50 protein-coding genes (2 of these 50 running past the window's edge) are annotated in these 57,671 nt (G+C 42.7%); 9 read left to right on the forward strand and 41 right to left on the reverse strand.

Annotated elements, in window-relative coordinates; genetic code table 11:
* The 5 genes from SGRA_RS02715 to SGRA_RS02735 all read right to left on the reverse strand — a co-directional run.
* Positions 1-339, reverse strand: the 5' portion of a protein-coding gene (locus tag SGRA_RS02715; RefSeq protein ID WP_014373616.1) for a DUF4199 domain-containing protein. 261 nt of this gene lie to the left of the window's left edge; the window shows 339 of its 600 coding nt (coding positions 1-339); the start codon lies at positions 337-339; its stop codon lies off the left edge, out of view.
* An 11-nt stretch (positions 340-350) separates the two neighbouring features.
* A complete protein-coding gene (locus tag SGRA_RS02720) occupies positions 351-857 on the reverse strand; it encodes a DUF4199 domain-containing protein (protein ID WP_041329454.1) in 507 nt (168 codons plus the stop codon).
* A gap of 1 nt (position 858) precedes the next feature.
* Positions 859-1,866, reverse strand: coding sequence for a GTPase ObgE (obgE, locus tag SGRA_RS02725; RefSeq protein ID WP_014373618.1), 1,008 nt, complete (start codon positions 1,864-1,866; stop codon positions 859-861).
* A 285-nt stretch (positions 1,867-2,151) separates the two neighbouring features.
* The gene (locus SGRA_RS02730; RefSeq protein WP_014373619.1) at positions 2,152-2,952 is read right to left on the reverse strand and encodes a hypothetical protein; all 801 of its coding nucleotides are present in this window, start codon (positions 2,950-2,952) and stop codon (positions 2,152-2,154) included.
* A 235-nt stretch (positions 2,953-3,187) separates the two neighbouring features.
* The gene (locus SGRA_RS02735) at positions 3,188-3,766 is read right to left on the reverse strand and encodes an adenylate kinase (protein WP_014373620.1); all 579 of its coding nucleotides are present in this window, start codon (positions 3,764-3,766) and stop codon (positions 3,188-3,190) included.
* Between the two features lie 495 nt (positions 3,767-4,261).
* Between SGRA_RS02735 and SGRA_RS02740 the strand changes: the two genes are divergently transcribed.
* Positions 4,262-5,236 (forward strand): NAD-dependent epimerase/dehydratase family protein, encoded by a 975-nt coding sequence (locus SGRA_RS02740; protein ID WP_014373621.1) that lies wholly within the window; start codon positions 4,262-4,264, stop codon positions 5,234-5,236.
* 4 nt (positions 5,237-5,240) lie between these two features.
* Entirely contained in the window at positions 5,241-6,428 is a 1,188-nt protein-coding gene (gene kbl / locus SGRA_RS02745) for a glycine C-acetyltransferase (RefSeq protein ID WP_014373622.1), read from the forward strand.
* A 439-nt stretch (positions 6,429-6,867) separates the two neighbouring features.
* On the opposite strand, the gene SGRA_RS02750 is transcribed toward kbl, so the two are convergent.
* The 4 genes from SGRA_RS02750 to SGRA_RS02765 form a co-directional block, all read right to left on the reverse strand.
* Positions 6,868-7,281: a DUF7793 family protein gene (locus SGRA_RS02750; protein ID WP_014373625.1), complete on the reverse strand. Its 414-nt coding sequence runs from the start codon at positions 7,279-7,281 to the stop codon at positions 6,868-6,870.
* 7 nt (positions 7,282-7,288) lie between these two features.
* Positions 7,289-7,699 carry a DUF7793 family protein gene (locus tag SGRA_RS02755; protein ID WP_014373626.1) on the reverse strand — a complete coding sequence of 137 codons (411 nt, stop codon included), beginning with the start codon at positions 7,697-7,699 and terminating at the stop codon, positions 7,289-7,291.
* 46 nt (positions 7,700-7,745) lie between these two features.
* A complete protein-coding gene (locus SGRA_RS02760; protein WP_014373627.1) occupies positions 7,746-8,147 on the reverse strand; it encodes a DUF7793 family protein in 402 nt (133 codons plus the stop codon).
* 174 nt (positions 8,148-8,321) lie between these two features.
* The gene (locus tag SGRA_RS02765) at positions 8,322-9,182 is read right to left on the reverse strand and encodes a DUF3298 and DUF4163 domain-containing protein (RefSeq protein WP_014373629.1); all 861 of its coding nucleotides are present in this window, start codon (positions 9,180-9,182) and stop codon (positions 8,322-8,324) included.
* Between the two features lie 363 nt (positions 9,183-9,545).
* Here SGRA_RS02765 and rimO point away from each other — a divergent pair, with 363 nt between their 5' ends.
* Together rimO and accD are read left to right on the forward strand one after the other, a co-directional pair.
* A complete protein-coding gene (gene rimO, locus SGRA_RS02770; RefSeq protein WP_014373630.1) occupies positions 9,546-10,871 on the forward strand; it encodes a 30S ribosomal protein S12 methylthiotransferase RimO in 1,326 nt (441 codons plus the stop codon).
* A gap of 114 nt (positions 10,872-10,985) precedes the next feature.
* Entirely contained in the window at positions 10,986-11,837 is an 852-nt protein-coding gene (gene accD, locus SGRA_RS02775) for an acetyl-CoA carboxylase, carboxyltransferase subunit beta (protein WP_014373631.1), read from the forward strand.
* A 244-nt stretch (positions 11,838-12,081) separates the two neighbouring features.
* Here accD and SGRA_RS02780 read toward each other — a convergent pair whose 3' ends face one another.
* The 16 genes from SGRA_RS02780 to SGRA_RS21165 form a co-directional block, all read right to left on the reverse strand.
* On the reverse strand, positions 12,082-13,518 hold the full coding sequence (locus SGRA_RS02780; RefSeq protein ID WP_014373632.1) for a RapZ C-terminal domain-containing protein: 1,437 nt from the start codon (positions 13,516-13,518) through the stop codon (positions 12,082-12,084).
* Positions 13,519-13,554: 36 nt separating this feature from the next.
* Positions 13,555-13,938: a DUF7793 family protein gene (locus tag SGRA_RS02785; RefSeq protein WP_014373633.1), complete on the reverse strand. Its 384-nt coding sequence runs from the start codon at positions 13,936-13,938 to the stop codon at positions 13,555-13,557.
* 5 nt (positions 13,939-13,943) lie between these two features.
* Positions 13,944-14,327: a DUF7793 family protein gene (locus tag SGRA_RS02790; protein WP_014373634.1), complete on the reverse strand. Its 384-nt coding sequence runs from the start codon at positions 14,325-14,327 to the stop codon at positions 13,944-13,946.
* Between the two features lie 6 nt (positions 14,328-14,333).
* Positions 14,334-14,717, reverse strand: a complete 384-nt coding sequence (locus tag SGRA_RS02795; RefSeq protein WP_014373635.1) for a DUF7793 family protein — start codon at positions 14,715-14,717, stop codon at positions 14,334-14,336.
* 6 nt (positions 14,718-14,723) lie between these two features.
* Positions 14,724-15,107, reverse strand: coding sequence for a DUF7793 family protein (locus SGRA_RS02800; protein WP_014373636.1), 384 nt, complete (start codon positions 15,105-15,107; stop codon positions 14,724-14,726).
* The gene (locus tag SGRA_RS02805) at positions 15,104-15,499 is read right to left on the reverse strand and encodes a DUF7793 family protein (protein ID WP_014373637.1); all 396 of its coding nucleotides are present in this window, start codon (positions 15,497-15,499) and stop codon (positions 15,104-15,106) included. Before SGRA_RS02805 ends, SGRA_RS02800 begins: the two co-directional genes overlap by 4 nt.
* 88 nt (positions 15,500-15,587) lie before the next feature.
* Positions 15,588-15,974: a DUF7793 family protein gene (locus SGRA_RS02810; protein ID WP_014373638.1), complete on the reverse strand. Its 387-nt coding sequence runs from the start codon at positions 15,972-15,974 to the stop codon at positions 15,588-15,590.
* Between the two features lie 118 nt (positions 15,975-16,092).
* Positions 16,093-17,976 carry an acetate--CoA ligase gene (locus SGRA_RS02815; protein WP_014373639.1) on the reverse strand — a complete coding sequence of 628 codons (1,884 nt, stop codon included), beginning with the start codon at positions 17,974-17,976 and terminating at the stop codon, positions 16,093-16,095.
* Positions 17,977-18,586: 610 nt separating this feature from the next.
* On the reverse strand, positions 18,587-19,171 hold the full coding sequence (locus tag SGRA_RS02820) for a hypothetical protein (RefSeq protein WP_014373640.1): 585 nt from the start codon (positions 19,169-19,171) through the stop codon (positions 18,587-18,589).
* Positions 19,172-19,175: 4 nt separating this feature from the next.
* On the reverse strand, positions 19,176-20,453 hold the full coding sequence (locus tag SGRA_RS21140) for an RHS repeat-associated core domain-containing protein (RefSeq protein ID WP_014373641.1): 1,278 nt from the start codon (positions 20,451-20,453) through the stop codon (positions 19,176-19,178).
* Between the two features lie 446 nt (positions 20,454-20,899).
* The gene (locus SGRA_RS02830) at positions 20,900-21,283 is read right to left on the reverse strand and encodes a hypothetical protein (RefSeq protein ID WP_041329457.1); all 384 of its coding nucleotides are present in this window, start codon (positions 21,281-21,283) and stop codon (positions 20,900-20,902) included.
* Positions 21,237-22,781 (reverse strand): RHS repeat domain-containing protein, encoded by a 1,545-nt coding sequence (locus SGRA_RS21150; protein WP_014373643.1) that lies wholly within the window; start codon positions 22,779-22,781, stop codon positions 21,237-21,239. Before SGRA_RS21150 ends, SGRA_RS02830 begins: the two co-directional genes overlap by 47 nt.
* A 488-nt stretch (positions 22,782-23,269) precedes the next feature.
* Positions 23,270-23,800, reverse strand: a complete 531-nt coding sequence (locus tag SGRA_RS02845) for a toxin-antitoxin system YwqK family antitoxin (RefSeq protein WP_014373645.1) — start codon at positions 23,798-23,800, stop codon at positions 23,270-23,272.
* Positions 23,784-25,370, reverse strand: coding sequence for a polymorphic toxin type 44 domain-containing protein (locus SGRA_RS21160; protein WP_014373646.1), 1,587 nt, complete (start codon positions 25,368-25,370; stop codon positions 23,784-23,786). The genes SGRA_RS02845 and SGRA_RS21160 overlap by 17 nt, the downstream gene beginning before the upstream one ends.
* A gap of 584 nt (positions 25,371-25,954) precedes the next feature.
* Positions 25,955-26,497, reverse strand: coding sequence for a hypothetical protein (locus SGRA_RS02855; RefSeq protein WP_148268252.1), 543 nt, complete (start codon positions 26,495-26,497; stop codon positions 25,955-25,957).
* Between the two features lie 19 nt (positions 26,498-26,516).
* The gene (locus SGRA_RS21165) at positions 26,517-29,129 is read right to left on the reverse strand and encodes an RHS repeat domain-containing protein (protein WP_014373649.1); all 2,613 of its coding nucleotides are present in this window, start codon (positions 29,127-29,129) and stop codon (positions 26,517-26,519) included.
* 47 nt (positions 29,130-29,176) lie between these two features.
* Here SGRA_RS21165 and tnpA point away from each other — a divergent pair, with 47 nt between their 5' ends.
* Entirely contained in the window at positions 29,177-29,476 is a 300-nt protein-coding gene (gene tnpA / locus SGRA_RS02865; RefSeq protein WP_014373175.1) for an IS66 family insertion sequence element accessory protein TnpA, read from the forward strand.
* A gap of 5 nt (positions 29,477-29,481) precedes the next feature.
* A complete protein-coding gene (locus tag SGRA_RS02870) occupies positions 29,482-30,282 on the forward strand; it encodes an IS3 family transposase (RefSeq protein WP_245538676.1) in 801 nt (266 codons plus the stop codon).
* 17 nt (positions 30,283-30,299) lie between these two features.
* Here the strand turns inward: SGRA_RS02870 and SGRA_RS02875 are convergent, their stop codons facing one another.
* The 16 genes from SGRA_RS02875 to SGRA_RS02950 all read right to left on the reverse strand — a co-directional run bounded on the left by SGRA_RS02875 (position 30,300) and on the right by SGRA_RS02950 (position 56,074).
* Positions 30,300-34,613, reverse strand: coding sequence for a hypothetical protein (locus tag SGRA_RS02875; RefSeq protein ID WP_014373651.1), 4,314 nt, complete (start codon positions 34,611-34,613; stop codon positions 30,300-30,302).
* Positions 34,614-34,619: 6 nt separating this feature from the next.
* Positions 34,620-35,309 (reverse strand): LolA family protein, encoded by a 690-nt coding sequence (locus SGRA_RS02880; RefSeq protein WP_245538624.1) that lies wholly within the window; start codon positions 35,307-35,309, stop codon positions 34,620-34,622.
* 471 nt (positions 35,310-35,780) lie between these two features.
* Positions 35,781-42,974, reverse strand: coding sequence for a hypothetical protein (locus SGRA_RS02885; RefSeq protein ID WP_014373653.1), 7,194 nt, complete (start codon positions 42,972-42,974; stop codon positions 35,781-35,783).
* A 2-nt stretch (positions 42,975-42,976) separates the two neighbouring features.
* Entirely contained in the window at positions 42,977-43,600 is a 624-nt protein-coding gene (locus SGRA_RS02890; RefSeq protein ID WP_014373654.1) for a hypothetical protein, read from the reverse strand.
* The gene (locus tag SGRA_RS02895; RefSeq protein ID WP_014373655.1) at positions 43,600-44,106 is read right to left on the reverse strand and encodes an OmpH/Skp family outer membrane protein; all 507 of its coding nucleotides are present in this window, start codon (positions 44,104-44,106) and stop codon (positions 43,600-43,602) included. Before SGRA_RS02895 ends, SGRA_RS02890 begins: the two co-directional genes overlap by 1 nt.
* A 2-nt stretch (positions 44,107-44,108) precedes the next feature.
* The gene (locus SGRA_RS02900; protein WP_041329460.1) at positions 44,109-45,686 is read right to left on the reverse strand and encodes a LamG domain-containing protein; all 1,578 of its coding nucleotides are present in this window, start codon (positions 45,684-45,686) and stop codon (positions 44,109-44,111) included.
* 47 nt (positions 45,687-45,733) lie between these two features.
* Positions 45,734-46,231 carry a hypothetical protein gene (locus tag SGRA_RS02905; protein ID WP_245538625.1) on the reverse strand — a complete coding sequence of 166 codons (498 nt, stop codon included), beginning with the start codon at positions 46,229-46,231 and terminating at the stop codon, positions 45,734-45,736.
* Between the two features lie 286 nt (positions 46,232-46,517).
* The gene (locus SGRA_RS02910) at positions 46,518-47,645 is read right to left on the reverse strand and encodes a type II secretion system F family protein (protein WP_014373658.1); all 1,128 of its coding nucleotides are present in this window, start codon (positions 47,643-47,645) and stop codon (positions 46,518-46,520) included.
* Positions 47,630-48,100 carry a PulJ/GspJ family protein gene (locus SGRA_RS02915; RefSeq protein ID WP_014373659.1) on the reverse strand — a complete coding sequence of 157 codons (471 nt, stop codon included), beginning with the start codon at positions 48,098-48,100 and terminating at the stop codon, positions 47,630-47,632. The genes SGRA_RS02910 and SGRA_RS02915 overlap by 16 nt, the downstream gene beginning before the upstream one ends.
* A gap of 397 nt (positions 48,101-48,497) precedes the next feature.
* On the reverse strand, positions 48,498-48,851 hold the full coding sequence (locus tag SGRA_RS02920; RefSeq protein ID WP_014373660.1) for a hypothetical protein: 354 nt from the start codon (positions 48,849-48,851) through the stop codon (positions 48,498-48,500).
* Positions 48,839-50,074, reverse strand: a complete 1,236-nt coding sequence (locus tag SGRA_RS02925; RefSeq protein WP_014373661.1) for a hypothetical protein — start codon at positions 50,072-50,074, stop codon at positions 48,839-48,841. The genes SGRA_RS02920 and SGRA_RS02925 overlap by 13 nt, the downstream gene beginning before the upstream one ends.
* Positions 50,071-51,288, reverse strand: coding sequence for a hypothetical protein (locus SGRA_RS02930; protein WP_014373662.1), 1,218 nt, complete (start codon positions 51,286-51,288; stop codon positions 50,071-50,073). Before SGRA_RS02930 ends, SGRA_RS02925 begins: the two co-directional genes overlap by 4 nt.
* Before the next feature lie 2 nt (positions 51,289-51,290).
* The gene (locus SGRA_RS02935) at positions 51,291-53,285 is read right to left on the reverse strand and encodes a type II secretion system protein GspD (RefSeq protein ID WP_014373663.1); all 1,995 of its coding nucleotides are present in this window, start codon (positions 53,283-53,285) and stop codon (positions 51,291-51,293) included.
* 208 nt (positions 53,286-53,493) lie between these two features.
* Positions 53,494-54,930 carry a GspE/PulE family protein gene (locus SGRA_RS02940; RefSeq protein WP_014373664.1) on the reverse strand — a complete coding sequence of 479 codons (1,437 nt, stop codon included), beginning with the start codon at positions 54,928-54,930 and terminating at the stop codon, positions 53,494-53,496.
* A 156-nt stretch (positions 54,931-55,086) separates the two neighbouring features.
* Complete coding sequence (locus SGRA_RS02945; RefSeq protein WP_014373665.1) at positions 55,087-55,590, reverse strand: hypothetical protein; 504 nt, start codon at positions 55,588-55,590, stop codon at positions 55,087-55,089.
* Positions 55,591-55,594: 4 nt separating this feature from the next.
* On the reverse strand, positions 55,595-56,074 hold the full coding sequence (locus SGRA_RS02950; protein ID WP_014373666.1) for a prepilin-type N-terminal cleavage/methylation domain-containing protein: 480 nt from the start codon (positions 56,072-56,074) through the stop codon (positions 55,595-55,597).
* An 84-nt stretch (positions 56,075-56,158) separates the two neighbouring features.
* Here SGRA_RS02950 and SGRA_RS02955 point away from each other — a divergent pair, with 84 nt between their 5' ends.
* The 3 genes in view from SGRA_RS02955 to SGRA_RS02965 are tightly spaced (at most 5 nt apart) and all read left to right on the forward strand, a layout consistent with a single transcriptional unit that may run on beyond the window.
* Positions 56,159-56,689 (forward strand): hypothetical protein, encoded by a 531-nt coding sequence (locus tag SGRA_RS02955; RefSeq protein ID WP_014373667.1) that lies wholly within the window; start codon positions 56,159-56,161, stop codon positions 56,687-56,689.
* Positions 56,682-57,632 (forward strand): hypothetical protein, encoded by a 951-nt coding sequence (locus tag SGRA_RS02960; RefSeq protein WP_014373668.1) that lies wholly within the window; start codon positions 56,682-56,684, stop codon positions 57,630-57,632. The genes SGRA_RS02955 and SGRA_RS02960 overlap by 8 nt, the downstream gene beginning before the upstream one ends.
* A 5-nt stretch (positions 57,633-57,637) precedes the next feature.
* Positions 57,638-57,671, forward strand: the 5' end (the start) of a protein-coding gene (locus SGRA_RS02965) for a hypothetical protein (RefSeq protein WP_014373669.1). Its footprint extends 491 nt past the window's final position; the window shows 34 of its 525 coding nt (coding positions 1-34); it begins with the start codon at positions 57,638-57,640; its stop codon lies off the right edge, out of view.

Raw genomic sequence — 57,671 nt, forward strand, 5'->3', positions numbered from 1 at the left:
AAAGGCCTCATACTCTTTGAGATAATCGGGCGCAATTTGGCCATAAAACAAAAAAGCAGAAATCAGCATCCAAAGGCCCAAAACGGAGGACGCCATTAGGCCTGCTGAATAGGCTTTAAGGAAAGAGAGGCCATTGGGGTAACGCAGGCGCAGGGCCATAATGGTCCAGATAATTGCGGTAATCACGGCAATTCTATAGACCCAATTAATCCAGTCGCCTAGGCCCATACCCGCCCAATGCATGAGGGTAATTCCAACAAAATAGCCTAGTCCAGTTAGGGAACCCAAATAGGCCGCTTGTTTAGCAATTTGGCCCCAGCTCAATACATTTTTGGTCATAGTTATAGCATTTAATAATCAGGGCGATCGCGGCGCATCAGAAAGGCCGTAATAGCCGAGAGAACAAAGCCCAGAATGACTTCTAGCATAATGCCCAAATCAAAAAGCCTTGGTCCAAAATACTCTTTTTTATAGGCTTCTAGTCGCCCATTAAAAATTTCTTGAGGTTCTTCGGCGGGTTTGTGCTCAATAAAAATTTCTATTGCCTTTTGCTTAGAGAGCTCCAGCAAATCGGGGTCTATGTACACAAAAAGAAGGTAAATAAAAATTGTCTTGATCACATAGGCATAGACAAAGGTCTGAAAAGCGGGTCGTAGGGCCTCATAAAAGCCAATAAATTGGTCTTCTTTGGCCGAGCGTTCCTGCGCCACCGCAATAAAGCAAGCGGCCCAGATGATGAGCCAACTTAGCTTTTCATAACCCTCCAACAAATAATTTTTGTCGGTTACATACAAAACGGCTAAGGCTGCAGAGGAAATAAACCCTCCTAGCAAACCGTATAGCTGTGATTTTTTCATACTACTCCTCTATACTAATATTCATAATTTGCCACAATTTATCCTTGAGTTCTTGCAGGCCTTTTTGGGCCACAGAAGAAATAAAGAGGGTCTCCAAATCTTTGGGCAATTCGGCCCTGATCCATTCTTTGAGCTCTTCATCGAGCAAATCTGACTTAGAAATGGCCAAAAGACGAGGCTTATCGAGTAGTTCTGGATTATAACTCTTCAACTCATTGAGCAAAATCCGGTACTCCTCCTTAATATCTTCGGCATCGCCCGGAATCATAAACAAGAGCACCGCATTGCGCTCAATATGGCGCAAGAATCGGTGACCAATGCCCTTTCCTTTATGCGCATCCTCAATAATTCCAGGAATATCGGCCATGACAAAAGAGCGGTTGTCTCGATAAGAGACCACCCCAAGGTTGGGCACCAAAGTAGTAAATGGATAGTTGGCAATTTTGGGTTTGGCCGCAGAAAGCACCGATAAAAGGGTAGATTTTCCAGCATTCGGGAAGCCCACCAGGCCTACATCGGCCAAGACTTTCAGCTCCAAAATTTTCCAGGCTTCCTTACCTTCTCCAGCTGGAGAGGCATATTGGGGCGTTTGGTTGGTGGCCGAGCGGTAGTGCCAGTTGCCTTTTCCGCCATGTCCACCAGCCAACAAAATATAGGTCTGCCCATCTTCTGTAATTTCGGCCTCAATTTCGCCTGTTTCCACATCTTTGGCAATGGTCCCCAAAGGCACCTCCAAAATAATATCTTCTCCATTGGCGCCAGAAGAGCGGCTACCGCTACCGGGCTGCCCTGCCGAAGCAATCACATGCTTCATATATTTGAGCGGCAACAAGGTCCAAAGTTGCTTGTTTCCCTTCAAAATAATATGGCCACCACGGCCACCATCGCCCCCATCGGGTCCCCCTTTAGAGGTCAATTTATCGCGATAAAAGTGTACAGAACCATTGCCCCCAGCACCTGAGCGGCAATGCATTTTCACATGATCTATAAAGTTTGGACTATCTGCCATTGTTCTTTTTTAATTTTCTTTTTTTTGGGGCCTCCGCTGCGGCTTCGCCTTGCGGCGCTACGTTTCGGGGCTCGCTGCTCGCTCGGCCCTGCGGCCTGACGGCCTTGGTCTGCGGCTGCGCCGCCCCCCTACACATCGCTAGGCCAAAAGGGCCTGGCTCTTTTCTTGCTGCAAAACTACTAAAAAGCCCTTACTTTTTTTAGCATAAAGCCATTGGGCCAAAAAGGAAAGCGCCTGAGCAGTTTAGCTCAGGCGCTTTCAGCTTATATGTAGTACTTCATTTGCTTATTCTCCAAATTCAGAGAAGGCATAAGTTTGACATTCCTTTTTAAGGGGGCCAGCCAACCAGTTCGGGTCTACAATAAACTCATAGATAGCCGTTTCTACACCATCGGCATTATCAGCAGGGCCATGAATTAGTTGGGCGCCAAAGACCACACCATAGGCATCATCTCCAAAGCTACCAAAGTCAAAGGGCTCATTGCTTGGCAAGGCTGTTTTTTCTGACTCCTTGAGTTTTTCAAAGTAAGTAACCAAAGGGCCAGTGAGTTCATAGTCGCCAATTTTGCCTTCTGCAGCAGAGGCATCTAGCAATGCTCGAACAGCAAAGGGATAGAGGTCGCCATAGCGGCCTGTATCATCAGCGGTAAATAATGGGTCTTCCCCATTTCCTTCCACTTCAAACTGGATGCGCAAAGCCTCTTTGGGCTGAACGCGATCGGGGCGAGCGCCGCCCATAATGTTGGTCAGATACCAATAGCCTGAGGCATTTTCAGTAGCTTCTGCAGGCAGGGCCTGAAAGCCCTTTTCCTGGATAGTTTTCCAGTGGTCATCGGCCAGTAATTGCATTAAACGTTCAAACTCGTCTTGGTCTGAGCGTTTGGCAAAGGTCTGAATATTTTGGACCAGCAATTCAAAGTCTTCTGTGTCGAAGGCATCGCGCACATATTTTTCCACCATTTCGTAGACAACATTGTCTTCTGCGGTTTCAAATAGTCTGAGGACAGCGGCATTGGCGTCAATAAAATGTGAGGGGCCAGGCATTTCTATCCGGTCTTCTGCCAAGAGGGACAGGCGGTAGTACATAAGTTTAAAAATCTTAAGGTATGGGTGTTAAATGATACTTCTTAATGAGGTGAAGCGAAGAACTGTTTGCTAAAGTACTCATAAAATGAGTGAATGGGAACAGCAGGCAGTACCACTTCCGTCCCAAAAAAGTAAAACAGACAAGCCCGCAGTTTGTTGCTGGGGCTTGTCTGTTAGTTCAAAGTTCTAAAACTTTGCGCTAAACCGTTTACTAAAAAACAAAAAACTTTGGATTTTACACCAAAACAGCATCAATTTTAGTGCAAAGGCGCTCAAAAATTTCTTCAATGCTGCCCATACCGGCTACTTTTTGGGTTTTTTCTTGGCCCGCATAATAGTCGGCAACAGGAGTAGTTTGTGCTTTGTAGGTCGCAATTCTGTTTTGGATAATGCTTTCGTCTTGGTCATCGCTACGGCCAGATTCTTTGCCACGGGCAAGTAGGCGCTTCACGATTTCTGCTTCCTCCACTTCTAAGGAAAGCAATTGACTTACTGCTGTACCTTTTTGAGTTAACAACTCATCTAGGGCCTCGGCTTGCGCTACTGTGCGAGGAAAGCCATCAAAGATAACGCCTTTGGCCTCGGGATGCTCGCCCATTTTTTTGGCCAACATGTTAATGGTCACTTGGTCCGGAACCAAGGCGCCTTTATCAATATAAGACTTGGCTTCTAGCCCTAGGGGCGTTTCATTTTTAATTTCTGAGCGAAAGAGGTCTCCCGTAGAAATGTGCAAAAGACCATAGCGTTCTACCAATTTTGCAGCTTGGGTGCCTTTTCCGCTACCGGGAGGGCCAAATAAAATGAGATTTAGCATAATATTTTTGCGTAAAATATAGGTAAAGATGTTTTTCTCCCCAAAGATAAGGCTTTCCAGCTAATTAACCCCCTAAAAGTATAAGTTGTTCTATATAAGGCCCTAAGCAGCTGCCCTTTAGCTATATATAAAAATATATATCTACAAAACTGCGGTTTAACAAAAAAATATTCTTTGATTTTTAGGCTTTAAGCTTTGCTAAAAAAGCAATAATTTGAGCCCAAGCTCTATTTTGCGCTTTTAAGGCCTAGTTTCTGGCCCGGCGCCATTTGGCCTAGCGATGTGTAGCAGTGGCCGAAGGCCAGACCGAAGCCCGAAGGGCTGAAGGGCCGAGCAGGCTTGCGAGCTGCGGAAGGTAGCGCCTGCCGCAGGCAGGAGGCCCCAAAACAGCAGCAAGCTGCGCAAGGACAACAAGAACTTTAGTTCGTCTTCGACGACCAAAGGGAGTAACGCCCCCAAACCTTATTATTTCAAACCAGCTACTATATAACAACTATGGGCAAAGAAGTCATTTTAATTACTGGAGCCAATGGCCAAATTGGAAGTGTACTGGCCGAAGAACTACGCCAAATTTATGGCATAGCCAACGTCATTTGCTCCGATTTACAGGCTCCTCGACAAACGATTATTGGGCATTTTGAACAACTCAATGTGCTAGATGCCAAACGCATGGGCGAAATTGTTCAGAAGTACAAGGTGAGCCAAATTTACCATCTAGCCGCCCTGCTTTCTGCTAAGGGAGAAGAAAACCCGATGCTGACCTGGAATGTGAATATGCAGGGCTTTCTCAATGTGCTGCAGCTGGCCCAAAATACAGGGATTCGCAAAATTTTTCACCCCAGCTCTATTGCGGTTTTTGGCGGACGCACGCCCAAGCAAAATACCCCGCAGTTCCCCCCCCTTGAACCTTCTACTATGTATGGCATTACTAAGAAGGTGGGCGAAGATTTGGCCAATTACTATTTTGATAAGTTCCAAATCGATGTGCGAGGGATTCGCTACCCCGGCCTGATTAGCTATCAATCTATGCCTGGCGGAGGAACCACCGATTATGCCGTGGATATTTTCCATAAAGCCGTTAATGGCGAACATTTCGACTGCTTTTTGCGGGCCGATAGCAAACTGCCTATGATGTATATGCCCGACGCTATTCGGGCCACTTTGGAACTAATGGAGGCCCCCTTGGACCAACTGTCTATCCATTATGCCTATAACTTACAGGCCATGAGCTTTACCCCCGCCGAAATTGCCGCCGAAATTCAATTGCATATTCCCGATTTTAGTATTAGCTATACGCCCGATTTTCGTCAGGCCATTGCCGATTCTTGGATCGAGAATATTGATGATAGCCTAGCCCGAAAAGATTGGGGCTGGCAAGAAGAATATGACCTAAGCAGCATGACCAAAGATATGATTGAACAGCTGCAAAAGCGCAAGAAACCGAATTATAACGAGACTCAATTCCTCTAAATTTATGTACGATAATGTAAAAGCTGGCTTTGAAGCCGAAATTCAAGACATTAAAGATGCTGGCCTTTGGAAAAGCGAGCGGATTATTGATAGTGTGCAAGCTGCCCAAATTCATACCCAAGAAGCTGGCGATGTGCTCAACTTCTGCGCCAATAACTACCTTGGCCTTTCCTCGCATCCCGCACTCATTCAGGCGGCTAAAGATGCTATCGACCAACGTGGTTATGGCCTTTCTTCGGTCCGTTTTATTTGTGGCACCCAAGATATTCACCGCGAATTGGAGCAAAAAATTGCCGAATTTCTAGGTACTGAAGATAGTATCCTCTATGCAGCCGCTTTTGATGCCAATGGGGGCGTTTTTGAACCCCTTTTGGGCAAGGAAGACGCCATTATTTCCGATCAACTCAACCATGCCTCTATTATTGACGGCATTCGCCTTTGTAAGGCCCAGCGCTTCCGCTACCTGCACAATAATATGGAGGAGCTAGAAAAGCAGTTGCAGGCCGCCGCCAATTGCCGCCGCAAACTGATCGTTACCGATGGCTCTTTCTCTATGGATGGCACCATTGCCCAACTAGACAAAATTTGCGATCTAGCCGATAAATACGGCGCTATGGTCATGATTGACGAATGCCATTCTACAGGGTTTTTGGGCAAAACTGGCCGTGGAACCCATGAGTACTGCAATGTTATGGGCCGTATAGACATCATTACGGGCACTTTGGGCAAGGCCCTAGGTGGCGCTTCTGGTGGATTTACCGCCGCTCGCAAAGAAATTGTGGACCTGCTGCGCCAGCGCTCTCGCCCCTACCTCTTTTCTAATACGGTGGCCCCTTCTATCGTTGGCGCTTCTATTAAGGCCCTCGATTTATTGATGGAATCTACGGAATTGAGAGACCGCCTAGAGGAAAACACCCGCTTTTTCCGTGAGGAAATGACCAAGGCTGGCTTCGATATCATTCCTGGCGACCACCCTATCGTCCCTATTATGCTTTATGATGCCGTTTTGGCCCAAAAAATGGCCAGCCAACTTCTAGAAGAAGGCATTTATGTGATCGGGTTTTTCTATCCTGTGGTGCCCAAAGGCAAGGCCCGCATTCGGGTGCAGTTGTCGGCGGGGCACAGCCAAGAGCAACTAGAAAAAGCCATTGCTGCCTTTACTAAAGTGGGCAAAGCCTTAGAGGTCATCTAATGGCAATTGGCTATAAGGAGAAAGGTCCAGAACTGCTGTTTTGGACCTTTTTCTTTTGGGGCCTGCCGCCTTCGGCGGCCGGGCTGTGCACTGGCTCGCTGTTCGCTCGGCCCATCGCTTTTTCGCTTCGCTCAAAAGCTCGGTCTGGCCTACGGCCAGCAGTTACCATCCCTAGGCCTGCGGGCCTTCGGCCCTGCAAAACCTAAATATTTGGTCCAATTGCGAAGGGCGCGCAGCGCCTCGGCTGAGGGATGGATAGCAGGGCCGCCGAAGGCGGCAGACCCAAGGCCTTTTTTGCGAAGCGAAAAGGCCTGCAGGGCCGAGCAGAGCTGCGAGCTGCGGCACAGCCCGACCCGCAGGCCCAGCGGGCCGAAGGGGCAGCCCCAAAACCTTCATTTTGTGCACCTACTGCATTTTTTTAGCTGCAGGGCGGCTAGGCTTAGACAATTCTGCTTGGGAGTTGGAGCAGCCAGTGCACAGCCTGCTCTTCTTGGCCAAACAATTTTACATTATGATTATTTGTGCTCACACTCATGACAAAATTGCCAATCATTCGAGAAAGGAAATTGGGGGTGACCAAAGCTGTGCCCAAGATATAAGGCGCATAAGTTTTCATTTGTTCACTTTTGAGAAAATCTCTTTCCGCCTTACCCATTTTTTGGCTACCGCTAAAGTCCGTGAGCATGCGCAACGCTTGTTTTCTTTCTATAGCGAGTTGCTTGATAAACTCAAAGTTAGCGATCATCAGATCAAGCTGTATGGCTTGAGGGTCGGTGGTTACGGTATGTATAACACCGTCTTTTCGGAGGTAATAAATGGTTGGGCCAACTTGGCCAAGTTCCTTCAAGTTCATAACTGCCTTATAATTGGTCTAGCCATTTAACGGCCTTGGGGACCGCCATAAATATTTTGATAGGGTATTTATTGGGCCCTTTTTTACTAATACCGACCATAAAGTTGCCAATAAGAGTGGATAATCGGCTATTGGTGAGTAGGGCCACGGCCTCTATATATTGCCCGTAATTATCATTGAGGTAACTACTTTTGATAAGGGCCTTGGCTTCTTTATCCAGCTTATTTGCCTGCGTAAAATTGATGAGGAGTTTGACGGGTTCCTTCTTTTCAGAAGCAATCTTTTTAATAAACTCAAAATTGGCGATAAACACCTCTTTAGTCACCACTGTGGGCTCAAAACTTTCGGTATAAATGATGCCATCGGGGCGTTGGAAGTAGTGCGTGGGGCCAGCTACTCCTATTTTTTCAGTTTGCATATTGTTGAGATTGGGGAAATACTTAGGGGAGACTTATTTTATTACTCTATAACGCTTTTAACCAGTCTAGAGCTGCAACTTCATTAGTAAAAACTTTTATTGGACGAGCCTGCTTTCTCAATCCAATAATAAAATTCCCTAACATCTTAGATAACTGATTAGGGGTCAACAAAGCTGAGCCTACAACATATTGATCATAAGACTTAGCCTCTTCGCTTCGCATATACTCTCGAGCACAACGGTTTAGACGTTGCATTTTAGAAGACTCTGCAAACACCTTAAGCGGACGACCTAAATCAAGCGATATTTTTTGCACCAATTCAAAGTTTTCTTGCATTACCTCCTTAGTTAAAGGCATACTATTCACAGTCTTAATATAAATAATGCCGTCAACACTCAAAAAAAACACACTGTTTTGAGTTTCTCCTAGTTTTTGCAGCTCATCCATAACTTCAGTTGATATTTATTAGGCTTTAAAGTTAATGTTTTTCAGGCAAGCCAAAAAGTTTTGTGACCTAAATTACAAAACGCAAACTGTCGCTAAAACCGTTTGCGTTTTGGGCTACTCTTCTAAAGAAAAAGCCGTTTTCTCAGATCCCAAGTTGTATAGCTAAAAAAACAGCTATAAAACAGCCTCTTGTCTCAAAATTGGCAAGATGGCCTGATAAGGCAACTCAAATTCTATCGTTCCCATAGAATAGGGCGCAATGTCATAAGGATTAAAACAAAAAGCAATGCCCGTTTTCCCCAAAGCAAAGTTCCTGGGCAATAAAAAACGCCCCGAAGGAAACTCATAAGCGGTCTCTCCCATCGGTTTGTCTGCCGGAATCTCCCGAGCCATCCGAAAATATCGCTCGGCTGTCTGCAATAGTTCTTGCTGATAGCCCTCTACAAAGATGTCTTCTAAGGCCAGCAATTTGGCCGTTTTCAAGTCAAAGTTGAAGTAACGGGTGTAGCTGTTCGGATGAGCGCCCCCTGTAAAGTTGGCCTCATGCAATTGCAAAGATAAAATCCGATTGCTGTTCAAAACAACCTTGATCTCTACCTCACAGGTCCAACGATTGGGCAAAACTAACTGCTTTTTCATCTCCTCCTTGGCCATCTCATACTCCCGGATAAAAGCATCCAATCGCTGCTGCAAATTATCATAAGCAATCTCCCCCGCATCATTGAGCAACATGATTTCATAAATCACCGCATTGATGCTGTCTTTCACTTCCGCAGCCTTAAAATCCGTAATCTTCGGATAACTCAAACGAATCTGCGTCACCTGCGCCTCCTCCCCAAAGGGCTCTACCTCCCTGGCCAAAATCACCTGCTCATAATCTGCCGTATCTCCCGAAACCTGCAACTGAAAACCCGGCCCAGCATCTCGCTCTACCGCCAAACTCGCCTTGCTGTCCACTACCGCCGCCGGCTGATCTGACTGACAAGCCACGAAAAAAAGGCAAAACAAGCAACAACTTCCTAATAAATATCGCATATATATGGTATTAAATGTATAATCTTCTTTTGGGGCCTCCTGCCTGCGGCAGGCGCTACGTTGCGGGGCTCGCAGGTCTGCTCGGCCCTTCAGCGCTGCGCGCTTCGGTCTGGCCTTCGGCCACCCGCTCCACATCGCTAGGCCTGCGGCCCTTCGGGCCTGCAAAACGCCAAAAATAAAGGCGCAGCAGCATCTAATTGCGATGTCCTACCCTAAAAAAAAACTTCTGGCCACTAAAGTTCCCTAAAAAAGAGCCCCGCAAAAATGCCTAAAAGTTGGCCAACAAAGGCAATTTTCGTTCAACTTCTTTATCTTTGCGCCTACCCTAATCGGAATTAGGGCCAAAAATTAGAACAAAAGAGAATGAAAACCAAAAAGATAGGAAAGGATAAGGTCAATGTGATCACCATGGGTTGCTCCAAAAATATGGTCGACTCTGAAATCCTTATGCACCAACTCCGCGTCAACGATTTTGAGGTCAGCCACGATAGCGAAGAGGATGATTCAGATATTATTATTATCAATACTTGCGGCTTTATCGATAGAGCCAAAGAAGAATCTATCAATGCTATCCTCGCCTATGCCGACGAAAAAGCAGAGGGCAATATCGAAAAGCTATACGTAACGGGCTGCCTCTCCGAACGCTATAAAGAGGATCTCCAAAAAGAAATCCCCGAAGTAGACGCCTTTTTTGGTACCCTAGAACTCCCCGCCCTACTCGAAAAACTAGAGGCTGATTATCGCCAAGATTTATTAGGCGAACGCATGCTCATGACTCCCCCGCATTATGCCTATGTCAAAATCTCAGAAGGCTGTAACCGTAGCTGCTCTTTTTGTGCTATCCCCCTTATGCGTGGCAAACACATTTCTAAACCTATCGAAGATTTGGTCCAAGAGGTAAAAGGCTTGGTCAAAAATGGCGTGAAGGAAATTATGCTGATCGCCCAAGAACTTACCTACTATGGCCTCGATATTTATAAGGAACGCCGCCTAGCTCAACTCCTACAGGCCCTCAATGATATTGACGGCCTAGAATGGATCCGCCTACACTATGCCTATCCCTCTAAGTTCCCCAGCGATGTTTTTGACGCTATCCGAGAATTACCCAAAGTCTGTAATTATCTGGATATGCCCCTGCAACATATCAATACAGAGGTGCTCAAAAGAATGCGCCGCCAAATCGATCGCCAAGGAACCAAAGAGGTCATTGAAGAAGCCCGCCGCCGAGTGCCCGGCATTGCCGTACGCACCACTTTCCTCGTCGGCTTCCCTGGCGAAACCGAAGAAGAGTTTGAAGACCTACTCGCCTTTATCGAAGAAATGCGCTTCGAAAGAGTAGGCGTTTTCCAATACTCTCATGAAGAAAATACCCTGGCCCACCAACTAGAAGACAACATTAGCCCTGAGGTAAAAACCGAACGCGCCAACCGCCTCATGCAGGCCCAACAAGCCATTTCCTTTGAACTGAACCAAGAAAAAATTGGCCAAAAACTCAAAGTATTGGTAGACCGCATAGAAGGTGGCTACTTTGTAGCCCGTAGCGAGTTCGACTCTCCCGAAGTAGATAATGAGGTCCTTATCGAAATGCAAGAAAATGACTACCTTCGCCTTGGAGACTTTGCCTGGGTAGAAATTACCGATGCTACCGAATACGACCTCTTCGCAAAGATTCTTCCTAAAGAAAAATAAAATAAGCCTTCCCCCAAGCGATTGTTTAGGGGAAGGCTTCTCCTTTTTGCATCCTATAGATGCACCACAGATCATCCAAAACCATCGGCCTGACCGAAGAAAAATGAATTGCCTATGAGTTGGTTTAAAAGAGACAATAAAGGTATTACTACCTCTACCCGAGAAAAGAAAGAAGCCCCAGAAGGTATTTGGCACCAATGCGGAAAATGCCAACACCGGGTTACCGTAAAAGACCTTAGAGAAAATCTCTATGTTTGCCCTAGCTGTAATCATCATGAACGCCTAGGCTCTGGCGACTACTTCGAACTCTTCTTTGATGATGGAAAATACAAGGAGTTGTTTGATAATATCGCCGCCGTAGATTCTATCAACTTTGTAGACCTTAAACCCTACACCGAACGGCTAGAGGCTGCCCGCAAAAAAACAGGCCTAGTCGATGCCCTTAGCGTAGCCAAGGGAAAGGTCCAAAAAAATGACCTCGTTATTGCCGCTATGGATTTCTCTTTTATTGGAGGTTCTATGGGCGCTGTAACTGGCGAAAAAATTGCCAAGGCGATTGATTACTGTATCAAACACCGCTGCGCTTTCATGATTATCTCTAAGTCTGGTGGCGCCCGCATGATGGAATCAGCCTTCTCTCTCATGCAAATGGCCAAAGTATCTGCTAAGCTTACTCAGTTGGCCGATGCCCGCTTGCCTTACCTTTCTTTTATGACCGACCCCACTACTGGAGGTGTTACGGCTTCTTTTGCTATGTTGGGCGACTTTAATTTCTCAGAACCCGGCGCCCTGATTGGCTTTGCCGGCCCCCGTATCGTTAAAGAAACGATTAAGGTAAAGGAATTGCCCGAAGGCTTCCAAAGAGCAGAGTCTCTTCTCCATAATGGCTTCCTCGATTTTATTGTGGAACGCAAAGATCTTAAAGATAAGGTGGGCGATATCCTTACCCTCTTTAAAAAAATCTAATCGCCTAGCGAAAAGATGATGTAAAGCCGCATACTCTCTCTTAGAGTATGCGGCTTTTCTATTTGGCCCTATTTGCAGCGGACAGGCGGCGAAGCCGCCGCAGGCCTAGCGATGTGCAGCAGTGGCCGAAGGCCAGACCGAGCAGGCTTTGCCTGCGAAGGGCCGAGCGAACAGCGAGCTGCGAAACGTAGCGCCGAGGAGCGAAGCGAGGCGGAGGCCCCAAAACAACTTAAAAACAAACCGCCTATTTTGGCCAATGAGGACGTTCTCGGTGCTGCAAACGAAGGTCGAGTTCTGGACCAAAACGACTTTGCAAAAACTGCTGTAAGCGCTCGGCAGAATAGACCGAGCGATGTTGGCCGCCCGTGCAACCGAAATGAACTCCTAAGTCGGAATGTCCACGATCCAAATACTTTTGTATGGCCCGCTCAATAATGGGGAAAATCTGTGCTAAGAACTGCTCGATTTCGCCATCTTCTACCAAAAAGAGTTTGACCTCCTCATCTAGGCCCGTTTTCTTTTTGTAGGGAGCATAGCGGCCCGGATTATGGATAAATCGGCAATCGAAGATAAAGCCCGCCCCATGTCCGCCCGTGGGGTCCTCGGGCAAGCCTCTTTTATAGGAAAAAGAGGAAATATGCAGACGGAGCGCCTGTTCTTTGGGCTTGGGCAGCTGCTCTTTTGGCTGCCGAATGAGGGCCTTGAGCAAGCGATTGAGCTCGGGCAAAGGCAACAAATCTTGCTCGAGCAACCAGCGAATATTTTCGAGTGCAAAGGGAATACTGGCCAAAAAATGCCCCTTCTTTTGGTAATGCCCCTTAAAGCCATAAGCGCCCAACACCTGCAAACTGCGCAAGAGCACAAAGCCCAAATAGTAGCGCTCAAACTCTTGGCGGTCCCAATGCGGCTCTCGCGCTTTGAGCGCCTGAAAATAGGCCTGCAGCAAACGCTGACGGTCTTTATTCGAGAGCTGCGCCTTGGCCTGAAAAAGCAAGGACACCAAATCGTATTGCAAAGGACCACGGCGGCCGCCCTGATAATCGATGAAGTAAGGCCGCTCATTTTTGATCATGATATTCCTAGCCTGAAAATCTCGAAACATGAAATAGTTGGCGGGAGCTTGGGCCAGAAAATCGACCAAGTGCTCAAAATCCTGCTCTAGGGCTTCGGCATCAAAGGGAATTTTGGCGGGAAGCAAGTACCAATACTTAAATGATTGGCAATCCCATTGCATAGATTGCTTGTCAAAGTCGGCCTTGGGATAGGCCAAGCTATAATCTATTTTCTTATGGCCCTCTAGCTGCATATCGAGCAAGGCAATCAGGGCATTTTTATAGTAATTGTAAAAGCGATCGGGAAAATGTCCCTCTCCATTTTTGCGGGCCTCTTCTAGGCTTTGAAGTAAGGTATTGGGGCCCAGATCCTCTATTAAGTAGCAGTTTTGCGGCAAGGATTGGCCCAGTAGTTTGGGCACTGGCAAGGCCAAATCCAGAAAACTTTGGGTAAAAGAGACAAAAGCTAAGTTCTCTTCTTCTGCGGGGTTCTCTACCCCTAAGGCTTGGCCATTGGGCGAAGAAAGACGATAGTATTTTCGGTCGGAGCCAGAAAGAGGCAGCGCTTGAACGCCCTGGGCCGCCTCGCCAAAATGCTCCTGATAAAGCTCGAGTATAGTTTGATTCATAGTAGATATTGTTCTGCGACAAAACTACTAAAAAAACTAGTTTTTTGGAGCTATCGCCCCCTGTTCTACTAACCAAGCCATGGCATCTGCTTCACGGCTAAATATCTTGTTGGGGTAAGTGGGTCGATTAAAGCTAATAAATATATTTGCGATCATTGCTGTTAAAGCACTTCCTACAAGAATTGCAGCAGCGGCTACATCCCCATGTTCTGCCAGATATTTTCTTACGGCTGTGCTAGAAGACTTTAATTGGCGACTATCGGATAGGTAGTAGATATTCTTTCCAAAGTGTTGATGTACCGTTTGAATATGCTCTTTTATATCTTCTACTTCTGTAACATAAGGAACAACAACCGTTGACTTAATCATATTATCTGACAATTGTATAACCTCTGCTAAGTTTGTTTTGACCCTTTTCATATATTTTATTCTTTAGGCGCATTAGCCCCCTGACTAACCAACCAGGCTATAGCTTTTGTCTCATCCTTAAAGACTTTAGTGGGGTATAAGGGCCGGCTAAAACTAACAAACATATTGGCCAGCATAGCTGTTGTTCCATTTTTAACTAGAACCGCTATTGCTTTAATCTCTTTTTGATTGGCTAAATATTGACGGACCTCTAAGGTGGTAGAAATAAGACTACGAGGATCTGAGAGATAATAATGATCTATTCCAAAATGTTCTTCTATCTCCTCTACATGCCTCTGTACAAGCTTAATATCCGTTGCTTTTTTCAATACTGTTGTAACCTTAATAAGGTTATCAGATAGTTGCTCGGCTTTGCCTAAAGGAGTGGTTGTCGTCTTCATCTATTTTTATTTTTTTGGGGCCTCTGCCCCTTGCTCTACCAACCAAGCAATCGCATCTGCTTCCTCTTTAAAAAGTTTTGTTGGGTATAATGGCTTTCCAAAGCTAATAAATAAATTGGCCAACATAGCCGCTGTTCCACTTTTTATGAGTACAGCTACAGCTTGAGCTTTAACGTTTTTGGCCAAATACTTACGCACGGCTACAGTAGTGTACTGTACATCCCGCGTATCGGAAAGATAGTAAATGTCTGTTCCAAAATGCTCTTCAATCAACCCTATATGCTGCCGAACAAGCTCTACATCATTCCCTTTCTTTACTAAGGTAGTCACCTTTATAAGGTTATCAGATAGTTGCTCGGCTTTGCCTAAAGGAGTAGTTGTCGTCTTCATCTATTTTTATTTTTTTGGGGCCTCGGCCCCTTGCTCTACCAACCAAGCAATCGCATCTGCTTCCTCTTTAAAAAGTTTTGTTGGATAGGGAGGCCTACTAAAAGATATAAATAGGTTGCTAAACATAATTGTTGTACTATTTATAGCTAATATAGCTGCTGCTTTTGCCCTGCTGTGCTTAGCCAAATATTTTCGAACTTCTAAGTTCGCATGCTTTACAAGACGTGTATCGGATAGATAATATAAACCCTCTCCATATTCAGCTCTTAATAACCGAATATGTTCTTTCACAACTTCTAAATCATTTACTTTATCTAGTAGAGTAACTGACTTAACTAGGTTATCCGACAATTGGTAAGCTTCTCCTAATGGAGTAATTACTTTTTTCATCTCTGCATATTTTTTGGGGCCTCTGCCCCTTGCTCTACCAACCAAGCTATGGCCTTTTTTTCATCCCGAAAAATTCGAGTAGGGTAAAGGGGCTTACTGAAACTCATGTACATATTGCCTACCATTTTGGATAAACCTCCTCCCACAATAATTGCCGCTGCCGCTGCTCCAGAATGATTCCGCATATACTCTCGGGCTTCTCTAGAGGCCGACTTTAGCAGGCGAATGTCCGTAATATAATATTTTTTTAGCCCAAATGTCTCATGACAAAGCCGAATATGCTCTCGCACTAGCGCTATGTCATTGGCTTTTGTTCTATAATAGACCTCTTTCATCAAATTTGGACTCAAGGCCCATACTCTCGCTAAATCTGTGTTTACCTCCTTTTTCATAAATCTAGGCGCTTGTTGGTACTAATACAAAGACAAATGGATACTCCCGAAAGTTCAAGTATTTCCCTAGAAAGACAAAGCCATAACCCTACTCAGAATACAAGATTCCCCCTTGTTCTTCCAACCACTTTAATGCCGCCGATTCTTTCTGAAAGGCTTTGGCTACATAGGGGGGGCGACTGATATTTATAAATAGATTACTCACCATCTTCGATAGACCACTATTCACCAATACGGCCACAGCGGTAACTGTAGAGTGCTCCTTCATATACTCTCTAACCTCTCTGCTAATAGACTTCAATTTGCGAATGTCACTCAGGCAATACCCCCCTACTCCAAAGATCTCCTGCCCCTTCTGAACATGATTCTTGACCATATCAACATCCTTTACCTCGGGTACTAAATAAACCTCCTTGGCGATATTTGGCCCTAATTGAAGTAGATAGCCTACTTCTGTATCTATTTTTTTTGTCATAGCTATTAGTTATTAAAAATCTGTTTGCTTTTAGAAGCGCCTACTAAGATGCTATTTTTTTTAGAAAAACATCTATTTATCTGACAAAAAAAGCCCCTTTTCTAGGGGCTTTTATACTCTAGCGATAGGCCTGTATCTTGGCCTGAAGTTCAGGAATTACCGCAGGATCATCTATTGTCGAGGGCATTTTGTAGGGCCGCTGATCTACTAAATCACGTAGCAAGCGACGCAAGGTCTTACCCGATCGAGTTTTGGGCAAACGCTCTACGGGCAAAATCTCTTTCAAGGAAGCGACCGCCCCAATCTTTGCCCGCACCAACTGAACCAACTCTTTCTCCAAAACCGATTCCGCTCTCCCCTCTTGGCCCTGCCAAACGACAAAAGCCATCGGCAATTGCCCCTTGAGCTCACATGCCCGTCCAATGACCGCCACTTCAGCTACCGCAGGATGAGCCGCCAATACTTCTTCCATCTCTGCCGTAGACAAACGATGACCCGCCACATTGATCACATCATCTACCCGCCCCGTAATGAAGTAGTAGCCCTCTTCATCTATATAAGCGCCATCTCCAGTACTGTAGTAGCCTTCAAACTGACTAAAATAACTCTTCTTAAACCGTTCTGAGTTCTCCCACAACCCCATCAAACAACCCGGAGGCAATGGCGTCCGAATACTCAATAATCCCTCGGCGTTCGCTGGCAATACCTGCCCTTCCTCATCCAATATATCAAAGGCAAAGCCACAAACTGGCCTGCCCGCAGAGCCCGCCTTAATGGGCAAGAGCTCATGCCCCGCCATATTGGCCAACATCGGCCAGCCCGACTCGGTCTGCCACCAATGATCTATAACAGGCTTCTGCAATTGTCCCTGCAACCACTCCAATGTAGCCGCATCACATCGCTCTCCTGCCAAAAACTGAAACCGCAAGGAAGATAAGTCATGCTTCTTGATCCACGCCCCCTCAGGATCCTCTTTGCGGATCGCCCGTATGGCCGTGGGCGCAGTAAACATCACCGATACTTTGTATTCTTCTATGACCCGCCAAAAAGTACGCGCATCTGGCGTCCGAATCGGCTTGCCCTCAAATAATACGGTCGTATTCCGATGCAATAATGGCCCATATACAATATAACTGTGCCCCACTACCCAGCCAATGTCACTAGCCGCCCAAAATACTTCCCTAGGCTTCAATCCATAAACATGCTGCATGCTAAAGTGCAAGACGGTCGCATAGCCCCCCGTGTCCCGAACAACCCCCTTGGGCGTTCCTGTCGTCCCCGAGGTGTACAGAATGTAAGAAGGATGTGTAGACTTCAGCATCACCGGCTCTACAGGCTCCGCCTTGAGCAATTCCTCAAAATCAACATCATAATCCCGCTCCGGATGCTCTACCCCCAACCGTCTGTTATATAATACCACCTTCTCGGGCGGAAATTCCGCCTCCTCTAAGGCCGCATCTACCAATACTTTATAAGGAATGATTTTCTCTATCTCTATTCCCGCAGAAGCCGTAATCAATACCTTGGGCTTGCAGTCGTCTATCCGTATCGCTAACTCATGGGCCGCAAATCCACCAAATACTACCGAATGCGTGACCCCCAAACGCGCACAGGCCAACATGGCCACCACTGCCTGAGGGATCATGGGCATATATATGACCGCCCGATCTCCTGGCTCTAAACCCAATTCTCGCAATCCACCAGCAAAAGCCGCTACCAAATCCCGCAATTCATTATAACTATACTTTGCCTTGCTCTGACTCACCGGCGAATCATAAATTAAGGCCGTATCCTCCCCATATCCATCCGCAATATGCTTGTCCAAACAAAGCTCCGATAAATTCAACTCCCCATCTCCAAACCATTGCGGGTAATCCCCACTTTCATCCAATATCTTTTCCGGAAACTTATGCCAAGCGAGTCGCTGCGCTTGCGCTTTCCAAAATTCTTGCGGCTGCTCTATACTCCAATTATAAAGCGATTCATAGGTCTTCTCTGGCATAATCTAGGCTTTTTTCAGTTGTGTATCTAAATATCTATATAATAGTACTCAATTTTACTCAAGTCTGCAAAATTATTAGGTAATTTAGATCACATCTAAAACATTATTGGCCCATCCGCCCCCTTTTCCATAGAATAAAATAGGCTATACGCTTTTTCTTTTTTTGGGGCCTGCCGCCAAAGGCGGCCGGGCTGTTTCGCAGCTCGCTGTTCGCTCGGCCCTTCGGCGCTTTCAGCGCCTCGGTCTGGCCTAACGGCCACTGCTGCCCATCCCTAGGCCTGCGGCGGCTTCGCCGCCTGTAGGATGGATGTATATCCCAGTGGGTTGAAACCCACAGCAACAAAGTAGGCCAGACTAAGCGCAATAAAAATGAGCCGAAGGTGGAAACCATCGGCCCATAACTAGCGGAACTAATTTCCTGCGTCTAGAGGGAGCGAAGCGACTGGCCTAGCGATGGTAGGCAGTGCGGCAAAGCCGCAGACCAAGCAAAAACTTGTTTTTTGCGCAGGGCCGAGCGAACAGCGAGCTGCCGAACGTAGCGCCCGCCGTAGGCGGGAGGCCCCAAAATTTTAAATGAAATAAATTAGCTCTCCAGTAAAAAACAGTTACGCTATTTAGTAGGGCGCTTACCTAGCCTAAACAAATAACTAATCATTTCGATAGTTTTATCAAAACTATCCGTATTCAGATTTGAGGTATGCATCACACTTCCGTTCGTTATAATCAATATTCCAACAACCTCTCCTTTATTTTTCAACACATGTGTTTCATGGCCTAAATCAGTATTACTTCCATCATCTTGATGATAGTAAAATATACACTGAGATCCAATATCTAAAAAAAAAGAATCATGTTTCGTAATAGGATATGCTGACTCACTTAACAACCCATTTGAAGTATACGAAATGGTATTTATCGAATCACCATCCATATAAGATCTCCTTATACTTATTCCATCTATATATACTCTATGAGACATTAAGTCCCATTTAATATTTCGCTCTTGATCAAAATCCTTCCACAGTGGATTGAAAATAGTATCTGTTAAATATTCTGGAAAATTGAACAGCAAAGAATCATTATTATCTTTACAAGAACGCTTTTTAAAATGGTATCTTTTTAAATCAGAAACAATTACATCTTTACCCGTAGTGCACGAAATAAAAAAAACAAAAAACAGCACGATAAATCTCATAACATTACTTTCGATTATCCAAATACTCTTGTGACAAATAACTTGTGACAGGAATGTCTTCTTTTTTAAAGCCCCTCTTTCTTAGAAGTTTATAACTATCAGGGTTTTTAGTCTTATAATCGTAGTGATTTTTAGCTTTAACTTCTAAAAATCTAATCTGGCTAATTCCTACTACATATTTCTTTTTTCCAAAAGATTCGTTTGTTTCTATAGCAGTGGATGGCATATCTGCCATTTCTCCGTATTTTGGTCGTATCTTTTCTCCCATTTCTCCTCTTATTATGTTTTCTATGTGTAGAGCTTCATATTCTCGTATAATCTTATGCTTCCTAGTATAGGAGTCATACAGTGCAGCCCGCCCTGCAGCTAGAGGCGAATCAAAAAATAATTGATCACCTCCGTCCTTCATACTTTCTGCCTCCAATCCTTGATCAGCCCTCCAAACATGTGCTAGTTCATGCGCAATTCTTTGTGTTTTTTCGTAACCTATATCATCAATTTTAGAACTAGGATTTAGATAGATAGTCGTAGCCACACCTTTCTCCGAATAATTATTGTCTTGCACCTCCACCATATTCTGCCCTTGAGGATTAGCATTGAAGTCCTTTATTGTGTGAACATGCTTAGATTTTTTCAAATCCTTCCAAATTTTTCTAAAAGTTTTAGATTTTCGTTTTAATTTTCTCACCCCTGCTTTTAGACTTTTCACGCCCTTTTTACCTAAAGATTTTTTATCCCATTTAATTTTATCCCCTCTTGGGTCACTATACATTATTGGATTACCATCCATCATGTTATAAGGCGATTGATGAGGCTGAAAAACTGGATCGTTTGACCACCAACGGCCTATTCTAGCATCCATTTCTCTAAAGAAGGTTGTATTGTGCCCCTCACTAATTTCAGGTGATTTTTCCACCCCATTAAACCCAAAACGATACTCCTCCCCACTCACAAACTTGCGCCCAGGCATTTCCCAACCAAATGGGTAGTACAGACTAGCCGAAGAAACCTGCGCCAAATAATAATCTGCCTGCCCAGTTTGGCTGCTGTCTTGGCCCAAAGATTTATCACTGACCGTAGCCAGTACGTTGCCTAAGTGGTTGGAGAGCTCGTAGCGGCGGCGGCCCAGCTCTAGTTGCTGGTAGCTGCTTTGCGCCAAAGTGGTTTTGGCTAATGTTCTAATAGACCAATTAGCCGTGCCCGACTCATCCCGATACCTTAAAGCTAAGGCTTTTTTCAAGATCCCCAAACGGGCCGAACCATATAAATGCAGCTCATCCAAATACAAACTATCTTTGTCATCGACCAGCGCAATATTTTCTTCATTGTACTGATAAACCGCTCATATGCAAAATGCCAATAACCGCCTAGGGACAAGCCCCTAGGCTAGCTTTTTTAGACAGCCCTCTGCGAGGGCCTTTGGATATGGCCCTTCTCTGCAATCACAACAGAGCAAAGCCGTAAATCATAATTTGAGGCCCTTTAGGGCTGACTCCATGGGATTAGCCTAGGGGCTTGTCCCTAGGCGATGAACAGCAGGCGGCAAAGCCGCCATGGCCGAAGGCCAAACGGCCTAGCGATGTGCAGGGGTGGCCGAAGGCCAGACCCAGCGGGCGCAGCCCGCGCAGGGCCGAGCGAGCAGCGAGCCCCGAAACGTAGCGCCCGCCGAAGGCGGGAGGCCCCTATAGCAAAACAATGATATTCAATTCTACTACGCAAGCCTACATTCTAGTGAAGAATATTGGTTTTATCCTTTTTTAAAAGATACGCTGCAATAGCATTCAAATTTAATGTTATTGAATCTCCTCCCAAATCCCTTACTTTTGAATCTAAGTGAACATTATTATTCATACATTTTTCTAGCTCTATAGCTAAAACTTTATTCTCAGGAAATTTTTTTATATAAAATTCAAAATCCACATGTCTTAATCTCGGAATATGACAGTAAGAGCAATAAACTAAAAACTGCTGTTTTCCTTCTTCCTCTAGTTCTAATACCTGATCTTCCTTTTTGAGGTTAATGCATTTCATGCATAAAACACCTAAATTTATTATAAAAAACAACCTAATTAAACCCTTTAGTTTTAGCTTTGGAATTCTGATACTTTCCATACCGTTTAAGAAAATCTTTAGCCCGTTCCTTTGTTCCTTCATGTTTATACACTTTTTTAGGATATTCTGTTAAAACACCATTTACAATCCATAAGTCTCTTTTTGCTTTAGAATCGATAGATAAATCTCCGTTAACATGACTCCCCATTAACCCTTTCCCGTCAAGAGTATGAGGTTCATTATATCCAAATTCGAGTCCTAGATTGTGTCCCAGTTCGTGTAGAAAAACTTCTTTAAGTCTTCCTCTATCAATATCTGCTTCTAATAACATAATATCTGAGTACATTTTAGCTCTTCCTTGAGTTATTCCCCCATCTTTATCTCCTGTTATATCATCTACGATAATTGCTATATTTTCTCCATCTTTAATTTCCGATATAGAGTTAACAGACCTAACATTAACAGACACGTTAATATCTATAGGTACTTTATCGTCTGTAAGTCTATTTTTAATCCCATCTTGTGTAGTATACCTATAATTAACCCTCTCGTTCAGTTTTGTGCTAAAGACTTTTTTATCGTTCATGGAACTTAAATTTATGCTACCAGACTGATATTCATAATCTCCCTTCCTACTTAAATTAACAACAGCAACATTAACTTCAACGTCTACAATACGCCTTATCACTGTTCCTTTAGCATTTTTTACATCTCTTATTGTCACTACAATATCTTTTCCGTCAGGATCAACATAAATTATAGGGTTGTTCCCTATGCCATTATAGGGACTCATTCCAGGGTACTTCGATTGTAAAGGATCCACAGACCACCATCGGCCAATTCTCCCATCATAATTTCTTGCGCCAAAGTCAAGGTTTCCATCTGCAATCTCAGGATTTCCTTCCTTCCCATTAAACCCAAAACGATACCCCTCCCCACTCACAAACTTACGCCCAGGCATTTCCCAACCAAATGGGTAGTATAGGCTTGCAGAAAAAACCTGCGCCAGATAATAATCTGCCTGTCCAGTTTGGCTGCTGTCTTGGCCCAAAGATTTATCACTGACCGTAGCCAGAACGTTGCCTAGGTGGTTGGACAGCTCGTAGCGGCGGCGGCCCAGCTCTAGTTGCTGATAGCTGCTTTGCGCCAAAGCCGTTTTGGCTAATGTTCTAATAGACCAATTAGCCGTGCCCGACTCATCCCGATACCTTAAAGCTAAGGCTTTTTTCAAGATTCCCAAACAGGCCGAGCCATATAAATGTAGCTCCTCCAGATAAAGACTATCTCTATCCCCAACTACAGCTATATCCGCTTCATTAAATTGATAAACTGCCAGCACATTCCCCTGAGGGTCACGGACATAATACTGCCCCTCTGACCGAATATCTACAGGACCATCTACATACAATTTCTTTTTGGCCAAGCGGTTGCCCATGGGGTCATACTCATATTGCAAGATCGAGGGGCCCGGCTTACCCGCCTCAAAATGAACCTCTTGAACCTTACCTTCTACGTTCCAAACTATCTCCTCAATCTGCTCCGAGCTATCTCGAACCAAATTGCCGATTTCATCATATTCATAGTTTTCTGAGGATGTTTTTGGGGCCTGCCGCCTACGGCGGCCGGGCCCTTGCAGGGCTCGCAGGTCTGCTCGGCCCTGCGCCAGCAAGCTGGCTGGGTCTGCCGCTGCGCGGCACCCTTGCAGGCCCCTAGGCCGAATGGAAGTTCTGCGCTTCGGCCATCCTTTGATAAAAATTTTAGGCTAGTCAAGGCATTTTTTAAAGGCATAGCCGTAGCTATGGCTGAGAAAAATAACGCAGAATAGCAAGAAATTAAAGCAAAGGATAGAAGTGGCAGGGCTTTCATTTGGCCTTTGCCTGCGGCGGCTTCGCCGCCTGCTAGCTGTGGCTGCAGGTTAAAACCAGCAGCCAATTTATAAACGGCACAACAAGAGATCCTAGCAATCCAGCTGGCTTGAGGCTATGCCTCGAAAGCATAAGCCATAAAATGGAGGCGATTCAGGATGGGCACACTCCACTTTCATTACTATAGCAAGCTAATTATTTGTGTCTGCCCTTCACAGACAATATTTAAATGAGCTCGTTTAGTATTTAGTCCCTTAGAAGCCATATATGATTTTAAGTAAGTTTCAACTCTTTTTTGGATATCTAGCGAAAAATTGCATGGCTTCATTTTATAAATATAAAAATCCAAGATCTCTACTTCTCCCTCCTTCCATTGGTTAATATGAACCAATGAGGCTTTCATGAATTTTTCGAAGAATCTAGTTAATTGACTATCCACAGAGTAAGTGCCGTTCTGTATTACGGTTCCACTATGGTCGTAAATTTCCCAGCTACCATCCTTAATACCATTTTTATACGTTCCTCTACTAGAAACACTCCCATCCTCATAAAAGCAAACTACCTTTCCCGTCACAAGCCCTTTGCTATCCTTGTATTTTAACAAGAACTTGTCATAGTATGTTAATTCACAGCTAACCTCTTTCACCTTAAAACAAGAAATAACAATTAAAGCCAATAGAGGAATCAATAAATATTTAACGTTTGTTGTCATATTGTTTTATACCCATTTTAATTGCATCAATATCTCTTTGCTCATCACCATTTCCATCAGTTTGGCCACTTTCATCCTTCTTAATCTGGTTATCATTTGACCCTCTCAATAACGTTTTAGTAGTGTATCCATATGCTCGCCCCCAGTAGCCATAAGATATATTCCCATAGTCATCATACCTTGTCAGTCTTCCATTCAACATTGACCATTCTCCAATTACAATCGCAGCGTACGAAGGAATTTTATCTAAGTTAGATCTGCTTGTACTCTTCAAGTCAAAGGGCGCATTATCAGTCACTAAATTCGCAAAGTTCCAGTCTCCTCTAACTGTAAATATCATTTCAGCAAGTAAATTTTGAGTATGACGCACATCATATTTATCACCTTCTGCCCTGAATAAACTTTCATAGTCAAGTACTAAACTATTAAATTCTACACTCATATCCAGAAGGTCTTCTTGATAAACTTGTCCTCCAACGGGAGCTGCAAAGCGTCCAGTTACTTCCTGTCTCTGAGCCCTTAATGGATGATTTTTTCGGAAAGAATTTCCTGTAATCCCTGCCAACCGACCAGCCTCTTTATCTTTCTTATTACCTATAGAATATTTCAAAGGCTCAGCAGTCTTAAATGGATTATCCGAATCATAATTCTTTGATTGATCATTCACTACATAGACTGGACTTTGCAAAATAGACATATTCATTTCCCTTCGTTCAATTAACTTTCCACTGATACTGCTGTATATACTTGTATCGCCTAAAGCATCAGACATAATGATCGGATTACCTTGAAAGGTGTTATAAGGACTAATAGACGTCACAGGCCTTGGATCCACATTCCACCTTCTAGCTATTCGGCTATCATACTCCCAATACAAAGCAGTAGTATGTCCCTCTGCAATATCAGGATCCTCCTCTTGCCCATTAAACCCAAAACGATACTCCTCCCCACTCACAAACTTGCGCCCAGGCATTTCCCAACCAAATGGGTAGTACAAACTTGCCGAAGAAACCTGCGCCAAATAATAATCTGCCTGCCCAGTTTGGCTGCTGTCTTGGCCCAAGGATTTATCGCTGACCGTAGCCAATACATTACCTAGGTGGTTGGACAGCTCGTAGCGGCGGCGGCCCAGCTCTAGTTGCTGGTAGCTGCTTTGCGCCAAAGCCGTTTTGGCTAATGTTCTAATAGACCAATTAGCCGTGCCCGACTCATCCCGATACCTTAAAGCTAAGGCTTTTTTCAAGATTCCCAAACGGGCAGAGCCATATAAATGCAGCTCGTCCAAATGCAAACTATCTTTGTCATCGACCAGCGCAATATTTTCTTCGTTGTACTGATAAACCGCCAGCACATTCCCCTGCGGGTCACGGACATAATACTGCCCCTCTGACCGAATATCTACAGGACCATCAACATACAATTTCTTCTTAGCCAAGCGGTTGCCCATGGGGTCGTACTCATATTGCAAGACCGAGGGACCCGGCTTGCCTGCCTCAAAATGAACCTCTTGCAGCTTGCCTTGTACGTTCCAGACTATCTCCTCAATCTGCTCCGAGCTATCTCGAACCAAATTGCCGATTTCGTCATATACATAGTTCTGTGAGGATGTTTTTGGGGCCTGCCGCCTGCGGCGGCCGGGCCCTTGCAGGGCTCGCAGGTCTGCTCGGCCCTGCGGGCTTCGCCCTTGGTCTGCCGCTGCGCGGCACCCTTGCAGGCCCCTAGGCCAAGTCGCTTCGCTCCTTTGCGGCGGCTTCGCCGCCTGTAGGATGGATATCTATACCTGTAGGTTGAAACCTACAGCAACAAAAAAGGCCATACTAAACGCAATAAAAATGAGCCGAAGGTTAAAACCATCGGCCCATAACTAGCAAAACTAATTTCCTGCGTCTAGAAGGAGCGAAGCGACTGGCCTAGCGATGGTAGGCAGTGCGGCAAAGCCGCAGACCAAGCAAAAACTTGTTTTTTGCGCAGGGCCGAGCGAGCAGCGAGCTGCCGAACGTAGCGCCGCAAGGCGAAGCCACAGCGGAGGCCCCAAAAACAACACTGATAAAGACATTAAATGTAAAAGCTAGAAAACAATCAGCGAGCTCTGTGATTTTTGTCTCGCAAAATTAGCCGAGTATAGACGTAAACTACGTATGGCGGATCCGCCTATCAATTTTTATTTTTAAAAAAATTATAAAATGGATACTTTTTCTTTCCTACACAACTACACTCTCCAGCTAAGGACATTACTTCTTTACTAAAAGATAAATTTTCATTATTTATTACTGGCAACAACCTTTCTAATGAAATATATTTATTAGTTTGACCATCCCTAAATAAAGCAGTATGACTAACTCCTATTCGTAGGTATGGGTTAATACTACTAAAATATTGAAGATTTTTCAATGAACTTAAGTCAAAGTTCTTATCATTTTCCAAATATAATATTGAATCAATTGTAAATTGGTAAAGGTAACAATTTCTTGACCACTCGAAACAATCACATTTACCCTTTGACACTTTACTTTGTATAGTAAATGTAATAACGTAGTTTGTCATTGCCTCTAGTAATATAGTTTTCTCTTTCTTGTTACCAGATTCTATTACATCCCATTCATTCTTACTACTTTTAGGATTTTGAATATTCGTAAACTTAGAACTACCTACCTGAGAATTACCAAAAACACTACATAAAACTACAATCAACATCATTAAAACCCTTTCCTTCAACTTATTGCTGAAAAGGATATAACTGCATGTCTTTTGAAAAACTCTTAATTTGTACACCATCATTTACAATTTTAGTATTTCTATTAGAACCTTTAAAATATGCATCATAATCGCCACCCAATGGTAGTCGCGTTGAAATTTGGGATTCTTTACCAGTGCCAGGAAATGCAACTCCAGTAACAGTATATCTCTTTCTATCTACAAGAAAACTTGCTTTTTGTTCTTTAGTTAAGCTTCTGTTATTGATCATTCCAAGAGTTGTAGGTACTTCCAAATCTAGAGGAGTTCCATTTTCCTCAAAACTGTAAGTGTATGTTGGAGATATACTTCCAGCTTCCAAAGAAAATATTTTTGCATCTAGTTCATCATATACATCATAATTTCTCATAGCAATTCCCTTTTCACTAAGGGTACTCATTCCAAAGTGACCTTTTGAAAATGAAAATGCATGATGCACTTCCTCAAACAAAGTATGAAATCGATTACCTCCATAGTGCTCAGACATACTACCATATTTAATTTCAAATTTACCTATTTCTGCAGTTGAATAAAAACCACCTTCTTCTGTAGAAGAGTAACTAATTGTATATGTTTCCTCTAAACTGTGAAGGTGGTCAATGTAACTTGCAAAGGTTTCGTTATACTTAGGATTGCTAATTTTACTGCCTACACTTATCCCCGACTTCTTCCATTTTTTCCGTTGCTTCCTACCTGCTTTCTTCCATAAATCATCAGTTAATTCTATCTCTTTAGATGTTCTTGATTCAATATCTCTTTCTGCTTGTTCATTACCATACACTACAGTGGCACCAGAAGGATCTGTATTAGTTACTGGATTATTCATTGAAAGATTATAAGGCGACCAAGAGTAGTATAAACTTGCCGCAGGGTCAACAGATCTCCAGCGCCCAACTCTAGTATCTAAAGAGCGATAGGTTGTAGTATAACTACCCTCACTTACTTCATCTTCTTGCTCCACCCCATTAAACCCAAAACGATAGCCCTCCCCACTCACAAACTTACGCCCAGGCATTTCCCAACCAAATGGGTAGTACAAACTAGCCGAAGATACCTGCGCCAAATAATAATCTGCCTGTCCCGTTTGGCTGCTGTCTTGGCCCAAAGATTTATCACTGACCGTAGCCAGTACATTGCCTAGGTGGTTGGAGAGCTCGTAGCGGCGGCGGCCCAGCTCTAGTTGCTGGTAGCTACTTTGCGCCAAAGCCGTTTTGAGCAGACTCCCAGCAGGCAAACCAACGGCCCCCGACTCATCCCGATACCTTAAAGCTAAGGCTTTTTTCAAGATTCCCAAACGGGCCGAGCCATATAAATGCAGCTCCTCTAAATACAAACTATCTTTGTCATCGACCAGCGCAATATTTTCTTCATTGTACTGATAAACCGCCAGCACATTCCCCTGAGGGTCACGGACATAATACTGCCCCTCCGATCGAATATCTACAGGACCATCTACATACAATTTCTTCTTGGCCAAGCGATTACCCATGGGGTCATACTCATATTGCAAGACCGAGGGGCCCGGCTTGCCCACCTCAAAACGAACCTCTTGAACCTTACCCTGTACGTTCCAAACTATCTCCTCAATCTGCTCCGAGCTATCTCGAACCAAATTGCCGATTTCGTCATACACATAGTTCTGTGAATACAAAGCTACTACCCCATCTTGTCCTGGCTGACTAGTCAAATCGCCTACCGTTGACGCCCCTACGCCATCCGTTACATACTGCAATTGGTTATTATACAACTGCCCTGTAGCTTGGCTAGAAACCTCTGGCAATTGTGCAGGATCAACATCATAAGTATAATGATAGCTTAAATCATCTATCTGATTCCCTCTGGCATAACGCGATAAACTCAAGATATTTCCATTCGCATCATAGCTATATGATGACCGTGCTTCACAATCTCCTATGGCGCATCTTTTTGTCCAATATGCTCTAGGGCTATAGTAAGAATACCCTTCTGAACTCACGATCCGATGCAACTGATCATACTGATACGCACTAGCATAACTACCTGAACCCATCCCCTCTCGAGCCAATTGTGGCAAAGCCGTCTGCATATAGGCGATATTGCCATTAAACAAGCCAGAAACTCCATCTTTCGATAGAATATCTCCTGACATATCACCCCATGCCGCTCCATCTATCAAAGATGAGCCCCCAATTGGCGTATAGGCCAACTCATTATAGCCCAAGCCATAAGCATACTCATCTCGACTAAACCAGCGATGACGGCCCGTCTCATGACCATCCGCTCCAGGATCTGTCCAAACCGCATTCTTCACCAAGCCATTCACCCCAATAATCCAGCCCTGCAGGCTATAGCGATAATCAGAGCCCAATAGCTCTTCCCCCAACTCCACTCTCGCCAATGGTCCATGCGCATAATAGTAATAACGCGCCTCCTTCTGCCACAAACGACCATCCTCTGAACTATAGGCCAAACGAAGACGATTGTCCGCATCATAACTGTACTTATGATAAAACGCATCCGCTTCCCCGGCCTGATAGGCCACCTCCCGAACATTCCCCGACACTAAATCATAGGCATATTCTAGGCTAAAGCCTTTGTAGCCTGCCCAAAAAAGCAACCATTAGTTATAGAAAATAATTATCTTAAAGAACAAAAACTAAAAGGATGCGAAAAAGTAAATTCACGGAAAAGCAGAAGTTATCAATTTTAGCTGAGCACGACAGCGGCCTTAGCGTAGCAGATTTGTGTAGAAAGCACCAAATAAGCCCAGCCACTTTCTATAAATGGAAAAGATCTAAAGAGCAGGAAGTTGACGATAAGGAGCGTTTAATCAAGGAATTAGAGGCCCAAAATGCTCGTTTAAAAAAGATGTATGCAGACTTAAGCATGAATTATGAAATTTTAGAAGAGGGCTATGCAATGGCAAAAAAGTACTTAACCCCAAAAGACAAGAAAGAGTCATAGACGAGCTGTCCAAGAAGTACAGTGTGCGTCGGATTTGTGTCGTTTTGGGGTTTCGTCGTCAAACATATTATAAACGAAAATCAGGTCATCGGCCCGAAGAAGTTGATGATCAAATTGCTAAATTATTGCATGAAGTCACGAAAGAATATTTAGCTTGGGGCTTTTGGAAGGTTTTTCATTACATTAGAAATCAAGGTGTTACCTTCAACCATAAGAAGGTGTATAGAATCTGGAAGAGAGAAAAATTAAACTTGAGACAGCGGCCAAAGCGTCAGCGTATTCGCAGAAAATTTGAACCTATCTCTTTGCCCAAGGAGGTAAATAAGGGTTGGTCTATGGATTTTTTAAGCGATTGGGTCATGAGCTCAGATAAGAAATCGGTCCGAATTATCAACATTATGGATGAGACCTCAAGGCGAGCTTTGTGGACAGAAGCCCATCAAAGTATCTCTGCAAAAAAGCTTACTGATGTACTTGATAAAGTACTGGATTACAGAGGAAAACCTGACTATATTCGTTGCGATAATGGGCCAGAATTCATCTCTAAAAAGCTAGCTGCCTGGGCCAAAAAACATGATATTGAATTGAAGTTCATCCAGCCAGGAAAACCTACTCAAAATGCATTTATTGAGCGATTAAATAAAACTTTGAGAACAGAGTGTTTAAATTTATCTTGGTTCCACTCCTTAGAAGAACTAAATGAGGAAATTCAAAACTGGTCTCAGCACTACAATTTTAATCGTCCCCACCAAAGTTTGGGAAATATTAGCCCATATGACTTTGAAAGGACGATGTTAGATGTATAGTATTTTTTGGTTGCACCTTACGGGTAGGCTACACCTTTATCTAGATTCTTGACATACTGATAATAGTGAGATACATTCCCTAAAATATCATAGCTATAATAGTTCGCTTGGTATTGGTTCTCTACCTTTGATACTCGGCCTCGAAGATGCTCCTGATTGATCGGACTAGTCGCCAACTCATCATAGCTCGTACGCACCCACTCATCTAAAGTATAACTACTTGCAGCAGGAAAACTCAAATCATTCAAATCTGCCGCTAAAAGCGCAGGATCTGTTGGCATTTGGTAATCTTCCAATTGTCCAACCTCAACCACTCTACTCAGCTCATCATAACGAGTATAGCTATAATCTACAGCTGCGGCCTGCTTCGCATTTTGAGATAAGCGCAAGCGCTGCTCATCATCATACCAAAAGTTTGTTGCCCCTCCATCAGGACTATCCTGCCATAGAATTTGGCCCATACTATTGTACTTGTACTTTGTATGTAACCCTCTGGCAGAATGCTCTGGCTCATCTCCTAACCACTCCCCATGAGAATCAAAGGAACTAGCCGACAAGGGACGCACCGAAGCGGGCGGTATCGTTTGCACTAAACTCCCCGCCTGATCGTAATAATATAAGGTATAATGATATTCCCCTGTCTCATAGCTCACTGAAAAGGACTCCTTAAAAGGATTGTCCCAACAACTGCCCACCTGCGCCCGATAGGCCGTGATCATCTCTGCGATCAACTCCTGCTGTGCTTCCCAGGCTTCCTCCATCGCATCTTCAACCAAAGAGGCTATACAAGAATCTTGTAAATCGGAGAGACTTATTGTAAAATTACTTAAAGCCGTATCCTCCTTAGGTACAAACACTAAGGAATCAATTATAGTTATTACATCTCCTGGACCATAAAGCTTATTTTCCACTCTAAGTGTATCGTACAAGGCTCCATGAGCCGTCAAAATCAAATCTTCATAGCTCGCAATAGAACAACTGTCTGGATCTACAGGATAAGGGTCTGCCCCTAATAAGCTCAAGGCCGTATCTAAACGAATAAATACACTATCCAAATGTGGCGATTGACCCGACTGATAGTCCTCCAACAAAGCATAACCCAAGGGATTGCCCGTTCCACAAGTCGATAAACAGTTCGCTTCCATATCCAAAGCAATACGATCTAAAATTGCCTGTATCGCCAGATAAGTTGTTCCTGTCGTATCTAAATCACCTAATCCACAAGAAAGCAACTCTGTTTCTATTTCCCAACGGCTATAGGCTGCATTTATGGAACAACCATCAGCACAATTATCACTTATCGCAGCTATAATACTATCCTCGATTTCTGTAAAACTCGCAGCCGTATCATAAGGCGGAAAGGCCGTTATCAGAGCTAAACTATCACTATAGTAGCTACATTGACTACACTTTCGCTCTATCTGAAACTTTGCCCCTTGATAATAGGATAAAAAGCTCGACCAACGGAGTTCCTCTGTCGATCTTGTCTGTATACCAGTCCAACGCAAACTTGGATCTATTAAGCTATCCACATAGTTTACCATCAACTGTGGATACAAATAGACACTAGAAGTATAATAGTCCTCTAACATCCGCTTCATCTCATTCTCCAAGTAATTCGCATCACAACTACTATAGGCTGGAAACACGATCAAAAATGAGTCATTCTGAGCAAACTCACTCATTGCTGCTGCAGCATGATGTATCTTTACTGTAGCATTACTGTTCTCGCCTGCCTGCCAAGCATACCAGTCCTTATACAAACTCATTCGTGCATCATAACGCTTACTCGCTAACAAACCTACACAACTTTCATAATGACAATACTCCCGATGACGGCTTGTTAATTCTGATAAAATTGTCTCTTGGTACAAACTATCTTTTAGGAGTTGTACCAAAAGAACCACCAAAGAATCTGTATTATCTGCTTGACTAAAGTCGTAGTATACATCTGCTGTACTGCTTTCCAGACTCAAATTCCCACTATAATCAATCGTTGTAGAATTGATTACCTCTATCGTTAAGGAATTACCTGATAAATCCGCTAAGGTAAAATTAGCTAAGCCTATCAAATTTACCAAGTCTGCAGCCAACCATGCCGATGCACTCACTGTTGTCAATTGATCCTCTATTTGAGATAAAATCCCATTACAAACCTCTACTTGGGCCGCTAGTATAGGATTCGTATCTGCCGTATCTGCTGGATTTAGCCCTTCGATAAAGTTACACAAACTAGAATCTATCGCTGCTGGACTTACCGTTGGTATCATATTATTATCCTCAAAGAGCGAGGACAAACTATCTAAGGGCATTTCCGCAGATAACAATCGAAGGCGTTTATTCACTGTATATTCCCCCATTTCTGTTAAGCTCAGCTTAAACGATACCCCATGACTGTGTACATTCCCTGGGCCACAATTTGTTAAATCTGAAGCCCGGATTGTATCTCGGATTTGATAGCGATTATGGTTCGAGTCTATTACTGTTGTATGTAGCAGCCCTCCTGTCAACGAACTGGGAATGGGACTAACATAATGTCCATCAGGATCTGTTACCTCTATCTCTAAAGCATAGACGCAGCTCTCACATAGGCTATTTTGGAAACCCGCTAGCTCAAAATAGCTTGCGTCCACCTGATAATCAAAACTAAAGGTCTGTACCCCCATATCTGTCTTCAACAAAACATGCGTCATTGAGGACTGATTATTGGCCAAGACATTGCTCCCCATCATATCTAGTCGTTGGTCATAGCTCTCCTTATGGCTCAACTCTTCCACATTCGTCGGAGCCTCCCCGGCCAAAGCGGTTGCTACTGTTTGACCCGCCTGATCTACATAGGCAATGGATGCCTGTCCGTTTGCATCTACTGTTACATGCTTTTCATAATGTGTTGCATTCCCCACATTGGACCCAAACAATCGACGAAGCTCTGTCGTACTCGCTGATCCATAAAAATAGCGGGTCTCCCGTCCTAAGCCTAACTGATAAGGCCCACCTACTCCAGACTGCTCTGCTACACGGCCCGTCCCATCTCGCTTATAGCGCAACTGACTCATCGGATAGCCCTCTGCATCGGCTATATAAGGAACATAAAGCCCATCAGCTGTCGACCCCAAATGAGCCGAAGAATAATAGTAAGAGGCTCCTGAATTCGTTGATAAGGAATCTGCGCCTGTATCTTTATCGTAATCTGTATAGTTGTACGGCTGTCCCTGACTGTTCTGATTAAAATTTGCCTTAAAAAATAGATTATTTTCCACCCCTTGAGTCGGTACAGGCAAAATATTAACCACCGCCTGACCTTCCAAGCTGTAGTCTGTTTCTCCAACCAAACTCAAATCATCATCATTCAAATAGGTCACCACCTGACGGGCCCGCATACTCTCATCAAAATAGGTAATCACCTTCTTTTGCTTACCCGATTCTGCATAAACAGTACTATACTGCCAGTTCTCTTCTGGCTCAAAAGCCTCTGAGGGACTCACTGTCTCTTGGCCTACAACTGACCAAGCCCCTTCTTTTCGCCAACTGTAATTGCTGCCCGTATTTCGAATATAACGGCCTATCGGGCGAATCCGATAATAGATCTCCCCTGCAGGATAGCTCAACTCAAAACGATAATGCTGTGCTGAAGTCTCTACTCGAATCGCATCTGCAAAAAATTCTGGATCAGTCGGATCTGCGGCTTTTGATATCTCCGCATCCCAAAATACAAGTTCCACCTCTGCAGACTCCATCCCCGGAAGATAGTCCCAATACAACTCCAAATAGCTTTCTTTCGCTCCCTGACTCGCATCTGCATTAAAAACATGCTCTCCTCCTACCGTCAAAGCGGTCGTAGGATCCAAATAATAATAATGTTTCCGCTTCAAGCGCAATTGTAGCTCTATATCCTCTGGGCCAATCCCACTAATATCAGTCAGACTGCTCCCATTATAACTAAGGCCCTTTATTTCGACCTCACACTCGCCTAGCTCATGAGGCAACAAGACCATAGACTCAAATACGCCTAATTGTTCTGTATTTGATAAACGCAAAGTATCTATATCTGTCCGTCCATGCCAGCTAAAATACAACTCCAACTCCCAATCTGCAGCCCCACTAATGTCCAGTAGATCGCGTCGACCATAAACCAAATGAAGCTCCGCCTCCCAGGATATCCGGTGGTCTGCACTTTCACTCAAATTATAATCTGGCGCACGAAGCCCCAGCTTTTTCCCCACATAAATAGAGTCCGCGGGCGCTGACAACCACAAATCACTATCTCCCGCCCAGCTAAATAGGGGCAAGAACAAACACAATAGGAGGTATAGTACTTTATTCGTTTTCATAACAATTTAATGACTTTGCTGATTGATGAGTTTGTAGGTCTTATAGCTACTTACTGGATAGTATTTTCCAGCTCGTTTTTCAATATATTGTTTGCGACTAAAATGACGCTTGGCCTTGGGGGATGTGCTCAAATTCAAAAAGCGCATATCCACCTTTAACAACTGGTCCATTTCTGCTATATATGATTCATAAATTACCCTTTGAATAAGCATCTTTTCTGCATCTATATAGAGCTCCATATTTTTCATCAAGTAGCCCTTTTTCATACTTACTTTGTAGTGTTTCAGCCCTTCTTTTAGCCCCAAATACTCTATTTTATCGTATAGGCGCATTGCTTCCTCTACCTTAGAGAGCATTTCATCTTCTTGAGCGGCTGTTGACTCCTGAAGATTTTGCAGAATAATCACTTTATCTTCCTGATCAACCATAATAGCTTCTTTAGCTGTTTTCAGAAAAATAAATGACCCAAAAGCATAATGCAACAAGTCTTTTTGTTTATATATAAAACCTTTATTCTGTTCTAAGGGCTTCAACTTAGAGGACTGTAAATCATAGACATCCACCTCTATATCGGCAGAAAAATTCACTATTTCTGCATAGCGTTTTTCCAAGGCTTCATAATCTTTTTTCAGATCTTGTCCCCATAAGGAGAATTGTAAAACTAGGCCGATAAGGGCAAAAATATATTTCATCATTTTTTCTTTTTTGGGGGCTTGCCCGCCCAAGGGGCGGGCCGGGCTGTGTCGCAGCTCGCTGTTCGCTCGGCCCTGCGTTTTTTTTCGCTGCGCTCAAAAAACTAGGTCTGGCCTACGGCCCCTGCTATCCATCCCTAAGCCGACGGCCCTTCGGGCCTTTTTACTCTAGGTTGAAATCATAGACCCAAAAACGTTCAGCGGCCAAAGAAGAAAGGCTGTTGAGCGGCCACAACAAGCCCTTTAGGGCGCAGTTCGACGACCAACGGGAGTAACCGATGGTAGGCAGTGCGGCAAAGCCGCAGACCCAGCAAAAACTTGTTTTTTGCGCAGGGCCGAGTGACCCGACCAACGGGAGCCGACGCAGCGAAGCAAGTAACAGCGAGCTGCCGGACGACAACAAGGACTTTAGTCCGTCTTCGACGACCAACGGGAGTAACCGCCGCAGCTTTGCTGCGGAGGCCCAAAAATCACTTATTCTACATCTGTTGTTTTCATGTGAGAGCCAGTCTCTTGGATAGTTTTAATTCCTCGTTCCGTTTCCTTTTGCACGGCAATTAGGGTCCCTTCTTGGTTATAGAGGTATCGGCTAAAGAAATTATTATTATCTAGAGTAGCTCTAACTTTGTAATTAACAGGGTCGTAGATATAGGTTTGCAAGCCTCCTTCGGCAGGAAAAATCCGTAAATCGTCAATATAAAGCGCTTTACCTTTATGCTTATTTTGCAAGCCTAAAAGTCCTTCATAGGTAGCTGAAAGCAGCGCTGCTTCAGGAATGCTAAACTGCCCTTCCATTCGTTGCCAACCATCGATAATAGTTCCTGTAGGACTCATATCGCTTAATAGCTGTACATTGGAGCTAGTCAGTAGGTCGACAAAAGGCTGATAAGTTGGGCGATCAGCATTATCCAATTTTACCCAGCAGCTAAAGACATAGGCTTTATCTGCTTCGAGTTCCATCATACTATTATCGAAGTTAAAGGTTCCATTAGCCTGCAGTTTGATCGAAAGATTTCCTGTATGAGCTGTTTCATCAGAGAGACTAGCCATTGTATTTGAAACCTCTTGACTAGGCAATTTTCTTTCTATGCTTACTGCGCCAGTGAGGCGATAGGCAGAAGGAATATCTAGTTCATTGGGATCATAATGAATAATAATTTTCCCATTGGGACTAGCACTTAAGCTATCGATAATAATTCGGTCTGATTGTGCTTTTCCGGCTTCATCACGAAGGTGTAGTCGCATATTTTGGCCCTGATAATAGTTGCTCCAACTACTTTGGTAGGGTTCATCTAGATAGAGTTGTCCATCAGTCCAATAAAAAGGTTGAGCAACATCTAGGCGGTGATAAATTGCGTAGGCTGTATCAGTTTGGTTGCCAAAGTTCAGCTGTCCAGTTTCGATATGCGGCAAATTATTGAGATCTGTAGTTGTTGCATATTCTTCAAAACCTTCAAAAGCGATTTCCTCTTGTTTGGCATTGGCGGCTACGGCAATTGGTAAAGAGCCATTGTAGCCGTATAGGGCCGAAGAGTACAGTCCGATGATATTGCGATTTTCAGTTTCCGCATTATCGCCATTGTACTTAGTAATTGTATTTGTTTTCTTCCATTTGTCAAAAGCCTCACAATCTTGCATCAAGACAGGCCGGTTCCATTCAAAAAGGACAACAGAATCCATAGCACCATCTTTACGGAGATTGACTGTGGGGGTAGTTTGTCTTCTTTCATCGACATAAGTATAACTATTTAGCATTCTATAGATACCTCTTTCGCCAGTGGCGTAGGGGTTATCACTAGCAGTAGCATGCATTTGCAGCCAATCTTCGCTGAGTTCTGCAGCGGAAATGTTTAATACATCATTGATCGTTCTGTAAGCATATAATGGTAGCGACAACTGTTCTTCCGCTGGCCATTGGAATTCGTGGCAGAATATACGATCCGTAGCCAAGATAAAGGTTACAGGATCAGTAGCAGCTCTCATTTTCACTTCAATAGCAATTTCGAGTACATCTATTCCACTAAATCGATTACAGCCACGAATAGCATAGCTGTCAATTTTTGGATAGGTTGTTCCTTGAATTGCATTATTGCTATAGCTTTGTAAGCGGACATCTACAAAATGCTGTAATTCAGCGCCTATTTTAGGTACATCACCTTGACTTCCTTCTAGGTAGTAATAGATAGGATTCAGCAAGTGTGTACCCTCTGGTTCCCATTTAATTTTAGCTGGATTGTACTCCACTAATCCCTCAAAGCAATCAGGTGTAGAGTAGGTAGTGTAAGGATTAACAGTTTCACCATCCTCTTCAAGATAATTAACAGAAACATCATTGGGGTTTGCAGGATCTACTGGCTCAACTGTACAGCCCGAGTAGCTACAGTCTTCAAAGTTAATTAAGCTAGCTAGTTGAGTCCATTTTGAACTCAAGACTGCACTTCCCCCAGTATTTATCCGATTTGCATAAGCTTCTGTTGGAGAATTTCCTAAGTAGCTAGAAGTTGTAGCTGCACTACCTAAGTTATCCACATCCAAGGTTGCATTTAAGAAATCAGCTAGTTCTGCAGCTATTGCTTCAGTTTCTGTATCACAGCTATAAGTAATAGAGTCTAATTCTAGAGGTCCATCACAAGAAACTACAGCTCTATTTTTTGTAGGGTCAGACAAAGCTGTAATACTTCCAACCGATGCAGTCAGTTGATTTCTGGCACCAGAGCGAATTACTTTTAGTTGATAAGTACTGCCTAGAGCTACAGGATCGTCTGAATGCATTTCCAAATAGCAATTACTATTCTCTTCGTATTTAGAGAGTAGTGTAAACTTAACGGCAGGGGATGAAGGATTTGTTTGGTTATAAGCCAAGTACTCATCTCCAGCGATTAACCCCTCCATAAGATCATTCCAGGTAGTGGGTAATTGTGGGCCCAAGTCTAATACATAGCGATTATCTGTTCCTGCTAAGCGTTGATTTCCGACAGCAGCAAGAAACTCAGCCCCCCAGTTTTTATATGCGGGACCAACTCCTTTATAGAAAAAATGTGCTGGTAGATTATAGCTGTAAATAGCATCGTCATAGTTATTGTTCACTCTTGTTAAGAGTGCTTGTCCAGTGTATTGATCATATAATAGATTTTCTGTTTCCACTCTAGACTGTCCGTTGTAAGCTACAACTTTATCCATAATAGCTGCACGACGAATAACTTTGTTGGTTACTTGAGTTTGCATAGATTCATTTGTTATATGACCATGACCAGCCACTACAGGGACGATAAAAAGTGGTAGTGACCAAAGCGTATTTAGACCTGCTCCAATAGATACTGCTCTTGAGCTGTTTTTCTCAGCACCAACAGTCACTTCACGATCAACGCCCATTTCTTGGTACTCAACTTTCACATTTTGTCCATAGTCAGCCCCGCCTGTATCACTTAATAATACAGGAACAAGGCTAGTTAAAACTTTTCGTTCTCGAAGTCTAATCCCCTCTGCATAACTTTCGACTCTATGCTTGTAGTTATATTCTACCCAACTTATTGGACTATCAAGCATTTCTCCATCCTTGCTTTGCGCATACTGACTCACCTTTTTAAGTCTGCCATGCATATTGTTAAGTTCTACAGAATAAGCTTGACTGCCCCTATAATGTGCATATTTATTGAAACCCAATAATGGTATAGGGATAAGGTTCGCCCGATATTTTCTATCAATTTTTCCAGCCTTAAGAATATATGGGAAATCCTTTGCTGTATAGAATTCATGAATAGATTGTCCAGAACTAGCAAAGCCTTTAAGATTCGGATCTATACCTGCATCTTGATAAGCTTGTGAAAAGGGCTCTCCTTTTCGTTGAGCAAGGCTAGCTTCTGTTGCCAAACTCCTCACTGTTACTTTAGAATAGCCTATAGATGCTCCTGGAAGGAAGTTCTCATTGTAGGGATATTCAAAAAAATACAATTCATTCTGATTTCTCTTTTTTGCTTTCATGTAGTGTTTCGCATAGCGTAAACCACTAGACTCTCGCCCCACTACAGGTGTTGCTGCAGCAACACCACTACTAATGACTTCGCCATTTTCATCTTGAGTATCATAGTCATAGACCATCCCATAAACAGGCGTATTTTCCTTAGTCCAATGGTCTTTGAGTAAAACTCGTTTCACTCTCAGGCCGTCACCAAATATTCTTCGGTCGGGAGTATTTAGACGAATAAAAGAGCGCTTTAAGTTTCCTTTCTTTCCTAGTTGTCTTTCTCCGCAGACCTTATAAAAGCTCTTGATGGATAAAATAGCGTTTTTCATCATTCTATTCCAAGCATTTCCATCTCCTCCAGCAGGTCCTGTTCCTGTTAGTGGTGGTTCTCCTAGAAATTGATCCAATAAGTTGAACTTAATGTATTGCCATATATTTATGGCCAAAGGATGATATTTATTGACTTTAGATGAAAAATCCCCATAATCCTTTAAGATAATTCGTCCATATAAATAATCTCCCCCTGAGACAGAGGGAACCAACTCATAAGACTTGATATACAAATAAGCGACTATATTCTCATGATAACCATCACTGGCAAGATATTGCCCAAAAACGTTGGCTGCATAACGCAAATAGAGTTGTTTTCCCTTATCATCTTCATAAAGGTCTGTAAAATATCGTTCAAATTTTGCTCCTGCAGCTGCGTCATTAGAAATAGGCTCCTCTAGTTTAAAATAAATAGATAAGGCTTCTTTTTTACCAGAGGTATTTAAACTAGACAACTTAGAAGTATACAGTTTAGCTAATGCAGAAGAATCTGGATGACTAATATCTGTTGTATTTTCTATTAACTTTTCCTCATCATAAGGATTGAGCGGATCTCCAAAAGCTACAATATTAAACATTTGTCCCGCAACATGGTCCTGCTCATAGCCATATTCATCTCTTTCTAATTCTAATTCAATAGTAGAGCCTGAGGGTAGTTTTATTTTTTTCAAATGCCAGACAGAAGCTCTGTCTGCCATCTCCTGTTTTGTTAAAGGTGCAACTAATGAATTAGTTTGTTGTGTATAAGAAATATAGCTATCAGTGCAAGCATTTTCTAGCTCCCCTCGATTTGTTCCCCAACGATCTACACCTAAAGCATAATAGTTGGCATAAGAAACTCCTTGGTCAGGATACTCAAATTGATATGGATTTAAGGCCCCTCGATTAGAGTTCTCATAGGTAAAATAAACTTTCTTCAAAGTCAATTTCCCCCCCCCATTCACATTATTTTCTGTACCAGGACATAGCTCATAACTATATTCAAAATGGACAACTTTCATAGGTATCGCAGTACTTCCCTTAGTGGCTAACTCCTGCTTAGAAAAAATCCGGATTGAGTCTAACTTATAAGATGAATCACCATACTTAATATTTGAGTTTTGATCTTGAATATAATCTCCTGCGCCATAGGCATCTTCTCGTTGAGAATAGGCAAATTCAGCTCTATGTGTTTTAGTTTCTATTCTAGCCACATAATACTGCTCTCTTTTTCCTGCAGTAAAGCTACCTTTATCATCTATTTTTGCAGTGGCTTTTCCTTGGCTATAAGTAGCACCTAAAAAGGGACTACGCCATATATAAGCATCTGATGTTTTAGCATACTCAAAACGAACCCAATAACCTTGATCCTCATCATTAGGTTCTCCATCTGTAGGGTCCATATCAATATAGTTCGTTCCCAATATAGAGGTTAGCATATAAGAGTGTGCATAAGATGGAGTCGTTGTTATATCTAGATACTCCTCTGTATGGTTTACCTTATAATGAATACTTTCATCTCTTTGATCAATATCAATAACTTTCTTACAAGGATCTATTTCTGGTGCAACTGAGAAAGCATATTCCTTTTGTTCTACATTTTGCACAGCTAGGCCATAATTCCAACGAAGCCCTTCTTCTGATAAGACAGTATAGGCTCCAGTATGATTTTCTTTCGTTAAAGGTCTAGATAAATTTTCTTTTACAGAATATTCGTCAATAACAGCACTTTCTTGTTTACTATAATGTTGTATATTAAACTCTGGAAGTAAACCAGTAGCTAACTCTCTATTTTTATATGGTTGTATAGATTTACTTCTTGCCTTTCTTTTCCCTCGGCCCTTAACATCTGCTAATGTAGCTCCTGTAGTTATACTTCTTAATCTGCTTTCATTTGTACGAGCCTTCAATGGACTGACTAAATCATCCCCCATTAAATAAGCATCACTAATAAGTCGCTCGGTAGACATTTCACCAAAGCCCTTATAGTAATAAGGTTCAAAGAAAGGATCTGAGGCAGTTTTTCTCTGTGCTCCAATATTATTTCCATACTCTGGCTGATGGTTATAAACATGCTCTTTTTGGTGATTATAATCTAAATCAAGTCCTATGCGTAAAGGCGCTCCAAGACCTAGTTCAACTCCAGCACTCCCCCCATAAACATGTACCTTATTATCACGACTGGTAACAACAGCAATATCGTTTCGATATGGCTGATAGGCTCCACCCACGCCCTGACCTGTAACAGATAGAACATCTGAAGTTATTGAGGGGATTGGTAGATTTGTTGTCCATGACTGAATGGCTGTCTGTCCTTCTGTATTGTGATCTGTCAATGCTTGATTATCATCTCTTGCTTCCCCCAAATATTCTACTCCATATGCTTTTGCCTTAAAGTTTTTTCTAGCAAGCTTTCGAATTGACTGAGAATAATGTAGTCCCCCTTTCCAATATGCAAAACTAGCAGAACCTCCAACATCAAAATTGGCAGAAAAGTTAGACCCCTTAAATTGTCTATCAGCAAGAGGAGTATATGTAGTCTCTGATCCAGGCATCAAACCTATACTTACTCCAGTAGTAGTCACTAAAGATTCCTTTTGATCTGTAGATTTTTTCCTATATTTATTATAACCTCCATTTAGGCCTAGAGACATACGGTGCCCAGATAGCCCCCCATAAGCGTGCTGCAAGGAAGCACTTCCCCTAGCTGATCTCCTCCTATCTCCTTCAACACCTCCTCTATTATAAGATACAGAAAGATTAGCTTGCCCGCTACCACCATCAAAAGAGCTCATATTCATCCCAAAACCAGCTCCAAAGCTAAACTTATCTGTTATTTTATAGCCTAGGCTAACTCCTGGATCAAAGCTAATTCCCTGACCTTTTAAGCTATTTATTGTATAGCTAAAACCTAAATTAAAACCTTTAGAAAAATTTTTAGATTTATCAACTCCAGGCATCTCTATTCCTCCAGAAACTCTATACACTCTATTCACATTATCCTTCTGATCCACTTCTCGCTCTATCAAATCACCGTTAAAGTCATCTGGCAGCCCTCGCATCTGTCGATTGATTGCGCCAATACCAAGGTTCCAGCCTAAACCTACCATAGAAGCTTCTGCTTCAGGAGAGGTTACGGAATTATAAAACAAGTTTACGGGGTATCCTCCATTTGGACCAGGGAGGTCAAATAGAGGAATATTGTATGTAAAATCTCCTGAAAATAGGTCCACCATTTCGGTAGTGCCTACAGGTTCAAAAGACTGCAATTCAGGTTGAGTAGGGCCAGAAGTTAATGCTAATGCAACTGCTGGAAAAAACATTTGATTGATCATCAATAAGATGAAAAAGCTAGCGGCTCGCTTGCTAAACTTAGCTCTGCTAATGTAGTTCATGATTATTTTATCTTGGGTGTGTTCTTAATCTGTTCTCCAGAAAAAAATAACTTAATTGGTGCTATCTGAAATTCTTCACTATCTAATACAAAAGTCTTGTCTGCTTTTTTACTATTTTCATTAGTCTTAAAAGCCAATAAAAAGCCTCCATATTTAGACATATTATAACTTCTCTCAAACTGATATAAAGAGGGCTTTAAGCTATCTCCTCCATCTATCAATAGAATATCTTCGGCCATATCAAAAGACAAATACTGTAAGCGCCGTTTAGATGCAGCTTGATCATAGACCTGCCAATTGAGAAGAGTTGTGCCTTCTTTCTCACGATCCCTAACCCTCAGCCTTAAATAGTAGTACTGTAAGTCTTTATAGGCTGATCGCTCCTTATCTAAATCTAGATTCAAAAACTCTTCTTCAGAATTTGTTTTGAGAAGAATTAGTGCGTCTGAAGGCCGATAGGCTAAATCCAACTCTAAACCAGCAACTACTTTTGTTTTGCGTAAGCCATTATCTGGATCATCAATATAATCTAGATAGTCTTTGGCATCTATTTCTTTAGTTGTACAAGAACCAAAAGCAAGAAATAAAATACCTAAACAGCTATAAAGTATCTGTTTTTTACACATTACTTCCCTGCATATTTTTTATTGATGTAGGCAATAACATCTGCTGTAATATCTTCAGCCTCATCAGCATACATTAAAGAGCCATTAGCAGCAGACCCAAATACATAGTCATACTGTTGCTCCTTGCCATACTCAAAAACATATTGGTTAATCTGTGTCCACAACTGTTCTTGATAACGCTGTTGATCATTAGCTGTTTCTTGGTTAAACTGCTGCAACAACAAGTTATAGCGCTTTTCTAGCGTTTTCATCCGAACTACTGCATCTTCATCTAAATCACTTGCAGCCATAGCAGATATTTCCGCTTTAATTGAATCTAAAGCTTGCTGCCGATGACTGCTTTCAGCTCTATGTTTAGCATCTAGCTCCAAGGTGCCCTGAAACTCTTCAAAAAGCTTAAAGTTATTTACATAGGCTAATTTAGGGCCCTGATTACAAGCCGCTAAGCTCAAGGAAAAAATTAGTATTGCAACTACAGCTTTAAACTTATTCTTTACATTCCACATGTCTACTCAATTCTAAACCTTAAGAAATAATCAATTCCCTGATTTCCCTCTACTTCTAATATATAATACTTGTTAGCGCTTAAAGAAGCTGCTGTTAGAGGAAGCGTCAACCAGTTAGTTCCTCTCGTTAAATCTATAGTTCCTGTATCTGCTAGCTGGCGATTCCAAGCATAAATTTTATAGCTCAACTGTTCTCCAGCTAATAACTCATAATCTTGATCAAATCGAATTCTTAAACTATCATCTGTAACGGAAACATAACCTCCATCTAGCTCTTCTTTCAACTCGTAATAAGGTAAACCCGCTACAAAATCTGCACAATTATATGTTGTCGCTCCTGTGTTAGGGCTAGGATCTGGATCTTCACAAATTGTACGTACTCTAATGCGATCTATAGCAGTGGCATTTCCAATTAAGCCCGTATAGAAAAAACCCTCATCAGCTGATGTAAGTACTTGAGGCTCCCCTATTTCTAACCCATTCTTATAAAAATGTACCTTTTCTTGATCAAGCCCTAACTCAATTCTATCTCCTATTTGCGTTTTATTCTGAGCCGTATATATAATCTCCTTATTTTTATAAATATGTACAGCTGTTCGACCTAGTTCTAAATAGTAATCTCCATCTTGTTGCTTAAAGCCTAAACCTACATAGCTTTCACTGTCTGTACCAAAACTATTTAAATTTACAGACAACCCCAGAAGCCCCAGATTTCCTAAATCTGACCTAGGATCATAGGGCAGCTTGCATAAATCTCCAGGAACAATGAGCTTTAAAAAGCTAGCCGTTGTTTTTGTTGCTGTATTCGAAGTTAATACTCCTGAAGAATAACTCAAAGACTCTTCTGTTTCTACATCCAAATAGCAAGCACCAATTGTTGAACTATTTTCATATACCGCTAAAACCTCATCCGCCCCTAAAGCATAGTTAAATATCTTCAACTCATCTAACTTCCCCTTAAAGTACTTTGTCTGATTAAATCGCATTCCTATCACTGCGCTCTCTTGAGCTGTAGCATAATGAGGCGGACAATTGGAAGGTATTGAGGTTGTTGTTATTAAAACGCCATCTACATAAACTTTTCCTTCCGTACTGCTTCTTGTATACAATACATGATGCCAATTGTCATTTTCAGCAGTTCCCGTAGAGGCCGAATAGGCAACTTGCGGATTAGAACAGTTGGTCCAACCATAACCCGTAAATCCAGACTGTCCATAATAATTATTAGCTACATATAGCCCCTGATCACCATTAGCCCCACCAATAGAAATTATTGGCATATAGCTTTTATATGAAACTGGCTCTGCTTGAACCCATACAGAATAGCTATACTCTGCAAACTTTAATGCTTGTAAATTAGATAATTTTAAATAGTCATCCTGGCCATCAAAATAGTATGCACTGCTATCCCGTCCATAACGATCAGTTGTGGGAATAGCTCCGTTTATCGTAGCAGAATGGTTAGCATACTGATCATCTCCTGTTCCATTCATCCTGAAGTATGCAACAGCTCCTGTTTGTGCTGAAACCAGCTGCCCGATTAAAAGCATTGCTACTGAAATCCATAGTTTATTTCTCATGTTCTTCTTTCCCGCTGTTTACTAGTTTTGGGTCTATGTTTTATCTACTAATTGGCTAAATCATAATTGTATGTAGCCGAATACCGTCCGTCAACTGATTTCAAACGCAATCTTATATATAAGGGATATGGCCTAGATATCCGATCTAACTGAAACTCCCAAACATTAGCTCTTTTCTTGATTAAGCGTGACCGCCCATTAAGCGCTCCTTCTTCCAAAGAGATAGTACGGCTGTATACATTATTTTGGCCCTGACTACGTCCTATCTTTAGCTCTATCTCTTCTACTAAATCACTACTTAATAACTGAATTTGTAGTTTTAAGTCTCCCTTGGCCTGATTACAACTCAATGCCGAATGATGTAAAGAATCTATAGAACATGCTGGCTGCGCCCCAGCTGAACACTGAAAATTACAGGCAGTCAAATACCCTTCTATATTCACACAGCGCATCTGCTCAAAAGCCTGCACCTGCTGTAAACTATCCCAACGAGCTGAATCAATTGCAGCCTGAGCTAAACTATCTGGATGCTGTGCCTTCAACATTGATGTGGAAAATAATAAAAATAGAAGCACAACAACTATTTGAGAAGGGCAGAAAGTCTGTTTCTTCGTCTTCATTTATTTTAGGTTTTATTCGTTCTATGGTCGCAAAAGTAATTATTATTCAAAAAACTACTTAAGCCAAGTCACAAATAAAGTATCTTACATTAAAAAACAAACTATACTTAAGACCAAGTACGACCTAATATAGACTTATCAGGCCTAATATCTTTTTTTAAAAAAATATTAGGCCTGTCACAAAACAAAAAATACATCTACATTCAATACTTTAAAACCCTATAGATGTACTCAATTGAAATAATGGTAAATACATCGCCACTAAAATAACAGCAACCATAAATCCTAAGGCAACAATCAAAACAGGCTCTAACAGACTGCCAATAATAGCCGTTCGCTGCTCTATTTCTTCATTATACTGCTCTGCCAAACGCCCAAACATAGGCCCCAACTGGCCTGCCTCCTCCCCTACTCGAATAAGCGCCAAAAACTGATTGTTAAATATAGTTCCCTTTCCCAAAGCCTCGGCTAAAGTATCTCCCTGTAATACCTTCTGACTAGCCGATTTTAATACTAGCTCTAAAGGATAAAAATCAATCATCTGATCCAATAAATCCATAGCCTGCAACAAAGGCAAACGCGCCCCTAACAATAAAGCCATAGATTGAGCAAAACGAGCTAAATATATTCGCTTGATAATCGGCCCAAAAATAGGCAGAAACAACAGTATATTCGCCCGCCATTTTCGCCACCAAACCGCCTTTTTTTGACTATATAAAAATATAATTAACCCTAGCAGCAAGAGCAAAACATAGCCCCCATAACGACTGCTATAATCCGAAGCCTGCACGACCAAACGCGTCAAATAAGGCAATTCACTACCAAAACGCTCATAAATCCCCGAAAACATGGGCACCAAATAACGCAGCAAAAAGAAAAGCGCCAAAAAAGAAAAACTCATAACAAAAATAGGATACGATAAAGCAGAAATAAGCTGCTGCCGATACTTTAAACTCTTCCTGAAAAAAGCCGCCAAATCCTTTAATACAGCCTGTAACTGACCCGATTCTTCCGCAATCTGAATACTATAACACTCATAAGTCGAAAATACAGACAAACGCTGCATAGCCTCAAAAAAACGAGCCCCCGAAATGATTTCCTCTAATAAACGCCCTAAAATCTCTTGCTCCTTTTTCTTCTTTAAATTCTCTTTCAATAATTCTAAGGCCGTCTGCAAATCTAAACCCGCCCGCAATAATAACGCTAACTCCTCATAAAAAGCTTGTTTTCTCTTAGCCGAAAAAGCCCCCCCAAAACTAATATCCTTATTCATGAAGGCCCAAAAAGAACTAGAGCTTTCCTCTTTTTTTTTCTCCTTTCGCGCTAATTTGATTCCCATTGATCCCTGTTTTTTTGGCTCCTAACCCTAAATACAAAATCCAAATCTTCTATTTCCCAATCTAAAGCATCTACTGGCCCATTTTCCTCCCGCAAAGCCTTCTCCCAATACAAACGCAATGCTTTTGTCTCGCAAAATACAGTATCTACTTTGGCCTCCATCTCCAGAATTTGCCGACAAACAAAATCTCGCTCAAAAGAATAAGATAACTGCAGACTATCCATTTCCAAAATTAACCGCTGCTCCTCCCAAATAGCACTCCGACTACGCACAAAATCAGTCTGCAAGATGGCCCGAAAAGCATCCAATTCCAAAATTGCCTCCGTCTCTCGCTCATATTGACGATACAATTGATCCATTATCTGATGAGCTAACAACCCCATAGACAATACAAAGGTAGCCAACAACATCACCAAAATAAGCTCTACTAAAGTAAATGCCGCATATTTTTTCATCTCCTATTTTTTTGGGGCTTGCCCGCCCAAAGGGCGGGCCGGGCTGTGTCGCAGCTCGCTGTTCGCTCGGCCCTGCGTTTTTTTCGCTGCGCTCAAAAAACTGGGTCTGGCCTGCGGCCACTGCTATCCATCCCTAAGCCGACGGCCCTTCGGGCCTTTTTACTGTAGGTTGAAACCTATAACAACAATGGACTTCAGCCCATCTGCGAAAAACCGTTCAGCAGCCGAAGAAAAACGCCAAAAGAAGAAAGACTGTTGGGCGGCCTAGCGATGGTAGGCAGTGCGGCAAAGCCGCAGACCAAGCAAAAACTTGTTTTTTGCGCAGGGCCGAGCGAGCAGCGAGCTGCCGGACGTAGCGCCGACGAGCGAAGCGAGGCGGAGGCCCCAAAACAAGCATTTAATCCACAGGCCAATATAACCACTGTTTATCGATTCGCAATTCTTCTTTATGCGCATCCAGAACGGTTAGTTCTAAACGATAGAGATAAGGCGCATTTTCTTTCTGCCATTTCTGTTCAATGATAAAAGGGGGGCGATCAAACTGCTGATTTTCTGAAGGTCCCTGCTCCAAAGCTGTCGTTCGGATATCTTGCAAGCAAAGTTCAATTAAAGATTGTTGCTGTATGGCATCGGCTTTTAGCAATTGTATATAAAATTTTAGTCCGAAGGCCAAGCTAATAAAAATAAGTAGTAGGGCCATCATGCTCTCCAATAAAGAGGTGGCCGGCACTTTTTGCATTACTCTAAGCATTTGATAATTCCTCTTTTTTTGGGACTTCCTTCCTTAAAAATATCCGGCAATAAAAAATGTTCTGGACGTTTTTCCAATTCAACTTGGACGTTAATCAGATAATTTTCATAAACCGCTGCAGGCGTTTTCAAACTCAGTTGTCGAAGCATGAGCTGCCCATCAATATCGGCCTGCATATCTAAGTAAACATTGCTATAAACAAATCCTCGGACTTTGCTCCTTGGCGCCAAACGATGCCTAGAGCGGCCCATAGACGGGCTATATTCTTCTTGAGAAATCCAAATCCCCTCTAAGATAGAAGCCGAATCTAATTCCAAAAAACTGGCTTGCTCAGCCAACTGATTGCGATAAATGGCTAAAACAGAGGGATATTTAAGGCGGCAGTTTGCCTGTACGATAATTGTATCGCTAGCAATAGCTTGAACACTGCCCTCAAAACCCGACTCAAAAATAATATTGGGCGCTTGCAAGATGACCTCTTCTAGTTGAGCCTCTTTTCCAACATAAATTGCTTTTTCAGCTCGAATGAGTAAGGCTCCTTTTAAATTCTCATTTTGCAAATATAATTCTTCGGCTAAAATATATTTAGGCGTTTGTTCAAAAGAACAGTGAACTTTTGGGGCCAGACTGGTTTGCTGTTCAGGCAAAGTCAGCAGTTGGTCCAAATGCCTCAATTTGTCTAATGCTAAACGCGGTAAAAACTTACTGCTTCTTCGCTCCTCGCCATAAAGCAGTTGCCCCCCCTCAAACGGTTGACCCGCAGCCCGTCCTCCTTTTAATCCCGCTTTAGGCAAGTAAGCAGCTCCTCTCAACTGAGTTTTACCCGCCAGCATCAGCGGCTTTCCTCTATCCGCCAAATAGACTGCTGCATTCAAACAGCCTTCAGGCAGTTGCCCAACCAAATACAAGCGACTAAAACTATCTTGTCGATGAAAACTCCTAGCCCCTAAATAGTCATATATTCCCCAGCTTCGCTTAAAAAGACAAACGCTATCTTGAGCCCCTCCATACAAAGAAATACAAGATTCTATTTCTGTTTCTTGGGCCAATAAATAAGCAATGCCTGCATCTGCATTGCGAATTAACTGGCCTTGCAAAAACGACTTTGTCTGCAAAAAACGATGACTAGCGGACAACATCAAAAAAGCCCCTAGAATAATCGCAATCAGCAGACTCACCACAATGGCAAAAAGCAATGCCCGCCCGCTTAGTTTTTGCTTCATTCGCCTTCTTTTTTGCAGATCACCATCAGCTCAAAAGTGGCTTGATAATGATCTATATTCTGATAAGAAATATCGTCTATACGCTCTACCCAACTCAAGGCTTGCAATGATTTTTTCCAATCATTATAAAAGACCGACTTCTTAGAAATCCCCTTAATTCTAATAAGTCCTTGTTGATAATTTGGCGCCTTCCCTTCTCGCTCCGCCTTTTTATCTTCTAGCAAAGGAGCTATTTCTAGCTCTAATAAATGAATACTTTTTGGCAAGCTACTGGCCAACTGATCGGCGTAAAAAGATTGCTGACTTTTTTCGCCTAAGCTAGCTCCAGCTCCCAAATTTACCTGCTGTTCATAATCTTCTCTAAGCCGATCTCTTTCAGCAATTAGCTGTTGCTTTTGAGCTACTTCCAAACTCAAAGATTCATTTTCTTGCTCTAGCTGCCCCAGGTATAGATAATTGGCTAACAAACTAATGAAAAAGAAAGACAATAGCAGAGCAGTACTCAACTCTAGTAGCTTTTTGTACATCAATCGCTCCTGATTATCCTTCAATAAGGGAATATCCAAAGCCGTCTGTCTAACATCTTCTAAACCAATAAAGGCCAAAGCAGCTGCAGCCAACAAACGACTATCGAGCTGCTCATCGCCCAAGTTTAATTCTTGGGCTGTTCCCTCTTGCTTGAACAGTTCACTCAAGGCTCCATCTTCCAAAAAAAACTCATAATGATTAGCAGCTACTCGCTCCTCTTCCAGATAGGGAAATAAAGCGGTGGCCACAAAAGGCGCATAATTGGCATAGACGATAGGCAAGCCCGCCTCTTGAGCCAAATTCAATAAATTCAATAGCTCTTCTTTTCGCCCCAAAACAACTAACTGTCCCTCTTTTTTGGGAAAAAACTCTACTAAAATATCAGCTGCTTTAGCAGAGGGGAATATTGTCTTTAGGGCCTGCTCCTTATTTTCAAATGCTCGGTCAAAAGATTTGAAGATGAGCTTAGGGCTATTCCAGCCAAAAAATATTGGACAATCCTTTGGCAGCAAGGCCTTTAGTTCATCCCAACTCCCCAAGTTGGCCGCCTGCTGAACAATGCTTGCCTCCCCTTTTTTTTTGGCCAAAACTACAACTTGCAAACGGTAGCCCTCTTCGGTCCAAAAACATTCTACCCCAGCCAATTGCTTTGTAGATAATAACCAAGATGCCATTTTCGCTTGCATAATTAGTAGACTATTGTAGGTTTAATAAAAATAAGCAACTCGCTATCTGACTTTGTTTTCTTTCGGCTTCCCAAAAGATTAAGTAAGGGGATCCTTGCCAAAAAAGGGGCCCCTTTTGCACTTTCCTCTTTGCGTTTAGTGCTCAAACCACCCAATACAATCATTTCGCCATTGCGCACTCGTAAAGCCGACTCAAATGTACGAGAATACTGAGCTGGAGGTGCCCCAATTTGAGTTTCTCCAGTAAAATCCGACTGACTGACCGTAATATCTACTGTTATTTGCTCATCTCCAGATACCTGAGGCCGAATTCCTATAGTAAAATTGGCCTGTACAGACTTAAAGTTTATATCCTGTTGGGTCACGGTTCCTTGTACCCCCTGAACTGTCGTTCTAGTTTCCTGATAATAACGAGTTTCTCCCACAGTAAAAGTCGCTTCATGAGAGTTAAGAGTAGAAAGCTGTGGCCTTGATTTCGTTTTGATTAAACCAGCATCTTCTACAGCCCCCATCGAAACATAAAAATTGGGAACAACTCGCCCCAGATTGACAATTCCTCTCCCCGCTAAAGTATTTAACAAACGGTTGATGGTCTCTGCCCCAAAACTAAAAGATACGCCTGGCGTCAAGGTTGCCTGATCACTAGCAGGCGACTCGCCCAAGCCCATCTCTAAATTACTCTCATTGATTAAACTCCTTTGTACATCCAAAATAATCAACTCAATATTAACGACCGGAACCAGCTTATCTATAGACTGCAAAAAAGCCTCTATCTCGGCTACTTCAGGAGCTGCACCACTCAATAAAACAGCATTGAGCTCTAAAAAAGGTTGAATATCTACCCGCTCCTGCAAATCTGAGGGAATCACTTTTTCAATTTCTTGAGCCGATCGATTTTGTAACTGCACCACCTTTGCCGTTCGTAACCCTTCCTGCTCTCGATCTCCAATTAAATAAATCCCCTCCGATAATTTATAGGTTAAAGTCGTCCCCGTTAAAATATAATCTAAAAACTCACTATAGGTGGCATGACTCAACTTCATTGAAATAGCTGGATTAGAAGCCGTTCCATTTTGCTGTCGATTATTATTATTACGACCCCTTTGTTGCCCTCTGCCCCTATTGGCTCCCCCTTCTTCAAATAAAAAGTAATTTTGGCCCAACTCAATAGAAACAGCCTGAATAAGGTCTAGTAGAGGAATATCAATGGCTTCTATATCTAAATATTGTTCTTGACTGAACGAGTCTGTTGTAACAAGCATAGAAAGGTTTTGGATGGCCTGATAATCAACTCCAGCCCCCATACTTAAGCGGTTTTTTGTATTCTTATTTTTGGCCAATGTCGGATCACCTTCCTCTTCTTTCAAGGCCAAATAAAAAGCCCCTTCATCCGTTTTACTCAACTGTAATTCATTGGCCCGAGCCAAAAGCCTCAGGGCATCTTCAACCTCAGCCTTTTCTACAAAAACCGAAACCGCCAATTGCTGGGCCTTTTTACTCGCCACTACATTTTGCCCCGTCGATCGTGTAATGGAGCGCAATAACTTATCTAAAGGCTCAGCCTTAGCGTCTAAACTCAATTTGTTGGTATACCCATTATACTTGGCCAACTCTTTTTCCTTGGGTATGGGAAGCTCTTTTTTGTACGGAAAAACCGTAATGATAGAACCCGAAAAGGCTAAATCCAAATCATATTGCCGACAAAGATAGAGCAGCAAATCCTTAATCTTAACCTTAGAAAAATTACTAACAACCGCCTGCTGCAACTGCGGATCTATCGTAATATTAAGCTTAGTTTGCTGAGCTACCGCCGTGATAATCTCACTAACCGTCCCCAAAGCAGAAATATCTATTTTTTTGTTCAAATTTGTCTCTTGCTTAGAAAAACGATCTAGCTGTTCCTCCAACAACTCAAACCGATCTTCACCCAATTGTGCCTGCACAGCAATATGGCCCACAAGCATCAAGAGTAAGAGTAACAGACCTTTTGTTTTCATCTTTTTGTTTTTTTCTTTTGGGGCTGCCCCTCCCTACGGTCGGGTCGGGCTGTCTCGCAGCTCGCTGTTCGCTCGGCCCTGCACAAAATTCGCTACGCTCATTTTGTTGGGTCTGGCCCTGCGGGCCACTGCTGCCCATCCCTCAGCCATAAAAACGCCCTTTGGGCGTTGAAAGGCGGCCCAAGGCCACAGCCAAAAGCAAGCTTTACTAACTACTTGCAGCCAAAATAGGATAAAGCTCTCCTATTGTGCTCTCTCCAGCCACTAAAAGCTTTATAGCCGCTTCCGCCAAGCTTTCTACTCCCCTTTCCTGAAGTAATGTTTTTACGTTAAATGATTTATTTTTAATGTGTTGGGCCAAATCTTCATCTATTCGGATAACCTCATAAATAGCTTTTCGACCTTTATAACCCGTGTAGTTACAGGCTGCACAACCTTTTGCTAGATAGTGCTGACTAATTTTTTGTTTTAAGGTATAGCTATAAGGCAACAACTCTGGTCGAAATGCCTCTGCTTGTTTACAAGCGGGGCAGAGTAAACGAACCAAGCGCTGAGCCACTGCCGTATTCAAGGTATCGGCTAGCAAATAAGCGGGTACACCCATATCTACCAAACGGGCCACAATTCCCCAAGCAGAGTTGGTATGAATGGTAGAAAAAACCAAGTGCCCCGTTAAAGATGCTCTAATCGCCATTTCGGCTGTAGACCGATCTCGAATTTCCCCCACCATAATTACATTGGGATCTTGGCGCATAAAACTTCGAATACTACTAGCGAAATCAAGTCCAATAGCCTCTTTGAGTTGCACCTGATTGATTCCCTCCAAAGTATATTCGATAGGATCTTCAATAGTAATAATATTTCGGCCCACAGTATTGAGTTGATGCAAACTAGCATAAAGCGTTGTTGTTTTTCCAGATCCTGTTGGTCCACTAATCAGTACCAAACCTTCTGGCATCATCATGCCTTCTTGATAGCGTCTGAGGCTTTGAGCATCAAAACCGAGCTCCTCTAGCTTCATTTGGCTGCTATTGTTGCGGAGCAATCGCATAACTACTTTTTCGCCATAAAGTGTGGGCAAAACAGAAACTCGAATATCTAGTTTTTGCCCGCCTTCTTCTAGAAAGATTCGGCCATCTTGGGGCAGGCGTTTTTCGGCAATATCGAGTTGGGCCTTAATTTTAATTTTATTGATTAAGCTAGGGTAATCTTTCTTTTCCAAGCTATATCGTTCGATCAATTCGCCATCTATTCTCAGGCGGATCCGTGCTTTTTTCTCATAGACTTCAAAGTGAATATCGCTACTGCCAAGCTCTTCAGCTTCTAGGAGTAGGGAAAGCAAGCTATCTTTTGTAGTGCTTAGTTTCTCTTGTTTTCGGTGGCTTTTATCGCGGCGATAGTGTTGGCCCAGAAAGGGGTGCAAAACAGCCTTGGGTAAGGGGTAAAACTGAACCGTTTGGCCCAATAAGAGTTCTAATTCTAGGGCCAAAGCAGTCAAGTCAGATTGATCTTCGGCCACAGCGGCATGTAAGCCCTTTTCATCTTCCTTAAATAGGATCAGCTGATAGCGCCAAGCTTCTTCATCGCTAAGGCGTTGCAACAATTTTCTGTCAATTTGTTGAAGGCGATCTTCCCAGTCTATCATAATCAAGTATTTGGTGGAAAATGGGCCAATGGCCTAGCGATGTGTAGGGGTGGCCCGCAGGGCCAGACCGAGGCGCTTTGCGCCGAAGGGCCGAGCGAGCAGCGAGCCCCGAAACGTAGCGCCCGCCGAAGGCGGGAGGCCCCTAAAAAAGAGCTCCTATCCTATCCATTGGTAAAAAAAGGAATCGTTATACATAGAAAAGCTAGTCCATTGCTCTAAGAGTAGATAAAAAATGAGGAAAGCCGACATACTGCCAGCCAAGGGGATACTTTCTTTGGACCAGCCCAGGAGGCTAGAAAATAGCAGATAAGCAATTAGGGAGCCTGCAAGGCTGATGATAAAGAAAAAGATAAATTGGAGTGGGGAAAACAAGCAACAAAGGGGAAGAAAAAACAGAAGGTCGCCTAGGCCAATTTCGCGATTAACGATACTGTAAAGGCGGGCATTTTTGAGTAGAAAATATAGTTGTAGCATAACTAGTTGGAGGCTCAGCAAAAGTAAATTGAAGCCTATAAATCCGTATTGGATGTAGCCTAGTTGGTAAAATTGCTTGGCCAACGCAAAAAAGAGCAGCAAAACTGGCAAAAAAGCGTAAATGGCTCGCTCTTTAAAATCTTGGTATAAGACAGCGCTTAAAAAACAGATAATTAGCCAATTCATGGGGTTAATCTAGGGTCACTTCTTGCAATTGGCCATCTTGGTTAATTTCCCAAACATTGAGTTGGCCATCTCCATCAAAATCTTCGGTAGCGGTTGCTCTGGCCAAAAAACTTTGTTTAGAAGCGTTGACAATTTCATAATCGTAAACGGCATCTCCGCCATTGGCTTTCACTTTTGGGGGTTCAAAGCGAAGTTGTTTAAAATCATCGGAATAGCGAAAATTCATAGCGTGATAGCCTTCTTGTAGACTATGTAAGAATTTAAGTTGTTTTTTGGCTTCTAGGCTATATGCTTGGCCAAAAAGTCCCTTCATATTGGGGAGAGCCAATAGAATGAGAATGCCAATAATGACAAGGACCACCATGAGTTCCGTTAGTGTTAAAGCGCTTAGCTTTTTCTTTAAAATTTTCATAGAAATATTGTGCTTGTTCTTTTGCCCCACAAAGGAACACATTTCTTTAATAAGTTCAATAAAAAAAGGCATCTTTGCAGCCTACTCTTTCAAAATAGCGGTTAAAAGCAAAACTGTTATTTTAAGATGAAGGTATAGAAAAGAATCACAGATAGCATGGCCTTATTAGATACAAATGCCTATAAAAAGCGGCTTCTTTTTTTGGGTTTAGGCAGCCTTTTTCTTCTTTTTTTATCTTGGCAGCTGAGTTTTTCAAAAAGTTATGCGGCTTACCAAAATAATCGAAAGCTAGGGCAGCAAATTGCCCAAGAAGCACAATTGGAACAAGAAATTGCTCATTATCGGCAAGCTTTAGCGCAATCTGAGGCCTTAACATCCGAGCGTCCGTTTACTGCCGCAACATTATTTGAGGTAGTAAGTAGTTGGTCAGCTGCGCATCAGTTGCAGGTACGGCAGTTGGCTCAAGCCCAAACCTATAGAGAAGGGAAATATGAATTACAGTTACATCAGATTTCGCTTCAGGGCAATTATAAGGCCTTACTTTCCTTTATTTATTTGTTAGAACAGGAGTTAAAACTGGGGCAGGTGGTTCATAGTTTCTTTGCATTAGAGCGCAATAGAGACAATCGAGAGACAGAACTTATTTTATCCTTAGAGCTCCAAAATATTCAGACATTAGATGAATAAGCCACTTTTATCTACAGCCCTTTTTCTTTTAGCGCTACTCCCTTTTAGTTGTGGGGTTTTATTGGAAGAGGATCTTTCCAAGCTAAAAATAGAACTTTTGGCGCCTAATGATGGCTACAGCAGTAATCAAGAGTTGCAAGAGCTGGTTTGGGCTGCCGATGAAGTTATTGATTCCTTTCGCTTAGAAGTTGTTCAAGATAGTTTTTCGGCAATTTCTGCTTATATCTTAGACAGTACAATTCTTGGGAATAGTCATCGGCTGACGCTTTCTCCGGGCCATTATCAATGGCGAGTAAGGGGGATCAATGGAAGTTCTAGTACAGATTATGAAACCTTCAATCTTACTATTGAGCCCGATAGCAGCTTAAGTCATCAGTCCTTGTACCTCATTCAGCCCGAAGATTTAGCTAGCTTTAATACTGATTCCATTCTTTTTCTTTGGGAGGGGCTCAGCTTGGCTCAAAGTTATCGTTTGCAAGTGGCCAGTCATCCCAGTTTCAATTCTCAATTGATGCTTATTGACCAGCAAATCTCGCAAGACTACTATCTGCTTCAGCAACAATTGGGAACAGGAACTTTTTATTGGCGACTAAGAGCTATCCGACAACATCTAGATAGTACTGCATGGAGCGCTACCCTATCCTTTTCACTGAATATTGCGCCAGAGCTTACACAGCCTGCTTCAGCTAGTCAAATCAATAGTTTACCCGCCAATTTTAGTTGGCGAAGCGCTAGTCAGCACCAAAGAGATAGCATTTATTTTTATTATGAAAATGAAAGTAGCCCATTTTTAATTAGAGCTAGTCAAACTGCTAATTTTAACCTGCTAGCCAATGACACGATTGGTAAAGGAGCCGGCAACTATTATTGGAAAGTTCGTGCAGTGGGAGTCAATGGACAATTAAGCAGTTACAGTCCGCTTTGGCAAGTGATGATCAACTAGAAAAGATGTCAATTTTAGAACAAAGTTATAGCAAATATA

Origin of the sequence: Saprospira grandis str. Lewin, assembly GCF_000250635.1 — a bacterium.
GTDB classification, from domain to species: domain Bacteria; phylum Bacteroidota; class Bacteroidia; order Chitinophagales; family Saprospiraceae; genus Saprospira; species Saprospira grandis.

Excerpts from the sequence above, each read along its gene's own strand:
- SGRA_RS02895 (WP_014373655.1), bottom strand. The coding sequence starts at position 44,106 with ATGTGGAATGTAAAGAATAAGTTTAAAGCTGTAGTTGCAATACTAATT.
- SGRA_RS02830 (WP_041329457.1), bottom strand. The coding sequence starts at position 21,283 with ATGGAAAGTATCAGAATTCCAAAGCTAAAACTAAAGGGTTTAATTAGG.
- rimO (WP_014373630.1), top strand. The coding sequence starts at position 9,546 with ATGAAAACCAAAAAGATAGGAAAGGATAAGGTCAATGTGATCACCATG.
- SGRA_RS02940 (WP_014373664.1), bottom strand. The coding sequence starts at position 54,930 with ATGATAGACTGGGAAGATCGCCTTCAACAAATTGACAGAAAATTGTTG.
- SGRA_RS02915 (WP_014373659.1), bottom strand. The coding sequence starts at position 48,100 with ATGAAAAAATATGCGGCATTTACTTTAGTAGAGCTTATTTTGGTGATG.
- SGRA_RS02730 (WP_014373619.1), bottom strand. The coding sequence starts at position 2,952 with ATGTACTACCGCCTGTCCCTCTTGGCAGAAGACCGGATAGAAATGCCT.
- SGRA_RS02735 (WP_014373620.1), bottom strand. The coding sequence starts at position 3,766 with ATGCTAAATCTCATTTTATTTGGCCCTCCCGGTAGCGGAAAAGGCACC.
- SGRA_RS02925 (WP_014373661.1), bottom strand. The coding sequence starts at position 50,074 with ATGAAGCAAAAACTAAGCGGGCGGGCATTGCTTTTTGCCATTGTGGTG.
- SGRA_RS02750 (WP_014373625.1), bottom strand. The coding sequence starts at position 7,281 with ATGAACTTGAAGGAACTTGGCCAAGTTGGCCCAACCATTTATTACCTC.
- SGRA_RS02885 (WP_014373653.1), bottom strand. The coding sequence starts at position 42,974 with ATGAACTACATTAGCAGAGCTAAGTTTAGCAAGCGAGCCGCTAGCTTT.
- tnpA (WP_014373175.1), top strand. The coding sequence starts at position 29,177 with ATGCGAAAAAGTAAATTCACGGAAAAGCAGAAGTTATCAATTTTAGCT.
- SGRA_RS02905 (WP_245538625.1), bottom strand. The coding sequence starts at position 46,231 with ATGTTGAAGGCACAGCATCCAGATAGTTTAGCTCAGGCTGCAATTGAT.
- SGRA_RS02910 (WP_014373658.1), bottom strand. The coding sequence starts at position 47,645 with ATGGGAATCAAATTAGCGCGAAAGGAGAAAAAAAAAGAGGAAAGCTCT.
- SGRA_RS02790 (WP_014373634.1), bottom strand. The coding sequence starts at position 14,327 with ATGAAGACGACAACCACTCCTTTAGGCAAAGCCGAGCAACTATCTGAT.
- SGRA_RS02935 (WP_014373663.1), bottom strand. The coding sequence starts at position 53,285 with ATGAAAACAAAAGGTCTGTTACTCTTACTCTTGATGCTTGTGGGCCAT.
- SGRA_RS02760 (WP_014373627.1), bottom strand. The coding sequence starts at position 8,147 with ATGGATGAGCTGCAAAAACTAGGAGAAACTCAAAACAGTGTGTTTTTT.
- SGRA_RS02740 (WP_014373621.1), top strand. The coding sequence starts at position 4,262 with ATGGGCAAAGAAGTCATTTTAATTACTGGAGCCAATGGCCAAATTGGA.
- SGRA_RS02900 (WP_041329460.1), bottom strand. The coding sequence starts at position 45,686 with ATGAGAAATAAACTATGGATTTCAGTAGCAATGCTTTTAATCGGGCAG.
- kbl (WP_014373622.1), top strand. The coding sequence starts at position 5,241 with ATGTACGATAATGTAAAAGCTGGCTTTGAAGCCGAAATTCAAGACATT.
- SGRA_RS02920 (WP_014373660.1), bottom strand. The coding sequence starts at position 48,851 with ATGCTTAGAGTAATGCAAAAAGTGCCGGCCACCTCTTTATTGGAGAGC.
- SGRA_RS02795 (WP_014373635.1), bottom strand. The coding sequence starts at position 14,717 with ATGAAGACGACAACTACTCCTTTAGGCAAAGCCGAGCAACTATCTGAT.
- SGRA_RS02720 (WP_041329454.1), bottom strand. The coding sequence starts at position 857 with ATGAAAAAATCACAGCTATACGGTTTGCTAGGAGGGTTTATTTCCTCT.
- SGRA_RS02810 (WP_014373638.1), bottom strand. The coding sequence starts at position 15,974 with ATGACAAAAAAAATAGATACAGAAGTAGGCTATCTACTTCAATTAGGG.
- accD (WP_014373631.1), top strand. The coding sequence starts at position 10,986 with ATGAGTTGGTTTAAAAGAGACAATAAAGGTATTACTACCTCTACCCGA.
- SGRA_RS02880 (WP_245538624.1), bottom strand. The coding sequence starts at position 35,309 with ATGATGAAATATATTTTTGCCCTTATCGGCCTAGTTTTACAATTCTCC.
- obgE (WP_014373618.1), bottom strand. The coding sequence starts at position 1,866 with ATGGCAGATAGTCCAAACTTTATAGATCATGTGAAAATGCATTGCCGC.
- SGRA_RS02780 (WP_014373632.1), bottom strand. The coding sequence starts at position 13,518 with ATGAATCAAACTATACTCGAGCTTTATCAGGAGCATTTTGGCGAGGCG.
- SGRA_RS02960 (WP_014373668.1), top strand. The coding sequence starts at position 56,682 with ATGAATAAGCCACTTTTATCTACAGCCCTTTTTCTTTTAGCGCTACTC.
- SGRA_RS02815 (WP_014373639.1), bottom strand. The coding sequence starts at position 17,976 with ATGCCAGAGAAGACCTATGAATCGCTTTATAATTGGAGTATAGAGCAG.
- SGRA_RS02765 (WP_014373629.1), bottom strand. The coding sequence starts at position 9,182 with ATGCGATATTTATTAGGAAGTTGTTGCTTGTTTTGCCTTTTTTTCGTG.
- SGRA_RS02845 (WP_014373645.1), bottom strand. The coding sequence starts at position 23,800 with ATGACAACAAACGTTAAATATTTATTGATTCCTCTATTGGCTTTAATT.
- SGRA_RS02945 (WP_014373665.1), bottom strand. The coding sequence starts at position 55,590 with ATGAATTGGCTAATTATCTGTTTTTTAAGCGCTGTCTTATACCAAGAT.
- SGRA_RS02930 (WP_014373662.1), bottom strand. The coding sequence starts at position 51,288 with ATGCAAGCGAAAATGGCATCTTGGTTATTATCTACAAAGCAATTGGCT.
- SGRA_RS02800 (WP_014373636.1), bottom strand. The coding sequence starts at position 15,107 with ATGAAAAAAGTAATTACTCCATTAGGAGAAGCTTACCAATTGTCGGAT.
- SGRA_RS02785 (WP_014373633.1), bottom strand. The coding sequence starts at position 13,938 with ATGAAAAGGGTCAAAACAAACTTAGCAGAGGTTATACAATTGTCAGAT.
- SGRA_RS02755 (WP_014373626.1), bottom strand. The coding sequence starts at position 7,699 with ATGCAAACTGAAAAAATAGGAGTAGCTGGCCCCACGCACTACTTCCAA.
- SGRA_RS02950 (WP_014373666.1), bottom strand. The coding sequence starts at position 56,074 with ATGCCTTTTTTTATTGAACTTATTAAAGAAATGTGTTCCTTTGTGGGG.
- SGRA_RS02820 (WP_014373640.1), bottom strand. The coding sequence starts at position 19,171 with ATGAGATTTATCGTGCTGTTTTTTGTTTTTTTTATTTCGTGCACTACG.
- SGRA_RS02875 (WP_014373651.1), bottom strand. The coding sequence starts at position 34,613 with ATGAAAACGAATAAAGTACTATACCTCCTATTGTGTTTGTTCTTGCCC.
- SGRA_RS02855 (WP_148268252.1), bottom strand. The coding sequence starts at position 26,497 with ATGATGTTGATTGTAGTTTTATGTAGTGTTTTTGGTAATTCTCAGGTA.
- SGRA_RS02805 (WP_014373637.1), bottom strand. The coding sequence starts at position 15,499 with ATGAAAAAGGAGGTAAACACAGATTTAGCGAGAGTATGGGCCTTGAGT.
- SGRA_RS02890 (WP_014373654.1), bottom strand. The coding sequence starts at position 43,600 with ATGTGTAAAAAACAGATACTTTATAGCTGTTTAGGTATTTTATTTCTT.
- SGRA_RS02955 (WP_014373667.1), top strand. The coding sequence starts at position 56,159 with ATGGCCTTATTAGATACAAATGCCTATAAAAAGCGGCTTCTTTTTTTG.